45 protein-coding genes (2 of these 45 running past the window's edge) are annotated in these 57,671 nt (G+C 73.2%); 22 read left to right on the top strand and 23 right to left on the bottom strand.

Annotation, left to right across the window (positions count from 1 at the left end; genetic code table 11):
- Both EV383_RS06260 and EV383_RS06255 read right to left on the bottom strand, forming a co-directional pair.
- Positions 1–50 carry the start of a response regulator gene (locus EV383_RS06260; RefSeq protein ID WP_130289021.1) on the bottom strand. It extends 637 nt beyond the left edge of the window, so only the first 50 of its 687 coding nucleotides appear in the window; its start codon is at positions 48–50; its stop codon lies beyond the left edge, outside the window.
- Positions 47–1,747 (bottom strand): sensor histidine kinase, encoded by a 1,701-nt coding sequence (locus EV383_RS06255; RefSeq protein WP_130289020.1) that lies wholly within the window; start codon positions 1,745–1,747, stop codon positions 47–49. The genes EV383_RS06260 and EV383_RS06255 overlap by 4 nt, the downstream gene beginning before the upstream one ends.
- Before the next feature lie 220 nt (positions 1,748–1,967).
- Here EV383_RS06255 and EV383_RS06250 point away from each other — a divergent pair, with 220 nt between their 5' ends.
- From EV383_RS06250 to EV383_RS06215, 8 genes are all read left to right on the top strand, one after another.
- The gene (locus EV383_RS06250; protein WP_423213690.1) at positions 1,968–2,933 is read left to right on the top strand and encodes a Bug family tripartite tricarboxylate transporter substrate binding protein; all 966 of its coding nucleotides are present in this window, start codon (positions 1,968–1,970) and stop codon (positions 2,931–2,933) included.
- Positions 2,930–3,478: a tripartite tricarboxylate transporter TctB family protein gene (locus tag EV383_RS06245; RefSeq protein ID WP_130289018.1), complete on the top strand. Its 549-nt coding sequence runs from the start codon at positions 2,930–2,932 to the stop codon at positions 3,476–3,478. Before EV383_RS06250 ends, EV383_RS06245 begins: the two co-directional genes overlap by 4 nt.
- Positions 3,475–5,004 (top strand): tripartite tricarboxylate transporter permease, encoded by a 1,530-nt coding sequence (locus tag EV383_RS06240; protein WP_130289017.1) that lies wholly within the window; start codon positions 3,475–3,477, stop codon positions 5,002–5,004. Before EV383_RS06245 ends, EV383_RS06240 begins: the two co-directional genes overlap by 4 nt.
- 133 nt (positions 5,005–5,137) lie before the next feature.
- On the top strand, positions 5,138–6,439 hold the full coding sequence (locus EV383_RS06235; RefSeq protein WP_242622929.1) for an MFS transporter: 1,302 nt from the start codon (positions 5,138–5,140) through the stop codon (positions 6,437–6,439).
- A 56-nt stretch (positions 6,440–6,495) separates the two neighbouring features.
- Positions 6,496–6,978 carry a phosphohydrolase gene (locus EV383_RS06230; protein WP_130289016.1) on the top strand — a complete coding sequence of 161 codons (483 nt, stop codon included), beginning with the start codon at positions 6,496–6,498 and terminating at the stop codon, positions 6,976–6,978.
- Between the two features lie 908 nt (positions 6,979–7,886).
- Positions 7,887–9,065 carry a GGDEF domain-containing protein gene (locus EV383_RS06225; protein ID WP_242622928.1) on the top strand — a complete coding sequence of 393 codons (1,179 nt, stop codon included), beginning with the start codon at positions 7,887–7,889 and terminating at the stop codon, positions 9,063–9,065.
- 104 nt (positions 9,066–9,169) lie between these two features.
- On the top strand, positions 9,170–9,415 hold the full coding sequence (locus EV383_RS06220) for a hypothetical protein (RefSeq protein WP_130289014.1): 246 nt from the start codon (positions 9,170–9,172) through the stop codon (positions 9,413–9,415).
- A gap of 78 nt (positions 9,416–9,493) precedes the next feature.
- A complete protein-coding gene (locus EV383_RS06215; RefSeq protein WP_242622927.1) occupies positions 9,494–10,741 on the top strand; it encodes an MFS transporter in 1,248 nt (415 codons plus the stop codon).
- Positions 10,742–10,750: 9 nt separating this feature from the next.
- Here the strand turns inward: EV383_RS06215 and EV383_RS06210 are convergent, their stop codons facing one another.
- Positions 10,751–11,731: a molybdopterin-dependent oxidoreductase gene (locus tag EV383_RS06210; RefSeq protein ID WP_130289012.1), complete on the bottom strand. Its 981-nt coding sequence runs from the start codon at positions 11,729–11,731 to the stop codon at positions 10,751–10,753.
- A 50-nt stretch (positions 11,732–11,781) separates the two neighbouring features.
- Between EV383_RS06210 and EV383_RS31995 the strand changes: the two genes are divergently transcribed.
- Both EV383_RS31995 and secD read left to right on the top strand, forming a co-directional pair.
- Positions 11,782–12,228, top strand: a complete 447-nt coding sequence (locus tag EV383_RS31995; RefSeq protein ID WP_130289011.1) for a hypothetical protein — start codon at positions 11,782–11,784, stop codon at positions 12,226–12,228.
- 50 nt (positions 12,229–12,278) lie between these two features.
- Positions 12,279–14,573: a protein translocase subunit SecD gene (gene secD, locus EV383_RS06200; protein ID WP_130289010.1), complete on the top strand. Its 2,295-nt coding sequence runs from the start codon at positions 12,279–12,281 to the stop codon at positions 14,571–14,573.
- Between the two features lie 52 nt (positions 14,574–14,625).
- On the opposite strand, the gene EV383_RS06195 is transcribed toward secD, so the two are convergent.
- Genes EV383_RS06195 through EV383_RS06160 form a run of 8 tightly spaced genes read right to left on the bottom strand, consistent with a single transcriptional unit; the run spans position 14,626 to position 25,872 of the window.
- A complete protein-coding gene (locus EV383_RS06195; RefSeq protein ID WP_130289009.1) occupies positions 14,626–16,416 on the bottom strand; it encodes an acyclic terpene utilization AtuA family protein in 1,791 nt (596 codons plus the stop codon).
- The gene (locus tag EV383_RS06190; protein WP_130289008.1) at positions 16,416–17,222 is read right to left on the bottom strand and encodes a TIGR03084 family metal-binding protein; all 807 of its coding nucleotides are present in this window, start codon (positions 17,220–17,222) and stop codon (positions 16,416–16,418) included. Before EV383_RS06190 ends, EV383_RS06195 begins: the two co-directional genes overlap by 1 nt.
- 2 nt (positions 17,223–17,224) lie before the next feature.
- A complete protein-coding gene (locus EV383_RS06185) occupies positions 17,225–17,989 on the bottom strand; it encodes an enoyl-CoA hydratase/isomerase family protein (RefSeq protein WP_130289007.1) in 765 nt (254 codons plus the stop codon).
- Positions 17,986–19,500, bottom strand: a complete 1,515-nt coding sequence (locus EV383_RS06180; protein WP_130289006.1) for a class I adenylate-forming enzyme family protein — start codon at positions 19,498–19,500, stop codon at positions 17,986–17,988. Before EV383_RS06180 ends, EV383_RS06185 begins: the two co-directional genes overlap by 4 nt.
- A complete protein-coding gene (locus EV383_RS06175; RefSeq protein WP_130293988.1) occupies positions 19,497–21,509 on the bottom strand; it encodes an acetyl/propionyl/methylcrotonyl-CoA carboxylase subunit alpha in 2,013 nt (670 codons plus the stop codon). Before EV383_RS06175 ends, EV383_RS06180 begins: the two co-directional genes overlap by 4 nt.
- Before the next feature lie 11 nt (positions 21,510–21,520).
- The gene (locus tag EV383_RS06170) at positions 21,521–23,119 is read right to left on the bottom strand and encodes an acyl-CoA carboxylase subunit beta (RefSeq protein WP_130289005.1); all 1,599 of its coding nucleotides are present in this window, start codon (positions 23,117–23,119) and stop codon (positions 21,521–21,523) included.
- Positions 23,120–24,706, bottom strand: a complete 1,587-nt coding sequence (locus tag EV383_RS06165) for an AMP-binding protein (RefSeq protein ID WP_130289004.1) — start codon at positions 24,704–24,706, stop codon at positions 23,120–23,122.
- Between the two features lie 14 nt (positions 24,707–24,720).
- On the bottom strand, positions 24,721–25,872 hold the full coding sequence (locus EV383_RS06160) for an acyl-CoA dehydrogenase family protein (RefSeq protein ID WP_207223450.1): 1,152 nt from the start codon (positions 25,870–25,872) through the stop codon (positions 24,721–24,723).
- Positions 25,873–25,969: 97 nt separating this feature from the next.
- Between EV383_RS06160 and EV383_RS06155 the strand changes: the two genes are divergently transcribed.
- The 4 genes from EV383_RS06155 (at position 25,970) to sfnG (ending at position 31,520) form a co-directional block, all read left to right on the top strand.
- Positions 25,970–26,650, top strand: a complete 681-nt coding sequence (locus EV383_RS06155; protein ID WP_130289002.1) for a TetR/AcrR family transcriptional regulator — start codon at positions 25,970–25,972, stop codon at positions 26,648–26,650.
- Positions 26,651–26,724: 74 nt separating this feature from the next.
- Positions 26,725–28,467 carry an AMP-binding protein gene (locus tag EV383_RS06150; protein ID WP_242622926.1) on the top strand — a complete coding sequence of 581 codons (1,743 nt, stop codon included), beginning with the start codon at positions 26,725–26,727 and terminating at the stop codon, positions 28,465–28,467.
- A 54-nt stretch (positions 28,468–28,521) separates the two neighbouring features.
- The gene (locus tag EV383_RS06145; protein ID WP_242622925.1) at positions 28,522–30,135 is read left to right on the top strand and encodes an LCP family protein; all 1,614 of its coding nucleotides are present in this window, start codon (positions 28,522–28,524) and stop codon (positions 30,133–30,135) included.
- 263 nt (positions 30,136–30,398) lie between these two features.
- The gene (gene sfnG, locus EV383_RS06140) at positions 30,399–31,520 is read left to right on the top strand and encodes a dimethylsulfone monooxygenase SfnG (protein ID WP_423213689.1); all 1,122 of its coding nucleotides are present in this window, start codon (positions 30,399–30,401) and stop codon (positions 31,518–31,520) included.
- An 84-nt stretch (positions 31,521–31,604) separates the two neighbouring features.
- Here the strand turns inward: sfnG and eutC are convergent, their stop codons facing one another.
- From eutC to EV383_RS06125, 3 genes are read right to left on the bottom strand one after another with little or no spacing between them, the layout of a single operon-like run.
- Positions 31,605–32,357 (bottom strand): ethanolamine ammonia-lyase subunit EutC, encoded by a 753-nt coding sequence (gene eutC, locus EV383_RS06135; RefSeq protein ID WP_242622924.1) that lies wholly within the window; start codon positions 32,355–32,357, stop codon positions 31,605–31,607.
- Positions 32,354–33,736 carry an ethanolamine ammonia-lyase subunit EutB gene (locus EV383_RS06130; protein ID WP_130289000.1) on the bottom strand — a complete coding sequence of 461 codons (1,383 nt, stop codon included), beginning with the start codon at positions 33,734–33,736 and terminating at the stop codon, positions 32,354–32,356. Before EV383_RS06130 ends, eutC begins: the two co-directional genes overlap by 4 nt.
- Entirely contained in the window at positions 33,733–34,818 is a 1,086-nt protein-coding gene (locus EV383_RS06125) for an amino acid permease (RefSeq protein WP_242623417.1), read from the bottom strand. The genes EV383_RS06130 and EV383_RS06125 overlap by 4 nt, the downstream gene beginning before the upstream one ends.
- Positions 34,819–35,364: 546 nt before the next feature.
- Between EV383_RS06125 and EV383_RS06120 the strand changes: the two genes are divergently transcribed.
- Positions 35,365–36,597, top strand: a complete 1,233-nt coding sequence (locus EV383_RS06120; protein ID WP_207223449.1) for an acyl-CoA dehydrogenase family protein — start codon at positions 35,365–35,367, stop codon at positions 36,595–36,597.
- A 74-nt stretch (positions 36,598–36,671) separates the two neighbouring features.
- Here the strand turns inward: EV383_RS06120 and EV383_RS06115 are convergent, their stop codons facing one another.
- Positions 36,672–37,484, bottom strand: a complete 813-nt coding sequence (locus tag EV383_RS06115; protein ID WP_341273706.1) for an NAD(P)H-binding protein — start codon at positions 37,482–37,484, stop codon at positions 36,672–36,674.
- Positions 37,485–37,534: 50 nt separating this feature from the next.
- Complete coding sequence (locus EV383_RS06110) at positions 37,535–38,836, bottom strand: TMEM165/GDT1 family protein (protein ID WP_130288997.1); 1,302 nt, start codon at positions 38,834–38,836, stop codon at positions 37,535–37,537.
- Positions 38,837–39,160: 324 nt separating this feature from the next.
- On the opposite strand from EV383_RS06110, the gene EV383_RS06105 reads away from it, so the two are divergent.
- Together EV383_RS06105 and EV383_RS06100 are read left to right on the top strand one after the other, a co-directional pair.
- Complete coding sequence (locus EV383_RS06105) at positions 39,161–40,333, top strand: thiolase family protein (protein ID WP_130288996.1); 1,173 nt, start codon at positions 39,161–39,163, stop codon at positions 40,331–40,333.
- Positions 40,334–40,557: 224 nt separating this feature from the next.
- On the top strand, positions 40,558–41,949 hold the full coding sequence (locus EV383_RS06100; protein WP_130288995.1) for a S1C family serine protease: 1,392 nt from the start codon (positions 40,558–40,560) through the stop codon (positions 41,947–41,949).
- An 83-nt stretch (positions 41,950–42,032) separates the two neighbouring features.
- Here the strand turns inward: EV383_RS06100 and EV383_RS06095 are convergent, their stop codons facing one another.
- The 4 genes from EV383_RS06095 to EV383_RS06080 form a co-directional block, all read right to left on the bottom strand.
- On the bottom strand, positions 42,033–44,168 hold the full coding sequence (locus EV383_RS06095; protein ID WP_242622923.1) for a phage holin family protein: 2,136 nt from the start codon (positions 44,166–44,168) through the stop codon (positions 42,033–42,035).
- Positions 44,165–44,803: a DedA family protein gene (locus tag EV383_RS06090; RefSeq protein WP_130288993.1), complete on the bottom strand. Its 639-nt coding sequence runs from the start codon at positions 44,801–44,803 to the stop codon at positions 44,165–44,167. The genes EV383_RS06095 and EV383_RS06090 overlap by 4 nt, the downstream gene beginning before the upstream one ends.
- Positions 44,800–45,606, bottom strand: coding sequence for an MBL fold metallo-hydrolase (locus EV383_RS06085; RefSeq protein ID WP_423213633.1), 807 nt, complete (start codon positions 45,604–45,606; stop codon positions 44,800–44,802). The genes EV383_RS06090 and EV383_RS06085 overlap by 4 nt, the downstream gene beginning before the upstream one ends.
- Before the next feature lie 90 nt (positions 45,607–45,696).
- The gene (locus EV383_RS06080) at positions 45,697–46,104 is read right to left on the bottom strand and encodes a TIGR03618 family F420-dependent PPOX class oxidoreductase (protein WP_130288992.1); all 408 of its coding nucleotides are present in this window, start codon (positions 46,102–46,104) and stop codon (positions 45,697–45,699) included.
- A 182-nt stretch (positions 46,105–46,286) separates the two neighbouring features.
- Between EV383_RS06080 and EV383_RS06075 the strand changes: the two genes are divergently transcribed.
- Entirely contained in the window at positions 46,287–46,868 is a 582-nt protein-coding gene (locus tag EV383_RS06075; protein ID WP_130288991.1) for a calcium-binding protein, read from the top strand.
- 140 nt (positions 46,869–47,008) lie between these two features.
- The gene (locus EV383_RS06070) at positions 47,009–47,593 is read left to right on the top strand and encodes a class F sortase (RefSeq protein WP_242622922.1); all 585 of its coding nucleotides are present in this window, start codon (positions 47,009–47,011) and stop codon (positions 47,591–47,593) included.
- A 76-nt stretch (positions 47,594–47,669) separates the two neighbouring features.
- Here the strand turns inward: EV383_RS06070 and EV383_RS06065 are convergent, their stop codons facing one another.
- Positions 47,670–48,080 (bottom strand): VOC family protein, encoded by a 411-nt coding sequence (locus EV383_RS06065; protein ID WP_130288990.1) that lies wholly within the window; start codon positions 48,078–48,080, stop codon positions 47,670–47,672.
- 152 nt (positions 48,081–48,232) lie between these two features.
- Between EV383_RS06065 and EV383_RS06060 the strand changes: the two genes are divergently transcribed.
- Entirely contained in the window at positions 48,233–49,672 is a 1,440-nt protein-coding gene (locus EV383_RS06060; RefSeq protein WP_130288989.1) for an MFS transporter, read from the top strand.
- Positions 49,673–49,794: 122 nt separating this feature from the next.
- Here EV383_RS06060 and EV383_RS06055 read toward each other — a convergent pair whose 3' ends face one another.
- Together EV383_RS06055 and EV383_RS06050 are read right to left on the bottom strand one after the other, a co-directional pair.
- Positions 49,795–50,787 carry a hypothetical protein gene (locus tag EV383_RS06055; protein ID WP_130288988.1) on the bottom strand — a complete coding sequence of 331 codons (993 nt, stop codon included), beginning with the start codon at positions 50,785–50,787 and terminating at the stop codon, positions 49,795–49,797.
- A 391-nt stretch (positions 50,788–51,178) separates the two neighbouring features.
- The gene (locus EV383_RS06050; RefSeq protein ID WP_130288987.1) at positions 51,179–51,721 is read right to left on the bottom strand and encodes a carboxymuconolactone decarboxylase family protein; all 543 of its coding nucleotides are present in this window, start codon (positions 51,719–51,721) and stop codon (positions 51,179–51,181) included.
- 336 nt (positions 51,722–52,057) lie between these two features.
- Here EV383_RS06050 and EV383_RS06045 point away from each other — a divergent pair, with 336 nt between their 5' ends.
- Positions 52,058–54,028 (top strand): 3-oxoacyl-ACP synthase III family protein, encoded by a 1,971-nt coding sequence (locus EV383_RS06045; protein ID WP_130293974.1) that lies wholly within the window; start codon positions 52,058–52,060, stop codon positions 54,026–54,028.
- A 54-nt stretch (positions 54,029–54,082) separates the two neighbouring features.
- Positions 54,083–57,671, top strand: the 5' portion of a protein-coding gene (locus EV383_RS06040; RefSeq protein WP_130288986.1) for an ATP-binding protein. Its footprint extends 2,024 nt past the window's final position; only the first 3,589 of its 5,613 coding nucleotides appear in the window; its start codon is at positions 54,083–54,085; the stop codon falls past the right edge of the window.

Below are 57,671 nucleotides of genomic sequence, written 5' to 3'. Positions count from 1 at the left end.
GAGTGCACGCGCGCCACCATGAAGTCGTCATCGACGACGAGCACCCTCACGAGCTCACCGTCTCCCGCTCCGGGGTGACGCCGGCGAGCGGCAGGGTCGCGGTGAACTCCGCGCCGGAACCGGCGTCGCCGACGGCGTTGCGCAGGGTGATCCCACCGCCGCGTCGCAGGCACGCCCGACGAGCCAGGGCCAGACCGAGCCCCCGTCCACCCGGGACGCGCCCACCGGCGCCGCCGCCGAGGTCGTGCTGGGCCGCCTTGGTGCTGAACCCGTAGCGGAAGACCTCCTCCGCCAGCTCCGACGCCACGCCTGGCCCGGAGTCGCGCACCCGCACCTCGACCGTCTCCGGTAGTCCCGCCACGACGTCGAGGCCGACCTCCACCCGGGCCGGGCCCGGCGCACCGGACGCCGCGTCGACGGCGTTGTCGATCAGGTTCCCGAGCACGGTCACGAGGTCCGCGGACAGCTCAGGGTCGCGGCCGGGATCCACCGCAGGCAGGCGGGCGTCCGGCGCGAACACCAGCTCCACTCCCCGCTCGGCGGCCTGGCCGGCCTTGGCCACCAGCAGCGCGGCGGCGGCGGCGTCGCCGACCCGGGTGACGACCTCGCGCCGCCACGCCTCGGACGCCGCGACGATGCCGGCCACGAACCGTCGCACCTCGTCGTGCTCGCCCAGCTCGGTCAGCCCGGCGATCGTGTGCAGCCGGTTGGAGAACTCGTGCGCCTGCGCGCGCAGCGTGTCGGTCACCGTCCGGGAGGCGTCGAGGCGGTGCTCCAGGGCGGCCAGCTCGGTCCGGTCCCGCAGCGTGACGACGGCACCGACGCCGCGCCCGTCGACCTGCACCGGCATCCGGTTGAGCACCAGCGCCCGGTCGTCGCGCAGCACCAGCTGGTCCTCCCCCGCTGCGGCGCCGGTGAGCACGTCGCGCAGCCGCGGGTCGAGGCCGAGCGCGTCGACGTGGTCGCCCGGCGTGGCCCCGGGGAGGTCCAGCAGTGACCGGGCGACCGGGTTGAGCAGCGTGATCCGGTCGGCCGGATCCAGCCCGACGACGCCCTCCTTGATCCCGAGCAGCATCGCCTCCCGGCGCTGCACCAGCTCGACGATCTCGTCCGGCTCCAGGCCCAGCGTCTGGCGCCGCACCCGTCGCGCCAGCAGCAGTGACCCCGCCACCCCGAGCAGCAGCGCCAGACCGAGCAGGCCGAGCACCTCGGCCCGCGCCCCGGTCAGCGACTCCCAGGGCGACGGCGCGCGGATCCCGGCCGAGACGAGCCCGACCACCGCGCCCCGGTCGTCGATCACCGGCACCTGCGCGACGACGGTGCGCCCGTCCGGGTTCCCGACCCACGCCCGCCCGGCCGGCGCCGTGCTCTCGCCCGGGTCGAAACGGGTCCGGACCTGGGCGGGGTCCGGCGACGTCCGAACGGTCGAGGTGGAGTCGACGATGACGATCTCGTTCGCCCCGGACAGGTTCTCGGCACTGCGTGCGAACGAGGGCAGCAGGTCGAACCGGCCCCCGGCCAGGGCCGCGCGCACCGTCGGGACGGCAGCGACGTCCTCGGCGACCGAGAGCATCCGGCGCCCCTGGGTGTCGCGGAACGCGGCCTCGGACTGGACGACGGCCAGTGCCGCGACGGCCCCGAGCAGCACCAGCACGACGATCAGCTGCCAGACGAGCATCTGACGCGCGAGCGACCGCCGCCCCGGACGCGGTCGGCCGGCGCCGGAGGAGCCACCGCGTCGTCGCATGGACCACAGGTTAGGCCGCGCGCGGCCCGTGACCGAAAAGACCACAAGGACCGTTGTGGCGGCAAGGCAGACAACCGCGTGTGCGGCTGCGCACACTCGTCGACGTTCCCACCGGAGACGTTGAGGCAGGCAGGTCATGAACCGTTCGATGACGACGGATTCACCGGAGGAGACCGCACGAGCCGGTCCCCCGCGCAGGACGGGCACGGTCGTGGCCACCGTGGTCGCGGTCGTGGCCGCGCTCCTTCTCCTCCCGCCCGCGGTCGGGGCGTTCACCGGCGGCGGTGACGGCACCCAGCTGCGCGGCCTGCGGATGCTGGTGCCCAACGCCCCCGGCGGCGGCTACGACGTCACCGCCCGCAGCGCGGCCAAGTCGATGGAGGACGGCGGCGTCACCGGCCCGATCGAGGTGTTCAACCTGCCCGGCGCGGGCGGCACCGTCGGGCTCGGCCGCACCGTGAACGAGGCCGGCAACGACAAGCTCGTGATGAGCATGGGCCTCGGCGTGGTCGGCAGCGTCTACTCCAACGACTCCCCGGCGACCCTGGCCGAGACGACGCCGATCGCGCGTCTCACCGAGGAGACCGAGATCGTCGTCGTCGCGAAGGACTCGCCCTACCGCAACCTGGCCCAGCTCGTGGCGGCGTGGAAGGCGGACCCGGGCGGCGTCCCGGTCGGCGGCGGCTCCTCCCCCGGCGGCCCGGACCACCTGGCCCCGATGCTGATGGCGAAGGGTGTCGGGCTCGACCCGAAGACCGTCAACTACGTCGCCTACGACGGCGGCGGCGAGCTGCTGGCCTCGGTGCTCGGCGGCAAGGTCGCGTTCGGCGTGTCGGGCCTCGGCGAGTTCGCCGACCAGGTCGAGTCCGGTGACCTGCGCGTCCTCGCGGTGACCGCCGGCGAGCGCGCCCCCGGTGTGGACGCGCCGACGCTGCGCGAGTCCGGCGTGGACCTGGAGTTCGCGAACTGGCGCGGCATCGTCGCCCCGCCCGGCCTCGACGAGGCGGGCAAGGCGGAGCTGGTGCGCGCGTTCGACGAGCTGCGCTCGAGCCCGGAGTGGGCCGAGACGCTGAAGCTCAACGGCTGGCAGGACGCGTACCTGCCGGGAGATCGGTTCGGCGCGTTCCTCGCGTCCGAGAACGACCGCGTCGCAGGGGTCCTGCGGGAACTGGGGCTGACGTCATGACGATCACCGAGAACAGGCCGGAGCCCGGCCCACCGGCCCCCGGCGTGCGCGGCTGGCTGCGCGACCGTTCCGAGCTGGGCGTCTCCGCGCTGCTGCTCGTCGTGGGACTGCTGGTCGTGGTCGACACCCTCGCCGAGTCCGGCGGCGGCACCGACTCCGACCCGATCGGTCCGCGCACGATCGCGCTCGTCCTGGGCGGGGCACTGCTGCTGCTCGCGGCGCTGCTGACGATCGACATCCTGCGCGGCGGGCGCGGCGAGGCCGAGGGCGGCGAGGACGTCGACCTCGAGGCCCCGATGGACCTGCGCACGGTCGGGATGCTGGCCGGGGTGCTCGTGGCCACGGCCGTGCTGATCCCGCTGCTGGGCTGGCCGATCGCCGGCACCGTGCTGTTCGCCGGCGCGACCTACGCGCTGGGGTCCCGCAACTTCCCGCGTGACCTGGCGATCGCCGCATCGGTCTCGCTGGTCACCTGGTTCGTGTTCGACGGCCTGCTCGGCGTCGACCTGCCCGGCGGCCCGCTGATGGGGGTGTTCGGAGCATGAACACCTTCGACCTGCTCGCGAACGGGTTCGCCAACGCGCTGACCCCGGAGAACCTGCTCTTCGCCGCCATCGGCGTGCTGCTCGGCACCGCGATCGGCGTGCTGCCGGGCATCGGCCCGGCCATGGCGGTGGCGCTGCTGCTGCCGGTGACCTACGCGTTCGAGCCGACCGGTGCGTTCATCATGTTCGCCGGCATCTACTTCGGCGCCATGTTCGGCGGCTCCACCACCTCGATCCTGCTCAACACCCCCGGCGAGTCCGCCTCGGTGATGGCGGCGATCGAGGGCAACCCGATGGCCAAACAGGGACGCGGCGCCCAGGCGCTGGCCACGGCCGCGATCGGGCACTTCATCGGCGGCATCGTCGGCGTCACCGGGCTGGTGCTGCTCGCCCCGCTCGTCGCCTCGGTCGCCGTCGACATCGGCGCCCCGGACTACTTCGCGATCATGGTGCTGGCCTTCGTCGCCGTCACCGGCGTGCTCGGGGCGTCGCGGGTCCGCGGGTTCGCCTCGCTGGCCCTGGGTCTGACGATCGGGCTGGTCGGGCTGGACCCGATCTCCGGGCAGCCGCGGCTGACGTTCGGCGTCCCGCAGCTCGCCGACGGCATCGACGTCGTCATCGTCGCGGTCGGGCTGTTCGCCGTCGGCGAGGCCCTGTGGGTCGCGGCGCACCTGCGCCGTTCGGCGCAGGAGGTCATCCCGGTCGGACGTCCGTGGCTCGGCAAGGCCGACCTCAAGCGCACCTGGAAGCCGTGGCTGCGCGGCCCGTTCATCGGGTTCACGTTCGGCTCCATCCCGGCCGGCGGCGCCGAGATGTCGACGTTCATGTCCTACGTGACCGAGCGGCGCCTGGCCGGCAAGCGGCGCAGCGAGTTCGGCAAGGGCGCGATCGAGGGTGTCGCCGGGCCCGAGTCCGCGGCGAGCGCCTCCTCGGCCGGGACCCTGGCCACGATGCTCACCCTCGGGCTGCCGACGACGGCGATCGCCGCCGTCATGCTCGCGGCGTTCCAGCAGTTCGGCATCCAGCCCGGCCCGCTGCTGTTCGACCGCGAGCCGGAGCTGGTCTGGACGCTCATCGCGAGCCTGTTCATCGGCCTGGTCCTGCTGCTGGTGCTGAACCTGCCGCTGGCCCCGGCCTGGGCGAAGCTGCTGCGGATCCCGCGGCCCTACCTCTACGCGGGCATCCTGTTCTTCGCCTGCGTCGGCGCCTACGCGGTGTCCGGGCAACCGGTGGACCTGCTGGTGCTGCTCGCGATCGGCGGCGTCGGGTTCCTGATGCGCCGCTACGGGCTGCCGGTGCTGCCCGCCATCATCGGCGTCATCCTCGGCCCGGACGCGGAGCTGCAGCTGCGCCGCGCCCTGCAGATCGCCGACGGCGACGTCAGCACCCTCGTCTCGACGCCACTGTCGATCATCGTCTACTCGGTGATCGTGCTGCTGTTCGTCGTGCCGCTGGTGCTCACCGCGGTCACGTCCCGCCGCCCGGCTGCCGGCGCGGTGTCCGAGAAGGAGGACGAGAAGGTCTGACCGGCTCCCCGTCCCCCGCGCCCGCCCCGGACCTCTCCGGGGCGGGCGCGGTGGCGTTTGCGGAGCTCACCGGGGCCTTCGCGTTCACGGCACGTCATTGCCGGGCGTGGAGCATGCCCATTATGACTGTTTCGTGAGCAACGAGGCCGCCGTCGCCGACGAGCAGTCCTGGACCCCCGAGGACCGCTCCCGCACCCGCCGAGCAGCCCTGGCGGGCGGTGTCGGCACGATGATCGAGTACTACGACTTCGGCCTCTACGGCTACCTGGCCGTCGTCGTCGCACCGCTGTTCTTCCCGAGCACCGACCCGGTCGTGTCGCTGCTCGCCTCGCTCGCCGTGTTCGGCAGCGCGTTCCTGATCCGCCCGGTCGGCGGGGTCGTGTTCGGCCACATCGGTGACCGGTACGGACGTCGCCGCGCGCTGGTGGTCACGCTGGTCGTGATGGGCGTGGCGAGCACCGCGCTCGGGCTCCTGCCCACCTACTCCCAGATCGGCGTCGTGGCGACGGTGCTGCTGGTCCTGATCCGGCTCCTGCAGGGCTTCTCCGCGGGCGGGGAGGTCGGCGGCGCGGCGACGTTCATCTCCGAGTCCACACCGGCCCGCCTGCGGGCGTTCTACGGGTCGTTCACCCCGCTCGGCGCCACGGCCGGCTTCGCCGTCGCCGCCTCGGTCGCCGGCGGCGTCTCCGCGCTCACCACCGACGAGCAGATGACGGCGTGGGGCTGGCGCATCCCGTTCCTGCTGGCCCTGCCACTGACCCTGTTCTGCCTGTGGATGCGTACCCGGGTCGCCGAGACGCACCCGGGCCCGGAGAGGCGGACCGGCTCCCCGCTGGCCGCCGTGGTGCGCCACGGCGGCGTCGCACTCGCCCAGGCGAGCATGGTCAGCGTCGCGGTCCAGGCCTCCTCCTACATCGGCCTGACCTACATGAGCATCCATCTCATCCAGCGGCTGGAGTACCCGCCGGCGTCGGTCTACTGGACGGCGACCGTCGTGATCGGCGTGACGGCGGTCCTGACCGCGGTCGGCGGGCTCCTCGGCGACCGGATCGGCGCGAACCGGATCATGGTGATCGGGCTGGTCGGGTTCCTGCTCCTGTCCATCCCGGTGTTCGCCCTGCTCGACGGCGGCCTCGCCCTCGCCGGCCTCGCCTACCTGCTGTTCATGGTCGCCGCGATCGCGGTGCAGGTCGGGGCGTACGCGATGGTGCCGCGCCTGTTCCACCCCGACACCCGCTACACCGGCGTCGCGATCGGCTGGAACGTCGGCTCGGTGCTCGCGGGCGGGACGGCGCCCTTCGCCGCGGTCTGGCTGATCGAACGGACCGGCAGCGTCGTCGCGCCCGCGTGGTTCGTGATGGCCGCGGCAGCGGTCGGCCTGGGTGGAGCGCTGTGGATCCGCCGCACCGCCGGTTCCCGGTCCGTCGTCGGGTAGGTCCGACCCGGGTGCGGCGGCCGGGCGCGGCGCGGGTCCGCGTCTAGGGTCGGGGGATGCCCCGGTTCGACGACGCGCGTGCCCTGGCCGAGACGCTGCTCGCCGTGCAGCGGCCGCAGGACTGGCTGCGCGCCCAGCACGTCGCGATCCGGGCCCGCGAGCTCTCCGAGCTGCCCGGCGTCGACCGGGACCCGCTGATGATCGCGGCGGTCCTGCACGGCATCGGACGGTCCCCCGTCGTCACCCGCACCGGCTTCGCACCGCTCGACGCCGCCCGCTTCCTCGACGTCCGCGGTTATGACACGCGGATCGTCGCGCTGGTGGCCCACCACGCCGGAGCGGCACACGCAGCCGCGGAGCGCGGCACCGATCTGGATCGCTATCCGGACGAGGCCACCCCGACCCGGGACGCCCTCTGGTACTGCGACGTCGCCACCGGTCCGGACGGCGACCCCGTCGCCCCGGTCACCGCCCTCGAGGTCGTGCGTGCCGCCGTCACCCGGACCGCGGCGCTGCGGTCGGGCATGCCGGCGTCCTGACCGTCAGGTCGTCCGCCGCTCCCCCGGGGAGTCGTCACCTCGGAGGAGGACGTGCCCGGACCGTCCGTCCGGGCCGGACGAGTACCCTCGGCCGGTGGCGTCGAGAGACCTCTCCGGATCGGCGACCCCGCCGCACGATCCGTACCGCCGTCTCCGATTCTCGATCGGTTCTGCACCCTGCTCACGGTTCACCAGTTCCAGTTGCGCATTCTCGTCCCGCTCCTTCCGCCACTCGATTCGTGCGTCGTCATCGATCGGGTCACCAGTTCCAGTTACGCATCGCGAAAATCTCCTTCATCTCGGCCGGACCGACGGTTCTCGATCGGTACTAATTCACCAGTTCCAGTTACGCATCGCGGCTACTCCTTCGAAATCGTTCGCAGAATGGCGTCGTGCTCGGAATTCACCAGTTCCAGTTGCGCAAGGGACGTGCCTCCTCCCGGTCGATGCGGACGAGCCCCGCGACGGACGGTCGCGAGAGCCGATGCATGATCACCAGCCGTGTCCGTCTTCTCACCACAGAGTGAAGTATACGTCTTTGCGTAGGTCAACGACTACGGTGCGTTACCAAAATAGCCGATCTTGTGCGCTCGTCCCTCGTGGGCTACCGCTCGTCGCCTCAACTGCACGTCAGGCGTACTGACCAGGCACGATGGCCTAATCGTTAGCTATCCTGATGATCAGAACTCGATCAAAGGTCTGAACCCTTGTCCGGAGAAAGTGACGGCCCCGCCCGGTCCATTGCGGCGCGCCTGTCCCGGATACTGCCTGCGCGTTGGGCGTTGTGGAGACTTCCGGCCCGGGTCCGGTCACTACTCCTCGTAGTCGAGACCGCCGCCGTGACGGTCATCACATTTGGCCTTTTCCACACTTCACCGGCACCGATCGAGTCCGGTCAAATATTCGTCATGGCGACATTGGTGGTCGCCGCGGCGATACACGCCGAGCTGTCGATCGGGGCGGAACGGGTACGGCGTCGCATCGCCGAGACCCGGTACGTCGACCTCAGCTCGGTCTGGACCTTCGCCGCGGCGCTGCTCCTGCCGCCTCTCCTGGCGAGCGTGGCCGTCGTGGTCACCTATACCCACCTTTACCTGCGGGTCTTCCGCCCCTCGAAAACCCCGCCGCACCGGCAGATCTTCAGCACCTCGACGGTCGTCCTGGCCGTGCACGCCGTCGCCGGCGCACGGGTGCTTCTCGACGTCGGCGTCGGTGAGCTGGACACCTATCGCGGAATGGCCGCCCTGGTGGTCGGGCTGTTCGCCTACACCGTGGTCAACACACTTCTGGTCGTGTCCGCCATCCGGCTGTCCCAGCCCGGGTCGAAGTTCCTGAAGATCCTCGCCGGGGGCGAGGTCGTGCTGGAGATCGGGACGCTGTGCCTGGGCGGGCTCGCCGCCGTCGTCCTCGGGAGCACGTCGGCGTTCGTACTGCTGCTGATGTTCCCGCCGCTGCTGCTGCTGGAGCAGTCGACGCTGGTGCGCCAGCTCGAGGCCCGCGCCACCACCGACGCCAAGACCGGCCTGCTCAACCCGGACGCCTGGCGGTGGCAGACCACGACGCTGCTGCGCCAGGCCCAGCACGACGGCCGGATCGCCGCGATCCTCATCCTCGATCTCGACCACTTCAAGAAGATCAACGACCGGCACGGCCACCTGGTCGGCGACGAGGTGCTGCACGCCGTCGCCCAGGTCCTCATCCACGAGGTCCGCGAGAACGACCGGGCCGGGCGCTTCGGCGGCGAGGAGTTCGTGGTCTCCCTCGGGGGCCTGAGCGAGGCCGCCGTCCGCGGCGGCAAGATCCGCGACGTCGCGGAACGGATCCGCGCCCGGGTCGAGGAGCTCCGCCTCGAGGTCGACACCCCCGACGGGCCGCTGACGATCTCCGACGTCAGCATCTCGGTCGGTGCGGCCGTCTACCCCTCGGCCGGGACCGAGCTCAAGGAGCTCCTGGAGGTCGCCGACGCCGCGCTCTACGCCGCGAAACGCGGCGGGCGCAACCAGGTCCAGGTCCGCTACGGCGGGCCGCCCCTGAACCCGTCGCCGCAGCCGCCCACCCCACCGTTCGGGCTCCGCTCCACCGGCTAGGGGCCCCGGAACGCACGCACCGTCGCCGGGTGCTGCGCCGAAGGACTGTCCCCGTCGGTGAACGCACCCCGAACAGGGTGATCGATCACGTACTCTCCGGTGCGATGAACCGCTACTGGCACGTCGCCGACGGGAGCGTCCGGACCCCGTCCGGTGGGACGCACCGCCCCGCGGCGCCGGTCGGGCCACCTCCGACCCCCGGCGGGCAGGCACCGGGGCGCGCACTGTCGGTCGACGAGCGCTTCGAGACCATCCTCGTGCTCGAACGCCTGCAGGAGACGACGCCGAGCCGGCTCCTGCACGACGTCGCCGGCCGCGCCATCGCGTCCCTGGAGGAGCCCGGCAGGTGACCGATCACCGGTCCCCGACGTAGGTTCGACACGGAACGGGGTCGATCGATGACTCCGCGGCGTCGAGGAGCGGCAGCGGTGAGCGACGAGCGAGAGCCCGGCGCCCGGTCGCCCCGTCTCAGCGCCGTGTTCGGCAACCCGGAGTTCCGTGCGCTGTGGAGCGCCGAGGCCGTCTCCGTCCTCGGCGACCAGCTCGCCCGCGTCGCGTTCTCGGTGCTGGTGTTCCAGCGCACCGACTCCGCGGCCCTGTCCGCCCTGGTCTATGCGCTGACGTTCCTGCCGGCGCTGCTCGGCGGCGCACTGCTCGGCTGGGTCGCCGACCGCTACCCGCGGCGCCGCGTCATGATCGTCAGCGACCTGGGCCGCATGCTCCTCGCGCTGCCGATGGTGTGGCCCGGGCTCCCGCTGCCCGTCCTGTGCGGGCTGATCGTCGCCACCGTCCTGCTCGGGTCTCCGCACACCGCCGCCCAGGGGGCACTGCTGCCCGAGGTGCTGCGCGGGACGCTGCTCGAACGCGGCTACGCCGTCCGGCAGATCACCGGGCAGACCGCCCAGGTCGCCGGGTTCGCGACCGGCGGCGCCGTCCTCGTGGTCCTCTCCCCGTCGGCCACACTCGCGATCAACGCCGCGACGTTCGGGCTGTCGGCGCTGCTCGTACGTCTCGGCGTCGGTGCCCGTCCCGCCCCGGCCCGCGGCGGCCCGGCGGGAACGGGTACGCCGCGGAGATGGACCGGTGACGTCGCCGAGGGGGCCCGCACCGTGTTCGGCGACCCGCAGCTGCGGACCCTGGCGCTCGTGGTCTGGCTCGCCGGCTGCTTCATCGCCCCCGAGGGGCTCGCCGTCGCCTACGCCGCCGAGCTCGGGGCCGGACCGCTCGCCGTCGGGCTGCTGATGGCCGCCATCCCGGCCGGCAGCGTCGTCGGGGCGCTGGTGTTCACCCGCTGGGTCCGGCCGGAGGTGCGCGAGCGGACGACGCTGCCCCTGGCGATCGCCGCGGGCCTGCCGCTGACGGTCAGTCCTCTGGTCCCGTCCGTCGGTGTCGCGATCGTCCTCTGGTCGGTGACCGGAGCCTGCGTGGCGGCCGCACTCGTACAGGCCCAGGCGAGCTTCGTGCGGCGGACCCCGCCCGGTGCGCGCGGGCGGGCCACCGGCCTGGCCGCCGCCGGCCTGATCGGCGCCCAGGGGCTCGCACTGCTCGCCGGAGGTCTGATCGCCCAGCGCTGGTCGCCGGCGGCCGGGGTGGCCACGGTCGGGATCACCGCGGTGCTCCTTCTCGCCGGGCTCCTGGTGACCCCTCCGGCCCGGGCCCTGGGCCGGAGCGCGTGACGGGCGGACTCAGCGCACGTCCACGGTGACGTGGTGGGCGGCGTTGCGGGCCCCGTCGACGGGCTGGACGCGGCCGTCCCGGTCGGTCGCCCGGACGGCGAGGGTGTGCCCGCCCGGCCCGGCGCGGCGGACCGTGCGGAACCGCTGCCAGGTGACGTGCGGGCCGCGGCGCCGTTCCACCTCGGCCGGCGCCCACTCCCCGTCCACCGCGACCTCGACCGCCACGACCGGGACCGCGCTCCACGCCCACCCGGCGACCTCGACGTCGGCGCCGACCCGCGCGCCGTCGGAGGGCACCGTCACCAGGCTGTTCACGTCGAGGTCGCGGACCGGCTGCGGCCCGTCGGCGCCGGGCACCGTCCGCAGGTAGAGCCGCGTGGTGAACAGGTGCTCGGGCCGACGGTCGGACACCGTCAGCGCGCGGAGCCACTTGACGTTGTTCGTCCCGAAGTAGCCGGGGACCACCAGGCGGGCCGGGTACCCGCGCTCCGCGCTGAGGGGGACGCCGTCGATCTCGTGGGCGACGATCCCGCGGGCGAGGGCGACGTCGAGCGGGACGTCCTTGCGGTACTCGGTGCAGGCGACGCCGCCGAACTCGCCCGAGTCCAGCCCGGTCGCCCACAGCGACGTCGCGCCGGCGTGCACCCCGGCCGCGCGCAGGATCTCGGCGACCGGCGCGCCCCGCCAGGTGACGTTGGCGGCGCGGCGCACCGGGACGTCGGGGTCGAGCGGGTTGCCGAAGCACTCGAGCAGTGTGGTGACGGTGGTCTGCGGCAGGGCCCGCAGTGCGTCCGGGTCCAGGTCGAGCGCGGTGTCGACGAGCCCGTCCACACGCAGCGACCAGCCGGCGGCGTCGACGGTCGCGAGCCCGAAGTGCCCGATCAGGTAGACGTCGGACGGCGCGGTCGCGCGCGGGTCGAGCCGGTGCGGTTCCGGCTGCCACTTCACCGGGCCGCCGCCGGACATGGTCACCGGGACGGGAGCGGGCACGGCGACCACGATCCACCGACGCCGCCGCGGCGTCCACCCCCGCCGGTACGGTGGACACTCCCTCCTTCGATCCGGAGCGCCGAGCCCTGACAGACCCGGCCGTCACCGCCGCACGCCGCCTGCTGGTGGCGCTGCTGCTCCTGATGGTCGCCGTCCCGGCCGCGTCGTGGACGACGGCGGTGGCGGGACGGACGGACACGGGGTCGTCGACGTACGCGGCGTCGGACACGGTGCCGGCGCGGACGGGGAACCTCCGGCTCGACCCGTCGCGGGACCGGGAGACCCCGGCCCGTCACGATGCGCACGCGGGCCCGCGGGCCGACCCCGCAGGCCCGTCGCACCTGCCCGGCGGGACGACGACGGACCCGGCGACCGGCGGGACGGCCGGCGCGCCCCACGCCGGGCTCGCGCCGCGGACCGTCACCCACGACGGACCGGGCTCCGGCGGGAGCGGCGACGGGTGGTCGGCACGCGGCCCGCCTGTCGCGGCGATCTGACGCCGTCACCCGCTCCCGTCCCCGACGGGCCACATCCCGAGGTCGCCCCTTTGCGCCGCTCCGTCCTGGTGCGCGCCGTGCTCGCGTGCGCCGTGCTCGCCCTGTCCGCCACCGTCGCCCTGACCGCGTCGCCCGTGCTCGGGCTCGACCTGCGCGGCGGCACCCAGATCGTCCTGCAGACCCGCGACGGCCCCGGCACCGTCGCCGACGAGGCCGCGACCGACCGCACCCTGGAGGTGCTGCGCGGCCGGGTCGACGCCCTCGGCGTCGCCGAACCGACCCTGACCCGGTCCGGGACCGACCGGATCGTCGTCGAGCTGCCCGGCCTGCAGGACCCGGCCGAGGCCGCGGAGGTCCTCGGCCGCACCGCGCAGCTGAGCATCCACCCGGTGGCCGGGATCGGTGCCGGTCCGCCCGACGAGGACGGCCGGCAGCTCTCGCTCGGGCCCGAGGCGCTCGTCGGGACCGACGTCGACTCCGCCCGCGCCACCCCGGACCCGAGCTCGGTCGGGCACGTCGTGGACATCGGGTTCGCGGCGCAGGGCCGTGACGCCTGGCGTCAGCTGACCGCGCAGGCGGCCTGCTCCCCGCCCGGGGACCCGTCGCGGCGGATCGCGATCGTGCTCGACCGGCAGGTCATCTCCTCACCCCAGGTCGACCCGTCGATCGCGTGCGGGGTGGGCATGCCGGGCGGGTCCACCCAGATCAGTGGGTCGTTCAGCCAGGAGCAGGCCGCCGACCTCGCGGTGCTGATCGAGGGCGGCGCGCTACCGGTCCCGGTGGAGCTGATCGAACAGCGCACCGTCGGGCCGACGCTGGGCGCCGACGCGATCACCGCCAGCGCCCTGGCCGTGCTGGTCGGGTCGCTGCTCACCGGCGTGTTCCTGATCGCGGTCTACCGCCTGGTCGGTGTCGTCGCGGTCGTCGCGCTCGCCGGGTACGCGTTGATCGCCTACGCGGTGCAGACGGCGATCGGGGCAACGCTGACCCTGCCCGGCCTGGCCGCGTTCGTGCTGGCGGTCGGCATGGCCGTGGACGCGAACGTGCTGATCGCCGAACGCGCCCGGGAGGAGTACGCGCGCCGTCCCCGGCTCGAACGCGCGGCCGAGGCCGGCTACCGGGGCAGCCTTCCGGCGATCGGCGACGTCACGGTCACCTCGCTGCTGGCCGCCGCCCTGCTGTTCGGGCTGGCCTCGGGCCCGGTCCGCGGCTTCGGCGTGACGCTGATCGTCGGCGTGCTGGTGTCGCTGTTCTCGGCGCTGGTCCTGTCCCGGCTGCTCACCACCTGGGTGCTGCGCCTGCCCGCGGTGCGACGGCGGCCGGGGTGGAGCGGCATCGCCTCGATCGGGCCGGTGCGCCGGAACCTGGAGACCCGCGACCCGGGCCTGCTGCGCCGGACCGGTGCGATCCTGGCCGGCGCCGGGATCGTCGTCGCGCTGGCCGGCGCCGGGATCGCGGTGCGCGGGCTGGACCTCGGCGTGGAGTTCACCGGCGGGCGCCTGGTGGAGTTCACCACTGCGAGCCCCGTCCCGGCCGAGTCGGCCCGGGAGGCCGTCGACGGCACCGGCCTCGGCACGCTGACCGTGCAGGAGAGCGGCGACGGCACGATCTCGGTGCGCGGCGCCGACCTCGACGACGCCGGGGTCGCCGCGCTGCGCGACGCCGTCGGCGCGGCCGGTGGGGGCGCCGAGGTGCTCCGCGACGAGCTGATCGGCCCCAGCCTGGGGGCCGAGCTGGCCCGGGGTGCGCTGATCGCGCTCGGCGTGGCCCTGGCCGCGCAGCTGGCCTACCTGGCGTTCCGGTTCCGCTGGACGCTGAGCGTGGGCGCGGTCGCCGCGCTGGCCGCGAACGTCGTCGTCGTGGTGGGGCTCTTCGCCTGGACCGGCCGGACCCTGGACGGGGTGTTCGTGGCCGCGCTGCTGACCGTGATCGGCTACTCGGTGAACGACTCGGTGGTGGTGTTCGACCGGGTGCGCGAGCGCTGGGCGGCCCACGCCGGCGAGCCGTTCGGACGGGTCGTCGGGTCGGCGGTGCTCTCCACGCTGCCGCGGACGGTGAACACCGGCCTGTCCACGCTGGTCATCCTCGTCGCGCTGCTGGTGCTCGGCGGGGCGACGCTCGCCGACTTCGCGCTGGCGCTGATCATCGGCATCGTGGCCGGGACGGCGTCGACGATCGTGGTCGCGGCGCCGCTGGCGATCGTCCTGCAGAACCGGTACGGGTCCGCACCGCCGCGGACGCCCGCCGGGCCGGGCCGGCGGGACCGCCCGACGGAGCGACCGGCCGGGAAACGCGACCGGGCCCGCCGCGGCGAGCGCCGCCGTACCGACGGCGCGGTCGTCTGACCTCCCCCAGGGGTGGCGTGCCGTCACCGGCGCGCCACCCCCGGGGGCCGGCTCACACGGACAGCAACGACTCCGGCACGTCGACCAGCCGGCTGCGCAGGTACTCCCCCAGGCCCTTGGCCTGCGGGTCCGGACGGGTCGACGACGCGACGCCGGCCCCGAGGATGTCGTGCACCAGCACGTTCACCGCACGCAGGTTGGGCAGCGCGAACACCTCGATCTCGAGCTCGGCGGCCTCCGGGCCGATCAGCTCGCGGACCTTGTCGGGGGTCAGGAACTCCTGCAGCCACGCGTACTCGTCGTCGCTGCGGCCCCACATCCCGATGTTGGCGTGCCCGCCCTTGTCGCCGGACCGGGCCCCGCACACGGTGCCCAGCGGGACCCGCTGCGTCGGTCCTCTGCTCTGCACACCCCCACGCGTCCGGTCCGCCTCTCCCGGGCCCGCGTCACCGGCGCTCGAGGTGGTGGCGCCCGAGGTGGTGGCCTCGGTGTGCGCAGAGCAAAGGGGGTCCGGGATCACCCGTCGCTCGCCGTCGGGCAGCACGACGGTCTGGGTGACCGCAGAGCGCGGGACGGCGGCCGGGCGGTAGACGCCGAACTGGGACTCGCTGCTCGGTGGCGTCGTGGTGTGGAAGCCGGCGTACCCGCCCAGGGCGAGCTGCATCGTCGCGTTGGAGAACGCCCGCCCGACCTTCTTCGGGTCCGGGTCCTTCACGGTGACCCGCAGGTGCGCGACGGCCTGCTCGTTGCCGGGGGCGTCGACGTGGTCGAAGCGCAGCAGCCGGGTGTCGACCTCGGCGAAGCGGTCCCGGCCCCCGAGGACGTCGAACAGCAGCTCCTCGGCGTAGGCCGCGCGCGCGGAGATGTCGAGGCCGGTGAGCACGAGCGTCATCGTGTTGCGGTAGCCGCCGACGTCGTTGAGGGCGACCTTCAGCGTCTCCGGCGGCGCGCTGCCGCGGACCCCGGCGATGCCGACCCGGTGCTCGCCCTCCTGGGTCAGGCGGATCGTGTCGAAGTGCGACGTGCAGTCCGGGCCCAGGTAGGCCGGGGGCCCGATCTCGTAGAGCAGCTGCGCGGTGACGGTGCCGACCGAGACGAGCCCGCCGGTGTCCTCGTTCTTGGTGATCACCGAGGAACCGTCGGCGGCGACCTCGGCGATCGGGAAGCCCGGGTACCGGCGGTCGGTGATCTCGTTCAGGAACGAGTAGTTGCCGCCCGTGGCCTGCGGTCCGCACTCGATCACGTGCCCGGCCACGACGGCGCCCGCGAGCTCGTCGAAGTCGGACGGGCCCCAGCCGTGCCACCATGCGGCCGGCCCGACGACCAGCGAGGCGTCGGTGACCCGCCCGGTGACGACGACGTCGGCCCCGGCGCCGAGCGCCTCGGCGATCCCCCACCCGCCCAGGTAGGCGTTCGCCGAGACCGGCTCGTCGGTGACCGGCGGGGTGATCGCGGCGAGGTCTCCGCGCAGGTCGTCGCCCTCGACGTGGGCGACCTTCGCGTCGAGCCCCAGCCGCTCCGCGACCGCGCGGACGGCCTCGGCCAGCCCGGACGGGTTCAACCCGCCGGCGTTGGCGACGATCCTGATCCCGCGCTCCAGGCAGGTGCCGAGCACGTCCTCGACCTGGGTGAGGAACGTCTTCGCGTACCCGGCGGAGGGGTCCTTGGCCTGCGCCTTGGCCAGGATGAGCATGGTCAGCTCGGCGAGGTAGTCCCCGCAGAGGACGTCGATGCCCTGCCCGTCGGCCGAGGCTCCCTCCACCATCTCTTTGGCCGCGGCGACCCGGTCGCCGTAGAAGCCGGAGCAGTTGCCGATGCGGATCGGGCGGGTCGTGCTGGTCATCAGGCGTTCCCTCCGGAGAACTCGCCGGCCTTGCGTCCGGTGCCGGCCGCTCCGGCGAAGGCCTGCGCGATCGTCATCCACTCGGTCGCGGCCGGGCCGGTGATCGTGAGCGTGGTGTCGTCGCGGTGCCGGCGCTGGGTGACCGCGAGACAGAAGTCCAGGGCCGGACCGGTGACGCGGTCCGGCGCGTCGTCGGGACCCCAGGTCCACGCCGAGCCGTCCGGGGCGTCGAGCTCGACCCGGATCGGGACCTCGGGCAGCGCGATCTCGTTCACGGCGTAGCTGTACTTCCGTGCCCCGATCCCGATGTGCGCGACGTGCCGCAACCGCGGGCTCGGCGACCGCACGACGCCGAGCGTGTCGGCGACGTCCTGCCCGTGCGCCCAGGTCTCCATGATCCGCGCGGTGAGCGACGACGCGGCGCTCATCGGCGGGCCGAACCACGGCACCCGCAGCGACGGTTCCAGCCCCCGGAACGATGCGATCAGCCGGTCCCGGGCCTCGTCGAACCAGGGCAGGAGCTGCGCGCCGGTCAGGTCGCGGAAACGGTCGGCGACCGTGTCCGGGTCGATTCCGCCGTCGGCCTCGATCCTCTCCCGCTCCGCGACGAACGCGTCCGGGTCGGTCGCGGACTGCACGGCGACGTCGTCGAAGTAGGCCAGGTGCGAGACCTGCTCGGCGATCCGCCATCCCGCCGCGGGCGTGTCCCGGCGCCACGCGTCGTCGTCCAGCGGCGCGAGCAGCTCGCGCAGCACGGCCGACTCCGCGGCCAGGTCGTCGGCGAGGGTGTCCATCGACACGGGCATGTCTATCTCCCCTTCCAGACCGGAGCGCGCTTGTCCCGGAACGCGGCCGGGCCCTCCTGCGCGTCGGCCGATCGGTACACCGGCGCCCAGATCTCCTCGGCACGGTCGTAGGCCTCGGCGAGACCGTGGTGTGCCGACAGGTAGGCGGTGCGCTTGCCGGCGGCCACCGACAGCGGCGCGTTCGAGGCGATCCCCGCGGCGAGGGCCTGGGTGCGTTCGCGCAGCTCGGCGGCCGGGACGACGTGGTTGACCAGCCCCACCTCGCGGGCGCGGGCGGCGTCGAGCGGGTCGCCGGTCAGCAGGATCTCGAGCGCGACCCGCGGCGGCACCAGCCAGCTCAGCGGCGCCGCCCACGGCGACCCGCGGCCGACCTTGACCTCGGACACGGCGAACCGGGCGTGCTCGGCGGCGACGACCAGGTCGCACTGCTGGGCGAGCAGGAACCCGCCGGCGAACGCCACCCCGTTGACGGCGGCGATCGTCGGTTTCGGGACGTCGATGTTGCGGCCGAACTGGGGCAGGAAGTCGGGTGGCGGGATCTCCAGGGAGGTCTCGGCCATCTCCTTCAGGTCGCCGCCGGCGCAGAACGCCTTGTCGCCGGCGCCGGTCAGGACCAGCACCGCGGCGGAGTCGTCGTCGACGAACGCCCGGGTGCCCTCCCACAGCCCGTCGCGGACGGCCTTCGACAGCGCGTTGCGGGCCTCGGGGCGGTTGATGGTCAGCCAGGCGACGCCGTCGGTCACCTCGTACGTCACGACATCGCTCACGGGAACTTCTTCCTCAGCTCGGGACGGTTCAGCTTGCCGCTGCCGGTGCGCGGCAGGGCCTCGACGACCTCGATCCGCCGTGGGCGGTGGATGCCGCGCAGGTCCGGGTGGTTCGCGCACCAGGCGGCGACGTCGTCGGCGGTGACACCGTCCTTGTTGGGCACCACCACGGCCGTGACCTGCTCGACCCAGCGGTCGTGCGCGGTGCCGATCACGGCGACCTCGGCCAGGTCCGGGTGGTCGGCCAGGTGCTCCTCGACCATCTGCGGGAACACGTTCTCCCCGCCGGAGACGATCATGTCGTCGATCCGGTCGACGTAGTAGAGGTAGCCGTCGGCGTCGGCGGACATCAGGTCACCGGTGCGGAACCAGCCGTCCGACCAGCGCTCCGCCCCGAGCTCCGCCGAGCCGGGCGCGCTCCAGTACCCCGGCGTCACGGCGTCGCCCTGCACCCACAGCTCACCGACGTCCTGCGAGCCGGGCACGACGTCGTCGCCCCCGTCGACGGGCACCAGGCGGGTGCGCACGACCTGCTCCAGCGGCCTGCCCATCGAGTCCGGGCGGCGTTCCTCACCGGGTGCGTAGGTGACGACCAGCCCGCTCTGCTCGGTCTGGCCGTAGATCTCGGTGCCCTCGATGCCGGTGCCCGCGGCGAGGCGATCGATGGCCGCCGTCGGGGTGCGGGAGCCGCCGAACATGCAGATCCGGAACGAGTCGAGCACGACCGGCGCCCCGACCGTCCGGTTCCCGACGTCGATCATCATCGTGGAGATCAGCCCGCCGTAGGTGGGCCGCAGGCGCTGCGCGAGCTCGATCCAGACGAGCGGGTCCCAGCGCGGCATGAACGTGATCTGCCCGCCGCGCAGCAGCACCGGCAGGCTCGCCAGCTGCAGGCCTCCGACGTGGAACAGCGGCATGCAGTTCAGGACGTGGTCGGCCGCGTCGATCTCGTAGAGGTCGATCACGCCCTCGACCTGCGCGGCGATGTTGCGGTGGGTCTGGCGGACGCCCTTCGGGACGCCGGTGGAGCCCGAGGTGTACATCAGCAGTGCGTCGTCGCGGTCCAGGCGCGGGACGACGTCGTGGCTCGGCTCGTGCGCGGCCAGGGCCGCCGCGTAGGACCCGTCCGGACCGATCGTCAACAGCTCCGGGGTCTCGTCCCCCAGTACCGCGTGCAGGCGCCCGACGTCGCCGGGGAGCACGACCAGGTACCGCGCACCGGAGTCGACGACGGCGTGGCGCAGCGGCGCGTCCGGGAACATGTAGTTCAGCGGGACGCCGACCCCGCCCGCCTGCCACGTCCCGAACAGGCCCTCCAGGTACTCCAGGCCGTTCGGCAGGAAGAACCCGACCCGCGTCCCCGGTTCGACGCCGGAGGAGCGCAGGAACGCGGCGAACCGCCCGGCCGACTCGGCGAACCGGGCGTAGCCGACCTCGGTGTCGTCCAGGCGCAGTGCCACCTGACCGGCGTGGTCGGCGGCGCTGCGACGCAGCAGTGTCGCGAGGTTCACGACTCCCCCTCTTCCACGTCGGAGACGACGGCCAGCACCTGGCCGGTGTCGACCTGGTCGCCGGCGCTGACCCGGACCTCGCCGAGGACGCCGTCCCCGGGCGCGGCGACGGTGTGCTCCATCTTCATCGCCTCCAGCACCACCAGCGGCTGCCCCGCGGTGACGGCCGCACCGGTCTCGCCCAGCACCCGTACGACCGTGCCCGGCATCGGTGCGAGCAGCGACCCGGCCGCCGCGACGGCGTTCGGGTCGGCGAAGCGCGGCACCTCGCCCAGCGCCACCGAGCCGTCCGGGCCGTCCACGTAGGACCGGCCGCCGCTGCGGTGCACCGTGTAGGTGCGGCGCACGCCGTCGACCTCCAGCGTCACCGTGTCCGGTGTCGCCGACAGCAGGACGACGGTCTCGCCGAGCGGCTCGCCGTCGACGGTGATGTCCAGGCCGCGGGCGGTCCCGGTGCCGCCCCGGCGGAACCGGTAGGTCACCTCGATCTCGCGGTCGCCGAGTGTGTAGGCGATCCGCTGCGGGGCCCCGCCGACGTTGCGGAAACCCGACGGGATCCCGCCGAGCACCCGCGCCGACGCCCGGTTCCCGGCCTGCGTCGCGAGCGCCGCGGCCGCGGCGTGCCGCGTCCCGCCGGCACCGAGCGTGCCGGAACCGAGCGCGACCGGGTCGTGGCGGACGAGATAGCCGGTGTCGGTGCTCCCGGCCAGGAACTCCGGCTCGCGCAGGATTCCGACCAGCAGGTCCCGGTTCGTGGTGACGCCGTGCAGCGCCGCCCCGGCCAGCGCCCGGGCCAGCGCGCGGGCCGCCTCGCCGCGGGTGCGGCCGTGCGCGATCACCTTGGCCAGCATCGGGTCGTAGTGCGGCGAGACGACCGACCCGTCCGCGACGCCGGTGTCGACGCGCACGTCCCCGGGGACGTCGAAACGGTGCAGGGTGCCGGTCGCCGGGAGGTAGGTGGCGACACCGTCGTCGCCGCGCGCCACCGTCTCGGCGTAGAGCCGCACCTCGATCGCGTGCCCGTCGATCCGGGCGTCGGTGACGTCCGGGCCCAGGGCCTCGCCCTCGGCGACCCGGATCTGCTGCTCGACCAGGTCCAGGCCGGTGACCAGCTCGGTCACCGGGTGCTCGACCTGCAGCCGGGTGTTGACCTCCAGGAAGAAGAACGCACCGTCCTGCCCCAGCACGAACTCGACGGTCCCGGCGCCGGTGTAGCCGATCGCCTTGCCCGCCGCGACCGCCGCCGCGCCGAGCTCGGAGCGCAGTGCCTCGTCGACGGCCGGGGACGGGCTCTCCTCTACGATCTTCTGGTAGCGGCGCTGGATGGAGCACTCGCGTTCGAACAGGTGCACGACGGCGCCGTGCGTGTCTCCCAGGATCTGCACCTCGACGTGGCGCGGGTCGACGACGAAGCGCTCCAGGAACACCGTCCCGTCACCGAACGCCGACGCCGCCTCGCGACGCGCCCCGTCGACGGCGTCGCGCAGCTCGGCGTCCGAGGCCACCACGCGCATCCCGCGGCCACCGCCGCCGAACGCGGCCTTGACCAGCACCGGGAAGCCGATCCCGGCGGCGACCGCGGACAGGTCGGTGTCGTCGGTGACGGTGGCCCCCGGCAGCACCGGGACACCGGCGGACTCCATCAGCGCCTTGGCCTCGAGCTTGGAGCCCATCGACGCGATGGCCTCCGGCGACGGCCCGACGAACGTCAGCCCGGCCGCGGCGCAGTCCCGGGCGAACGCCTCGTTCTCGGAGAGGAACCCGTAGCCGGGGTGCACCGCGTCCGCACCGGTGGCCCGGGCCGCGGCGATCACCTTCTCCGCGCGCAGATAGGTCTCCCCCGGCGTCGCGCCGGGCAGGCGCACCGACTCGTCGGCGAGGGCGACGAACGGGGCGTCGGCGTCCGGGTCGGAGTAGACCGCGACCGTGGAGATCCCCAGGCGGTGCGCGGTGCGCATCACCCTCGAGGCGATCTCGCCGCGGTTGGCGACGAGCAGTTTCGTGATCAGGGGCACGGGGCTCACATCCGGAAGACGCCGAAGCCACGACGGCCGGCGACGGTGGTCGAGTGCACGGCGGACAGCGACATCCCCAGCACGGTGCGGGTGTCGCGCGGGTCGATGATCCCGTCGTCGTAGAGCCGGGCGGTGATGAAGAAGGCGTGCGACTCGTCGTTGATCTGGGCCTCGATCGCCGCGGTCCGCTTCGCGTCGGCGTCGGTGTCGAACTCCTTGCCCTGCGACTCCGCGGACGCCCGGCCGACGATCGACATGACGCCGGCCAGCTGCGCGGCGCCCATCACGGCCATCTTGGCGCTGGGCCAGGCGAACATCAGGCGCGGATCGTAGGCGCGCCCGGACATGCCGTAGTTCCCGGCGCCGAACGAGCTCGCCATGTTGATGGTCAGGTGCGGCACCGTCGAGTTGGTGACCGCGTTGATCATCTTGGCGCCGTCCTTGATGATCCCGCCCTGCTCGTACTCCGCGCCGACCATGTAGCCGGTGGTGTTCTGCAGGAAGATCAGCGGGGTGTCGGTCTGGTTGGCCAGCAGGATGAACTCGGTGGCTTTCTTGGCCTCCTCGGAGAACAGCACGCCGCGGTGGTTGGCCAGCACACCGACCGGATAGCCGTGGATCCGCGCCCAGCCGGTGACCAGCGACGTCCCGTAGAGCGGCTTGTACTCGTCGAACTCGGAACCGTCGACGACGCGGGCCAGGATCTCGCGCGGGTCGAACGGGATCTTCGACTCGGTGGGGAGGATCCCGAGGATCTCGTCCGGGTCGTGGAGCGGCGGTGCGGGGTTCTCCACCGGGGCGGGCCCGAGCTTGCGCCAGTTGATCCGGGACAGGATGTCGCGTCCGATCCGGATCGCGTCGTGCTCGTCGGCCGCGAAGTAGTCGCTCAGGCCCGACACCCGGGAGTGCATGTCCGCGCCACCGAGCGACTCGTCGTCGGAGTCCTCGCCGGTGGCCATCTTGACCAGCGGCGGGCCGCCGAGGAACACCTTCGCGCCGCGGTCGACGAGCACCGCGTAGTCGCACATGCCGGGCACGTACGCCCCGCCGGCGGTGGAGTTGCCGAACACCAGCGCGACGGTCGGGATCGCCATCGACGACAGCTCGGTCAGCTCGTGGAAGATCCGCCCGGCCGGGACGAACAGGTCGGCCTGGGTCGGCAGGTCCGCACCGCCGGACTCCACCAGGTTGATCACCGGGAGCCGGTTCACCCGCGCGATCTCCAGCGCACGCAGCGTCTTCTTCAGCGAGTACGGGTTCATCGCCCCGCCGCGCACCGTCGGGTCGTGCCCGATGATCACGCACTCGACGCCGGAGACGACGCCGATCCCGGTCAGCTCGCTGGCCCCGACCGTGAACTCGGTCCCCCACGCGGCCAGCGGCGACAGCTCCAGGAACGGGCTGTCCGGGTCCAGGAGCAGCTCCAGGCGTTCCCGCAGCGGGAGCTTGCCGCGGTCGCGGTGCCGCGCCATATAGCGCTCTCCGCCACCGGCGATCGTCAGCTCCAACTGCTCGTTCAACGCGTCGATCGCGTCGAGCTGGACCTTCCGGTTCGACAGGTAGGTCTCCGACGAGGTGTCCAACAGCGACGTCAGGACGGCCATTCAGCTCTCTCCGTAGTGGGCGGCGTGGGTGTCGCGCAGGACGTTCTTCTGGATCTTGCCTGTCGACGTCTTGGGGAGTGCGTCGGCGACGATCACCGACTTGGGGACCTTGTAGCCGTCCAGACGCTGCTTGAGCGCCGTCCGCAGCGCCTCCGGGTCGATCGACTCGCCGGGCTTCGGGACGACGACGGCAGTGATCGCCTCGCTCCAGCGCTCGTGCGGCAGGCCGACCACGACCACCTCCGCGACGTTCGGGTCGACGGCGTAGACGGCCTTCTCGACCTCGATCGACGCCACGTTCTCGCCGCCGGTCTTGATCACGTCCTTGTAGCGGTCGGAGAACCAGAGGACGCCGTCCTCGCCGAACCGGCCGACGTCGCCGGAGTGGAACCAGCCGTGCGCGAACGCGACCTCGGTCGCCTCGGCGTTCTCCAGGTACCCCGTCATCGTCGACGGACCGCGGTAGACGATCTCGCCCTGCTCACCGGTGGGCAGCAGGTCGCCCTCGGGACCCATGATCGCGACCTGGACGCCGACCATCGGCGTGCCGACCGCACCGATGTGCGAGAGCTGGTGCTCCGGGCGGAACAGCGTCGTGCACGGGCTCATCTCGGTCTGGCCGAACAGCAGCGCGAAGTCGCAGTCGTAGCCCTCCAGGCACGCGCGGATCAGCGCGTCCGGCATCGGCGCCATCGCGTAGACGGCGCGGCGCAGGCTCGTCAGGTCCCGGGAGGCGAACGAGGGGTCCTCCAGCGCCGCCCGGTACATCATCGGCAGCCCGAAGACCTGCGTGATCCGTTCCCGCTCGATGGCCTCCAGGAACGCCGCCGGCTCGAACGCCCGCACCAGGTGGATCGTGGCCCCGACCAGGACCGCCGGCGTCCCGAACGCGTTGAGCTGGGCGGTGTGGAACAGCGGCATCATGGCCAGGAACCGGTCGGAGGCGTTCCAGCCCGAGTCCAGGGCGGCCGACATCGACGCAAGAGTGATCGCCAGGTGCGAGGCGACGACGCCCTTCGGGAACGAGGTGGTGCCCGAGGTGTAGAGGTAGGTCAGCGCGTCCCGGTCCTCCACGACCACCCGCGGGACGGTGTCGTCGTCGGCGGGCAGGGCCTCGAGCGTGCTCCAGGTGCGGTCGGCCGGCTCGGCGTCGTACTCGGCGCCGAGGCCGTGCGCGACGATCACGTCGGCGACGTCGGAGACCTTGGTGATCGCCTCAGCCAGGCCGTTCACCAGCTGCGACTCCACCACGATCCCGCGCGAGCGGGAGTGGCCGAGGACGTAGGCGACCTCCTCGGGCTTCCACCCCAGGTTCACCGGCACGCACACCACGCCGAGCTTCGCGCAGGCGTAGTAGACGGCCAGGAACTCCGCGCTGTTGCCCGCGGCGAGCGCGAGCGCGTCGCCGCGGGAGTAGCCGCGCCCGGCGAGCCCGTGCGCGAGCCGGTTGGCCCACGACTCGAACCGGGCGTAGGTCCAGCGCCGCTCCCCGTCCACGACCGCGATCTGCGACGGCCGCGCCGCGGCACTGCGGGTCAGCGTGTCCCCCACGTTGACCCGCTGGATCAGGTTCTCGTTCAGCTCCATTGCCGACTCCTGGATCAGTAGGACCGTGGGAGACCCAGACTGTGCTGGGCGACGTAGTTCAGGATCATCTCCCGGTTGACGGGCGCGATCCGGAGCAGACGGGCCAGGCCCCAGTACGGGAGCAGGCCGTACTCGCTGGCGACGCCGTTGCCGCCGTGGGTCTGCATCGCCGCGTCGATCGCGGCCAGGGCCGCCTCGGCCGCCGCGTACTTCGCCATGTTCGACGCCTCGCCGGCCGGCTGCCCGCGGTCGTGCAGCCAGGCCGCCTTCTGCGTCATCAGCGCGGCCAGCTCAGTCTCGATCTTGGCCCGGGCCAGCGGGTGCGCGACGCCCTGGTGCGCGCCGATCGGGGTGTTCCAGACCTTGCGGTCGTTCGCGTAGCGCGACGCGACGTCGAGGGCGTGGCGGGCGATGCCGACGCACAGCGCCGCGCCGGTGATCCGCTCCGGGTTGAGGCCGCGGAACACCTGTCGCAGGCCCTCGCCTTCGGCGCCGACCATGTTCTCGCCCGGCACCCGGACCTCGTCGAAGTGCAGCGTGAACTGCTTCTCCGGCAGCATCACGTCCACCGGCAGCGGGGTCGCGACCAGGCCGGGGGCGTCGGTGGGGACCAGGAACAGCGACAGCTTGCCTCGGCCGTCGTCGTCACGCCCGGTGCGGGCGACGACCAGTAGCGCCGCCGCCTCGTCGACGCCGGAGATGTAGTACTTGGTGCCGCGCAGCACCCAGTCGTCGCCGTCGCGGACGGCGTGGGTGGACAGGTTGTGGGTGTTCGACCCGGCCTCGGGCTCGGTGATCGCGAAGACGACCTTGATGCTGCCGTCGGCCATCCCCGGCAGCCATTGCTTGCGCTGTTCGTCGGTCCCGAACTCGCCGACCACCTCGGCCGAGATCGCCGCGGTGACCAGCAGCAGCAGGATCGGGTTGCCCTTGGCCGCGATCTCCTCGCAGACGATCGCGAGCTCGACCAGCCCACCGCCACCGCCCCCGTACTCCTCGGCGACGTTGACGCCGAGGAACCCGGCCCCGCCGAGCGCGGACCAGAGCTCGTGCAGCGGCTCGCCGTTGCGCGCGTGCTCGGCGTAGTAGCCGCCGTCGAACCGCGACGCGATGGCGCCGACCGCGGCGCGCAGGTCGCTCGCCTCGTCGGTCTCGGTGAAGTCCACCGGTGACCACATCCCTCTTCTGCGTCGAAGAACGGCACGGCAGTGATTCGCCGTTCACCCGTGGCGGACAGTACCGCGCGGCTGCCATGCTGAGAAGATGGTCACCGGAATCCCGCGGGCGCACGCCGCCGACCCTGCGCCCACGGCGGCGCCGGCAGCGGCCACGACCCCACGGCGGCGGCGCGACCCCGGCCGCCGGGAGCGGATCCTGACCGCCGCCGCACAGCTCGCCGCGCACCGCGGCTTCCACACGGTGGGAATGGCCGACATCGGCGCGGAGGCCGGGATCGTCGGCTCCGGAATTTATCGTCACTTCGACTCGAAGGACGCGATCCTGGTCGCGCTGCTGGACCGGGTCATGACACGCCTGGAGGACGGCTCGCGCGACGTCCTGGCCCGGGCCGGGACCGATCGCGAGACCCTGTCGGCGCTGGTCAGGGACCACATCCGGGTCGCCATCGAGGACCGCAGCGTGTTGGCGGTCTACCACCGCGAGATACACACGCTGCCCGAGGAGGACCGTCGCCGGCTGCGACGCAGCCAGCGCCACTACCTGGAGGACTGGGTGCACGCCCTGACCCCGCTGCGGCGCGACCTCTCCGACGGCGAGGTGCGCCTGGCCGTGCACGCCGCGATCGGGGCGATCCAGTCGACGCTGTTCTACCGCAGCGGGCTCGCGCCGGAGCGTCTCGGCGAGCTCCTCGACGCCTCCGCGCACGCCTGCCTGGGCGTCGACCCGGCACCGTCGCCGACGCTCGCCGATGTGAACCGCGGATAACTCGACTCTTGCCGAAGTGGCCGCCGTCACGCCATGCTGCGGCGGAAGCGGTCCATGACGGCAAGGGAGCTGACGTGAGCGTGACCGAACGCGAGACGGCCGGGACAGGGCACGCGAGCGGCCTGCCGCACCACCCGCAGGGCACGGCGCTGCCGGACGCCTCGGTGATCGACGTGGAGACGCTGCGCGGGCGGCGCGCGACGAACCGCTGGGAGCGCACCTCGGTCGGGGACGTGTTCGAGCGCCTGACCTGGGCCCGCCCGGACGAGCCGGTGCTCATCGGATGCCCCGGCGCCTACGGCGACGAGCGGTTCGCCTCCGTCACCCCGAAGCAGGCCGACGCGGTGGCGAACAGACTCGCGCACGCCCTCGCCGCCGCGGGGCTGGAACCGGCCGACCGCGTCGTCATGATCTGCGAGAACTCCGTCGAGGCGTTCCTGGCCAAGATCGGCATCGCCAAGGCCGGGATGGTCGCGGTGCCGCTGAACCCGAACCTCGCCCCGGACGTCCTGGAGCACATCCTCGGGCTGACCGAGCCGGGCTTCGCGATCGTCGACGCCGAGCTCTGGCCGCGCGTCGAGGCCGCCTTCACCGCGACCGGCACCCGGGTGGGCGCCACCATCACCGTCGGAGGCGACCCGGTCGCGGGCAGCGTCTCCTTCGCCGACCTGATCGAGGACCACCCGGACACCGAGCCGGACGTCGAGATCCACGGCGACGACATCTGGGAGCTGCTGTTCACCTCGGGCACCACGGCGATGCCCAAGGGCGTGATGATCTCGCACGGGAGCACGCACCTGGCCGGGATGAACTTCGCGCTCGCGCTGAGCCGCGGGCTGCGCCACGAGAGCGACCTGCGGGTGGCCACCTACCTGCCGCAGATCTACCACATCGGCGACCAGCTGTTCCCGTTCGGCGCGCTGCTCGCCGGCGGGTCGTTCGTGCTGGGCCGCGGTCCGGCGCCGGGCCCGGTGTCCGAGGCGCTCGCGGCGCACCGGGTGACCGCGCTGTGGGCCGGGTCGCCGCAGTTCGTCACGGCCCTGATCGCAGAGCTGGAGGGGCGCCCGGATCTCAACATCGGTGCGCTGACGATGCTGGTCTACGGCTGGGGCGCGCTCTCGCCGTCCCTGCTGGACCGGCTGAACACCCGGGCCGGCACCGAGATCGTCACGCTCGGGATCTTCGGCCAGACCGAGGCCATCGCCTGTCACCGGTTCTGGCCGACCCGCTGGCCGGACGTGCACCGCGCGACGGCGCCGTCGGTGAACTACGTGGGTGTGCCCAGCGGGCTGCTCGCCTCGGACGTCGTCGACGAGGTCGGCGACCCGGTCCGCGGCGAGGCGGGCGAGGCCGTCTACCGCTCCCCGATCATGACCGCCGGGTACTACAAGGACGTCGCCTCCACCCGGGAGGCGTTCCGCGGCGGCTGGTTCCACTCCGGGGACTCCGCACTGGTGGACGACGCGGGTCTGCGGATCATGGTCGACCGCTACAAGGACATCGTGAAGACCGGCGGCGAGAACGTGTCCAGTATGCGGGTCGAGGCGATCCTGCACGAGCACCCCGCGGTCCTGCGGGCCGCGGTCATCGGGCTGGCGCACGAGCGCTGGGGCGAGGCCGTCACCGCGGTCGTCGTGCCGCGCGAGGGCACCACGCCCACCGCGGACGACGTCATCGCGTTCTGCAAGAGCCGTCTCGGCGGGTACGAGACGCCGAAGGCGATCGTGTTCGCCGACGCGCTGCCGGAGACCGTCGGCGGGAAGGTGCTCAAGTACAAGCTGCGGGCCGCGCACGCGGATCTCTACGGCCCGGCCTGACCGGCGAGCCCCGACCGCCCCGATCGTGATCGGCGCTACCGTCGGTGGCGGCGGGTGCGCGGCTGCTCCGCCGCGGCCGCGGTGGAACCGCCGTGGCCGCCGGACACCGGAGGCGTGGCGTTGCAGGGACCGACCGAACCGATGCGGCGGGTCGGCCGTCCCGGGTGGCCCGTCTCTCCCCCGCCGCGCCGGCTCGGCCGCGGGGCGCGGATCGCGTGCACCACGCTGGCGCTGCTCTCGGCGCTGACCCTGTTCGTCGCCGGGTACGCCTGGACGGTCTACCGCCACCTCGACGGCGGTCTGGTCACCAGCGACGTCCTGACCGGGCCGCGCTCGGCCGACGGCGCGACCGACATCCTGCTGGTCGGGCTGGACAGCCGCACCGACGCGCAGGGCGACCCGTTGCCCCGCGAGGTGCTCGACGCGCTCAACGCCGGGGACTCCGACGGCGAGTCCAACACCGACACGATGATCCTGCTCCGCGTCCCGGACGACTCCGCGCGCCCGACGACGGCGGTGTCGCTGCCCCGCGACTCCTACGTGCAGATCCCCGGCTACGGCAAGCACAAGCTCAACTCGGCCTACGCCCGCGCCGCGGCCGCCGAGCGGAGGGTGCTGTCCGGGCGGGGCGTCGCCGAGCCGGAGCTGACCCGGGAGGCCGACCTGGCCGGGCGGCGCGTGCTCGCGCAGACGATCGAGCAGCTCACCGGGGCCTCGATCGACCACTACGCCGAGGTCAACCTGGCCGGGTTCGCCGAGATCACCCAGGCCGTCGGGGGCGTCCCGGTGTGCCTGACCGCCCCGGTCGACGACTCCTACTCCGGTGCCCGTTTCGCCGCGGGCCCGCAGCGGCTGGAGGGCGCGCCGGCGCTGGCGTTCGTCCGGCAGCGCCACGGCCTGCCCCGCGGCGACCTGGACCGGGTGGTGCGCCAGCAGGCGTTCCTGGCCAGCCTCGCGCACCAGACGCTGTCCGCGGGCACGCTGGCCGATCCGGTCGCGCTGACCGGGCTGCTCGACACCGTCAGCCGCTACGTCGTGATCGACCCGGGCTGGGACCTGCTCGCCTTCGCCGCCCAGACCCAGGGGCTGACCGGCGGGAACATCCAGTTCCGGACCATGCCGACCGGGCGGGCGGACCTCTCGACGCCCTCGGACGGCGACGCGGTGCAGGTCGACCCCGCCCTGGTGAAGGCGTTCTTCGCCGAGCTCTCGGCCCCCGCACCGGAACCGGCCCCGGAGCAGGCCGAGCCCGCCGCTCTCGCCACCCCGGTGACGGTCGACGTCCGCAACGGCACCGGGCGCTCCGGCCTGGCCGCGGGCGTCCAGGACGTCCTCGACGACGACGGGCTCGTCCCCGGCAGCCTCGGCAACACCTCGGAGACCCGGACGTCGGTCGTGCGCGGCGCCGACGAGGCGACCGCCGCCCGGGTGGCCGCGCTGCTCGGCGGGCTGCCCGTCGAGACCGACCCCGCCGTCGCGCCGGGATACGTCACCGTGGTCCTCGGCGGCGACTACACCGGTCCGACGGGGTCGGGCCGCACGTTGTCGTCCGGCAGCGAAAGCGGCACTTCGGACACCCCGGCCGGGGCCGTTCCCGGCGACGACGCCGCGGGCGCTCCGGCGGCCGCACCGGTGATCACCGCCGACGGTGTGCCCTGCGTCTCCTGACCTCCCACCCCGGCGTGGACTGCGTTTGACACCGGTGGCCGGTGACTGTTGTCTGGTCACTGTGATCGCCCTTCCTCTGACGCGTCGTCGTCACGTCGATCACAAGATCATCACCAGCTGCGCCTGTCGCTGACCAGGCGCGCACCGCGCGACGCGTACGCCTTCGCGGCGTCGTTCGTCCGGGCCGCCACCCGCCGCAGACGACGGTCGGAACTCACCGGCCCGAACCCGTTCCGTTTCGAGGAGTCACACCCGTGTCCGACATCACCGAGCCGCTGAAGTTCGCCTACTGGGTGCCCAACGTCAGCGGCGGGCTCGTCACCAGCACGATCGAGCAGCGCACCGACTGGGGCTTCGAGTACAACGCCAAGCTCGCCCAGACCGCCGAGAACAACGGCTTCGAGTACGCGCTGAGCCAGATCCGCTACATGGCCAGCTACGGCGCCGACCACCAGCACGAGGCGACGAGCTTCTCGCTGGCACTCGGCATGGCCACCACGAAGCTGAAGCTGATCGCCGCCGTGCACCCGGGCCTGTGGCAGCCGGCCGTGCTCGCGAAGTGGCTCGCCACCGCCGACCACCTGACGAACGGCCGGATCGCCGTCAACGTCGTCTCCGGCTGGCTCAAGGACGAGTTCACGGCGATGGGCGAGCCGTGGCTCGAGCACGACGAGCGCTACCGCCGCACCGCCGAGTTCATCCGCGTGCTGCGCGAGATCTGGACCGCCGGTGAGGGCGGCGCCGAGTTCGCCGGCGACTTCTACCGGGTGCACGGCTTCGACCTCAAGCCGCGCCCGGTCGACGTCCCCGGACGCCCGCACCCGGAGATCTTCCAGGGCGGCAACTCCACCGCGGCCCGCCGCAACGGTGGCACCGTCTCGGACTGGTACTTCTCCAACGGCAAGGACTACGACGGCTTCACCGAGCAGGTCGAGGAGGTCCTCGGCCACGCCAAGACCGCCGACCGCCTGCAGCCGGTCCGGTTCGGCCTCAACGGCTTCATGATCGCCCGGGACTCCGAGAAGGAAGCCCACGACACTCTGCGCGAGATCATCGAGAAGGCCAACAAGCCGGCCGTCGAGGGCTTCCGCGACGCCGTGCAGCAGGCCGGCAACTCCACCGGTGACAAGAAGGGGATGTGGGCGGACTCGTCGTTCTCCGACCTCGTCCAGTACAACGACGGCTTCAAGACCCAGCTGATCGGTACGCCGGAGCAGATCGCCGACCGCGCGATCGAGTACAAGCGCCTCGGCGCGAACCTCCTGCTCCTGGGCTTCCTGCACTTCCAGGAGGAGGTCGAGTACTTCGGCGCCAAGGTGCTGCCGATCATCCGCGAGAAGGAGGCCGAGCTCGCCGAGCGCGAGCCGCAGCTCGCCAACCGCTGAGCCTGCCCCCGCCTCACCGTCATCGAGCGGCACCCTCGTCGGAACCTTTCCGACGAGGGTGCCGCTCGTCGGTTCGGTCGGGGCTCAGCTCTCGGGGAGGGCGGGGTCTGCCTTCAGGGACACACCGGACAGGCCCAGCCGCCGGGCCTCGGCCATCAGCATCGCCAGGGTCGTCGCGGCCTCGGCGTAGCCCGTCCCGTGCGGTGGACGCACGTTGGACAGGCAGTTGCGCTCGGAGTCCCGGCGCCCGCGTCGCGCGTCGTAGGTGAAGTAGAGCCCGAGCGAGTCCGTCGAGCTCATCCCCGGCCGCTCCCCCACCAGCACGACGACGCTGCGCGCCCCGACCGCCGTCGCGATCTCGTCGCCCAGTGGCACCCGCGCCTGTGTCGCGACGACGACCGGCGCGACCCGCCACCCGTCGAGCCGGGCCAGGATCTCGGCCAGCATCGGCACCGCGTGCGTCTGCACGGCCAGCGGGGACAGCCCGTCGGCGACGACGAGCACCACGTCGTGCTCGCCCCGCTCCAGCTCCGTGCGGTCGGCGAGGCGACGGCCCAGGTCGGGACGGCGCAGGTACTCCGACCGGCTCGGCGCCGCGCTCGCCGCATGCGCGACCGGTACGCCCAGCTCGGCGGCGATCCGACCGGCGAGATCGTCGGCGTCGAGCGGCGAGTGCACCGCATCCCGGGCGGCGGCATGGGCGGCGCGCAGCTCCAGGAGCCGCGCGGTGGGCAGGGCGTCCCCCGCCCGTCCCAGCGCGACCCGGGCCCGGGTGGACGCGCGCAGCGCCGCCAGCGGGTCGTCCCCCACCGGGGCCGGGGCGTTCTCGCCGCTCACCGCACACCCGCCGTCAGGGCGCGCATCGCCGCGGAGTCCAGGGCGGGCTCGCGCACCCGTCCGTCGGCCCCGAGCATCTCCATCTTCTCCAGCCACCCGGCGAACTCCGGGGCGGGGCTCAGGCCCAGCACCTGGCGGGCGTAGAGCGCGTCGTGGAACGAGAGCGACTGGTAGTGCAGCATCACGTCGTCGCCGCCGGGGACGCAGATGACGAACGAGCAGCCGGCCACCCCGAGCAACGTGAGCAGGGTGTCGGTGTCGTCCGCGTCGGCCTCGGCGTGGTTGGTGTAGCAGACGTCGACGCCCATCGGGACGCCGAGCAGCGACCCGCAGAGGTTGTCCTCCAGACCGGCGCGGGTGATCTGCATGCCGTCGTAGAGGTACTCCGGGCCGATGAACCCGACGACGGTGTTGACCAGCAGCGGGTCGAACGCACGGCAGACGGCGTAGGCGCGGGCCTCCAGTGTCTGCTGGTGGACGCCGTGGTGGGCGTCGGCGGACAGCGCGCTGCCCTGCCCGGTCTCGAAGTACATGCAGTGCGTGCCGACGGTGCCGCGCCGCAGCGACAGCGCCGCCTCGTGCGCCTCGCCCAGCATCGCCAGGGTGACCCCGAACCCCTCGTTGGCGGCCTGGGTGCCGGCGACGGACTGGAACACCAGGTCCACCGGCGCGCCGCGTTCCATGATCTCGATCGACGTCGTGACGTGCGCGAGCACGCAGCTCTGGGTGGGGATGTCGTAGCGGGTCCGGACCTCGTCGACCAGGTGCAGCAGGTCGGTCGTGCGGGCCGGCGAGTCGGTGGCCGGGTTGATCCCGATGACGGCGTCACCGCAGCCGAGCAGCAGGCCGTCGACGATGGAGGCGGTGACCCCGGTCGGGTCGTCGGTGGGGTGGTTGGGCTGTAGGCGGGTGGCCAGGGTGCCGGGCAGGCCCAGCGTGGAGCGGAACGCGGTGACGACCGGGGTCCGCCGGGCCACCGAGACCAGGTCCTGGACCCGCATCAGCTTCGACACCGCCGCGACCATCTCCGGGGTCAGCCCCGGCGCGAGCGCGGTCGTGTCGGTGTCCGGGGAGAGCAGGTGGTCGCGCAGCCCGCCGACGGTCAGCGACGCGATCGGCGCGAACGCGTCGGCGTCGTGGGTGTCGATGATCAGGCGCGTGACCTCGTCGGTCTCGTAGGGCACCACGAGCTCGTCGAGGAACGTCGTCAGCGGCAGGTCGGCGAGCACGGTCTGCGCCGCGACGCGTTCCTGCTCGGACGACGCCGCGACGCCGGCCAGCACGTCCCCGGAGCGCTCCGGGGTGGCCGCGGCGAGCAGCCCGGCCAGGTCGGCGAACTCGTGGGTGTGCCCGCCCAGGGATCCGCGACGGCGCGTCATCGCAGCTCCTCCTCCGCGTCCGAGAGGGCCGCGAACTCCTCGTCCGGCGCCGCGGCGACCAGGTGGTGCCGAGAGTAGAACGCGAAGTAGGCCATGAACAGCGCGAACGCCCCGAGCGCGCAGAGCGCGGCCACGGTGTCCACCAGGAACGTCGCGATCACCGCGATCACGGCGACGGCCAGGGCGAACCCGGTCGTCGCGACGCCGCCCGGGGTCCGGTAGGGGCGCGGCATGTCCGGCTCACGGCGGCGCAGCACGATGTGGCTGACCATCATCAGCACGTAGCTCAGCGCCGCGCCGAACACGGCCATGTTCAGCAGCACCGCGCCCTGACCGGTCAGCGAGAGCAGGAACCCGATCACCCCGGGGACGATCAGCGCCAGCGTCGGCGCCTTGCGGGAGTTGGTCTTCGACAGCACGCGGGGCAGGTAGCCGGCGCGGGAGAGCGCGAACGTCTGCCGGGAGTAGGCGTAGATGATCGAGAAGAAGCTGGCGACGAGCCCGGCCAGGCCGATGTAGTTGACGACGACGGCGAGCGTCCCGTCCCCCAGCGCCTCGACCAGCGGGTTCCCCGACGCCGAGAGTGCCTGAGCACCGAGCGCGCCGGTCGCGAGGACCAGCACACCGGCCCCGGTGACCAGCAGGATCAGCATGCTGACCACGATCGCCTTCGGGACGTTGCGCTCCGGCTCGCGCGCCTCCTCGGCGGCCAGCGGCACGCCCTCGACGGCTAGGAAGAACCAGATCGCGAACGGGACGGCCGACCAGATCCCGATCATGCCGAACGGCAGGAACGGCGAGGCCCCGGCCGCGTCGGAGACCGGGATGTCGACCAGGTTGGCCGGGTCGAACAGCGGGATCGCGCCGAGCGCGAAGACCACGAGGCCGACCAGCGCGATGCCGGTCACCACGAACATGACCTTGAGCGCCTCACCGGCCCCGGCGATCAGCAGGCCGCCGAAGCCGCCCTCGGCCAGGCCGAAGTTCCACCCGGAGTAGTCACCGGAGATCACGTAGCTGACGCCGAGACCGGCCAGCAGCACCCAGCCGGCCGCGCCGGTCCTCAGCTGCCGCTGGGACAGGTAGTCGCTGGTGGCGCTGTCGGACGGCCCGGCGGCGCCGGCGGACGGCGGGGACGCCGAGGCGGCTCGCGCGGGAGCGGACGACGGGTCGGACGGGGTGGTCACGGTGCACCTCCGAGGGGCCGACCGGGCGCGGGACGCCGGCGGAGACGTCAGTGTGACCCCGTCCGGGGTCGGTGGCGTTGCTCCGTGATGTCGAACTTTCGCACCACCTGACCGGACAGCACGGGCCGTCGATCCCACCCGACGAACTCGGGTTGACTTATCCCGGCACAATCCGAAAACTGGGTCCGTGCTGTTCTGCGGGCTCACCAGTCGACTCCATGTCGACCTTTCCCGCGTGCACTCGGCCGGCTGTCGCTGATACCCGCCCCACGCCGTCCACGGCGTACCCCGATCTGAGCATCTGCAGCTCAGAGCACCCGATCCGGCAGCCCCGCCTGCGCCCCGTCCGTCGACCTGTCCGGTCCCCGCATTGTCGCGTCGTACCGGGAACAGGCAATTCTCTGCTGCCCGGAAAACGACTCGAACCGAGGAAGAGGAATCGTGACCACGACCGAGAACCGTCCGGTGACCGCCCCCGACTGGGCCGCACAGCCGGCCCCGCGCACCGACGCCGAGTGGCTCGCCCGCGCCCGTCAGGTGCGCGAGGTGCTGGCCTCCGACGCCGCGGCCCGGGACCGCGCCGGCGCGACGCCCTACGACGAGGTCGCGCTCCTCAAGTCCTCCGGCCTGGTCACCCTGCTCGGCCCCACCGAGCACGGCGGCGCCGGACTGCAGTGGCCCACGGCCAACAGGGTCGTCCGCGAGGTCGCCGCCGGTGACGGCTCGATCGGGCAGCTGCTCGGCTACCACTACCTGTGGTTCTGGGCCGCGCGCCTGGTCGGCACGCCCGAGCAGATCGCCGCCGTCGAGGCCGACGCGACCCGCAACCAGTGGTTCTTCGGCGGTGCGGTGAACCCGCGCGACGCCGACGTCACCATCCGCGACACCGGCGACGAGATCGTCTACAACGGCTCCAAGACGTTCTCCACCGGCAGCAAGGTCTCCGACGTCACCGTGCTGGAGGGCGTCGTCGAGGGGACGGACAAGCACGTCTTCGCGATCGTCCCGAGCGCCCAGGACGGCCTCACGTTCCACGACGACTGGGACAACATCGGCCAGCGCCTCACCGAGAGTGGCAGCGTCACGATCACCGACGTCACCGTTCCGTGGGCGGCGGCGGCCGGGTTCGTGGACAAGACGTTCCGGCCGCGGGTCTACAACACGCTCAACGTACCGGTGCTCCAGCTCGTGTTCGCCCACTTCTACCTCGGCATCGCCCGCGGGGCGCTGGAGACCGCGGCCGAGTACACGCGCACGCAGACCCGCCCGTGGCTGCACGGCGGCCAGGAGCGCGCCGTCGACGAGCCCTACCAGCTCGACCTCTACGGCGACCACCTGTCCAAGCTCTGGGCCGTCGAGGCGCTGGCCGACCAGGTCTCGGTGGAGGCCCAGGCCATCCACGACAACGCCTGGGACGTCACCGCGCAGGAGCGCGGCGAGCACGAGGTGCGGGTGGCCGCGGTGAAGGCGCGCGCCACCGAGGTCGCGCTGGAGATCACCAGCGGGATCTTCGAGGGCCTCGGCGCCCGGGCGACGAGGTCCGACCTGGCGTTCGACCGGTTCTGGCGCAACGTCCGGACGCACACGCTGCACGACCCGGTCGCCTACAAGCGCCGCGAGGTCGGTGCGTTCCTCCTGCGCGACGAGCTCCCCGAGCCCACCTGGTACTCCTGACCCGTTCAACGAGCGGCACCCTCGTCGGAACCTTTGCGACGAGAGTGCCGCTCGCTGGTCGTTTGAGGGAGAGTTCAGGCGGGGGCGATGGCGGCCCGTAGCTCGTCGGCGTGGGTGTCCGCCCAGGCGGCGAACGTCGTCGCCGGTCGGCCGGTGATCTCGGCGACCAGGCGGTTCGGCGACGGCACGTTCCCGGCCAGGTAGGACAGGACGTTGCCGACGTACCACTCGGCCGTCTCGCCCATGCTCGGGCGCAGGGCATCGGTCGCCTCCTCCGGCGTGGCCCGTACGAACTCGATCGGCCGACCGGTCGCCTCCGCGATCGCCCGCACCATCTCCCGGCGGCTCACCGGCTCCGGGCCGGTCAGGCCGTACGCCTCACCGGCGTGGTCGTCGGAGAGCAGCGCGACGGCGGCGACCTCGGCGATGTCGTCCATCGCGGTCGGCGTGCTGGCACCGTCCGGCCAGGGCTCACGCACGGCGCCGGTGGCCCGGATCTGCGGCAGCCACATCCGGGCGTTCTCCACGAAGTCGGCCGGCCACAGGTGGGTCCACGCCAGTCCGCTCGCCTCCACCGCCCCGGACACCAAGCCCCACCAGCTCTCCGGCTCCCCGGACAGGTCCACGACGTACCGGACCCCGGCGTCACGCGCGAGCGCCATCACCTGTTCGACGGTGTCCGGCGACGGCGCGAGGTAGAAGTGCTCGACGCCGTCGAACGCGGTGCGCAGGGCCTCCGGGCTGCGCACCGACCCGCGCACCACCTCGACCTGCGGAGGCAGCACCGCCCGCTCCGGGCTCGCCGTCAGAGCCCGCACGTGCGACGCGCCACGGGCCAGCAGGTGGTCGACGACCATCCGTCCGATGTTGCCCGTCGCTCCCGTCACCAGAACGGTCACAGCACGCCCACCCCCGCCGCCGACGACGTGCTCCGCGCTCAGCCGACCCGGGCGCGGTCGCGGTGGTGCGACGGCATCCCGGCCGGCGGCGGCTCCGGCGGGCGCACCCGCGGGAGGAAGCGGCCGGTGCGCTGCAGGTAGGCGTCGTACTCGTCGCCCAGGGCACGGCCCAGGCTCGGCTCGGAGACCGCACGGGCCTGGACCTGCACCGCGACCAGGATGAGCACGGTCGCCAGCACACCGATCAGCGTCGGGGACATGGCCAGCATCCCGGCGCAGCCGACGATCAGTCCGGTCAGGCCGGGGTGGCGCACCCAGCGGTAGAGACCGCCGGTGGCCAGCACCGGACGCGTCGACTCCGGGTCCTCGTCGAGCGCCGCGGCGTTGCGGCGCCACAGCGACCCCAGCTGCAGCTGGGCGAGCGCGACCACCGCGAATCCGAGCAGCAGCACCCCGGCCCCGACGACGGCGACGCTCGGCGCCGACAGCAGCGCGATCGGCTGCAGCACGTCGAGCGCGACCAGCACCGGTGCGGCGAAGCCGAGCACCGCGGCCAGCACGAACAGCACCCGCGCCCACCAGGCCGGCGAGCCGGGGGTGCGCGGCGCGTCCGGCGTGCTGCGGTGCCGGATCGCGTGCGTGCGACGGCGGACCAGCAGCGTCACCCCGACCGCGGCCAGGCCCAGGACCAGCGCGATCCACCCGGTCAGGTGGTGGTTGAGCAGGGCCGCCATCGTCGCCCAGGCGTCCGGGCCGCCGAGCTGCCCGATCGCCTCGACACCGAGCCACAGGCCGAACACGACGAACAGGGTCGCGGCGCCGACCGCGATCACCCGCTCCGGCAGGCGCCGGCCCAGGTGACGACCGACGACGATCGCCAGCGCGTCGGCGACCACCATGCCGACCGTCGAGCCGAGCCAGACACCGAACCATCCGTGCTGCGTGGCCAGGGTGATCGTGGCCAGCATCGTCTTGTCGCCGAGCTCGGCGAGGAAGAACGCCACCGACGCGGCGACGACGGCCGAGCCGCCGGCCTTCTGCGCCTTCGCCTCCTCGTCGTCGGAGAGCGAGTCGCCACGCAGCGTCCAGGCGCCGAAGCCGAGGAACGCGACGGCCGCGACCAGCGAGATCCAGCCGGTGGGGATCGCCGCGCCCAGCCCGTAGCCCACGGCCACCGAGACCAGGTGCACCACGGAGGTGGCGATGGTGATGCCGATCAGCACCGGTAGTGCCTTGTAGCGGGTGGCGAACGTCAGCGCCATGAGCTGTGACTTGTCACCGAGCTCGGCCACGAAGATGACGCCGAAGCTGATGAAGAACGCGGCCAGGAAGCCGTCCATGTCCATCCCTCGATCTCGACCGGACCGAGGTGGAAACGCCCTCGACCCGGCTGTACCGGATCGAAGGTCTCGCTCGCCTGGTGGTGCAGGCCGCGGCGGCCGGGCGCGTGGTGCCGCCAGTATGTCGACCGCAGCGTTGGGAGCTACTCCCCTTCGCTTACGGCGAGGAGGTTACCGCACCGATCCAGTAGCCCTCGACTCCTGGCACGGCCGGAACCGGAGGTGTGAGGCGCTTCACGACCTCCGTCGTCGCCTCGCTGGATCCCCCGCCGCCGGAGGGCATACGTTCGGTTCACCGAAGTGGACGTGATCGAGGAGGATCCCATGCCCGAGGCCGTCGTCGTGGACGCCGTACGCACCCCCATCGGCAAGCGGAAGGGGTCGCTGGCCGACATCCACGCGGCCGACCTCTCCGCCGCGGTGCTGACCGAGCTGGCCCGTCGCACCGGTCTCGACCCCAACCTCGTCGACGACGTCGTGTGGGGCTGCGTGAACCAGGTCGGGGAGCAGGCCGCGCAGGTCGGGCGCTACGCCGTGCTCGCCGCGGGCTGGCCGGAGACCGTGCCCGGCGTGACCATCAACCGCGCCTGCGGGTCGAGCCAGAGCTCGTTCGACTTCGCCGCGGGCATGGTGATGGCCGGGCAGTACGACGTCGTCGTCGCCGGCGGGGTGGAGACGATGACCCGGGTGCCGCTGGGCGCCGGGCGCGACCCGTCGCTGGGCCGCCAGTACGGCCCGCTCGTGCGTGAGCGCTACAAGGCCGACCTGACCTCGGGCGAGTTCCCCAACGAGGACTTCAACCAGGGTGTCGGTGCCGAGCGGATCGCCCGCGACTGGGGCTTCTCCCGGCAGCGTCTCGACGAGTACGCCTCCCGCTCGCACGAGCTCGCCGCCGCCGCGATCGACGCCGGCGCGTTCGACGACCAGCTCGCCCCGGTGCCCGGCGCGCCCGGCTTCACCGCCGACGAGGGCCTGCGCCGCGGGACCACCCCGGAGACGCTGGCCAAGCTCAAGCCCTCGTTCAGCGAGAACGGCGTGATCCACGCCGGGAACAGCTCGCAGATCTCCGACGGCGCGTCCGCCGTGCTGATCATGACCCCGGAGCGGGCGAAGGAGCTCGGGCTGACCCCGATCGCGCGCTACCACTCCGGCGCGGTCTCCGGCGCGGACCCGCTGCGCATGCTCACCGGCCCGATCCCGGCGACCCAGAAGGCGCTCAAGCGCTCCGGCCTGTCGATCGGTGACATCGGGGCGTTCGAGGTCAACGAGGCGTTCGCGCCGGTCCCGCTCGCGTGGCAGGCCGAGCTGGGCGCCGAGACCGAGAAGCTGAACCCTCTCGGCGGCGCGATCGCGGTCGGGCACCCCCTGGGCGGCTCCGGCACGATCCTGCTCACCCGGCTCGTGCACCACATGCGGGACAAGAACATCCGCTACGGCCTGCAGACGATGTGCGAGGGCGGCGGTACGGCCAACGCCACCATCCTCGAGCTGGTCTGAGAGAGGCCCCGGGGCCCGACGCGGTCCCGGGGCGAACTCTCGGGCAATGGCGAAGCGATTCCCAGGGCCGTCACAGGGTCGTCTCAGGGTCGCGGCGCAGAGTGATCGGTATGCAGCAGGACGGGCACCGATCCACCACCGGCGACGGTGAGAACGCCACCACCGGTGACGCCCCCACCCAGGGTGTGCCCACTCGACCTGCGCCCGAGCAGGAGGTAGCCGACATGGGTCCGACCGACACCGACACCCGCGAGCAGGGTTCCGCCTCGCCGTACGGGGAGCCGGGTGGTCAGCCGGCGGGGCAGCAGCCCGCCGGCACGTGGGGACACGGCGGGCCGACCCAGACGTTCCCGCCCTACGGCGGCTCCGGGGCCCCGCCCACGTCGACCTACCCGCCGTTCGGTGTCGGTTCCACCCCTCCCCCGCGGCGTCCGCGCCGGGCGATGACCGGCATCGTGGCCGCGGCGCTGGCCGCCGGCCTCGTCGGCGGCGGGGTCGGGTTCGGCGGCGCGTACGCGCTGATGGACACCTCCGGCGGCGGCTCGACGACGCTGACCAGCGCGTCCAGCCCGGCGCAGGCGAGCACGCCCGCCGACGGCACCGTCGCCGGCGCGGCCGCCAAGGCCATGCCGAGCACGGTCGACATCCAGGTCCGCACCGCGCAGGGCACCGCCGAGGGCAGCGGCGTCATCCTCACCGCCGACGGCGACGTGCTCACCAACAACCACGTCGTCTCCGGCGCCCAGGGCGGGCAGATCTCGGTGACGCTGGCCGACGGCTCGTCGCACACCGCGTCGGTGGTCGGCACCTCGCCCAGCTACGACCTCGCGGTGATCAAGCTGCAGGGCGTCTCCGGGCTCACCGCGGCCACCCTCGGGCAGTCCGGGGACGTGCAGGTCGGCGAGCAGGTCGTCGCGATCGGCTCGCCGCAGGGCCTGTCCGGCACCGTCACCGCCGGCATCGTCAGCGCGCAGAACCGGACCGTCACCGCGGGCGGGGACGGCGAGGCGCCGGTCGTCTACAACGGCCTGCAGACCGACGCCCCGATCAACCAGGGCAACTCGGGCGGGCCGCTGGTGAACCTCGCCGGGCAGGTCGTGGGCATCAACTCCGCGATCGCCACGTCCGGGCAGAACGCCGGCAGCATCGGCCTCGGTTTCGCGATCCCGGTCGACCAGGCCCGCCGCGTCGCCCAGGAGCTGATGACGAACGGCACCGCGACCAAGCCCCAGCTCGGGGTGCAGGGCACCGTGGCCAGCAGCGCCACCGGTGCCGCGACCCCGGCGACCGGTGGCGCGCAGATCTCCACCGTGCAGCCCGGCTCGGCCGCCGAGCGGGCCGGGCTCAGGACCGGTGACGTGGTGACCAAGGTCGGCGACACCCCGGTCAGCGACTTCACCGACCTCGTCGCCCGCGTCGGGACCTACGCCCCCGGCGAGAACGTGACACTGACCGTGACCAACGGCGGCGCCACCCGGACCGTTCCGGTCACCCTGGGCAGCGTCCCGGACCAGGCCGCCACGACCAGCACCGGCAACGGCGCCCAGGGCGGTTCGGGCCAGGGCGGGACCAGCCCGTTCGGCGGCGCCGACCCGTTCGGCCAGGGCGGTAACTGACCCCGCCCCACCAGGACCACCGGTCCCCTGATCGCCGGCCGGGCGCGACACCCCCCTCCGTCGCGTCCGGCCGGTTCTTCCCGTCAGCCGGAGGTCCGGGCCTCTCCGGCCTCCACCGCGTTCAGGTGCCCGAGGTCGGTGAGCCAGCCGCGCAGCACCCGGTGCAGCGCCTCCGCCCCGACGATCTCCGTCTCGGGCCCGGACCAGCCGGCCGGGTACAGCACGAACGCGTCGTTCTGCGGGCCACCGAGCCCGCCGTGCGACCCGACGTGCGGCTCGAACGGTGACGCGTCCTCCCGCACGGGGTCGTAGCGGCTGTTGACCATCAGGTCGGCGCAGTGCGTGAAGCCGTCCATCCGTGCGACGAGGGCGGCCGCGTGCGGGCCGTAGGGCTCCAGCGGGTCCTCACCGGTGACGACGCCGTCGGACAGGCGGTGGGTGCCGTCGCGGCCGAGCACCATCGGACCGTCGTGCTCGCCGCGGACCAGCAGGAACCCGACGCCCGGGTGGTCGACGAGGCCGGGCAGCAGGTCGGGGTAACGGCGCTCGACCCGCTCCAGCGACGCCCGTCCCTCGACGGCGGTGAACGAGACCAGCGCGGTGTGCCCGGAGGCGAGGACGAGGACGTCGGGGGCCGCCCGGCTCGCCGGGCGCTCCGGCGCGGTGCGGGCGGCGACACGGTCGGCGTGGGTCCGCCGGGCCGTCAACAACCGGGCGACGGGTCCGACCCCGCTGCCCGCCTCGGCCAGCGTCGCACCCAGCTGCCAGCCGTCGGCACTGCGCGGGGCGCGGACCGGCTCCGGCGGCTCCTCACCGGCCGGGTCGTCCCCCGGCTCGCCGCACAGCCGCCCGACGAGGTGCTCGACCGACTCGCCGAACCGGTCGGTGAACGCCTGGCCCTGAGTCTGGCCGTGGTCGGAGAGCACCACCAGCTCGTACGGTCGCGGCGCCAGCTCGGCGGCGCGCGCCAGCCGTCCGATCTGCTGGTCGATCGTGCGCAGGACGTGCAGCGCGTCGGCCCGCTCGATACCCGAGTGGTGCGCGACCTCGTCGTAGCCGACGAAGTCGGCGTAGGCCACCGGACGCCCGGCGAGCATGTCCTCGATCAGGGCGGAGACGAGCACGTCGCGGGCGACGACGGTCGTCCCGGCGCGGGCCAGCGGGTAGAGCCCACCCCGGCGGATCCGGGGCCGGACGTCCGCGCGGCGCTGGCGCGCGGCGTCGACGAGCTCGCGCACCACGTCGGCCAGCGCGGCGACGAACGTCCGCACGGCGTTCACCGGGTTGGCGAAGTAGGCGTAGTAGCCGGCGCCGATCCGGTCGCGGCGGACCCGTCCGCCGCGGGCGCGGGTCAGGAGCGGCACCGCGCTCAGCGTCAGGCTGACGTGCGCGGCGTCGCCGGTGAACAGGTTGCCGCGTCCGGCGCCGTCCTGGCTCAGGAGGCCGTGCCCGTCGGAGTGGCGGCGCTCGATCTCGGCCGCGTCGCCCGGCGAGGAGCAGGTGACGACCCGGCGCCGGTCCTTCTCGTACCAGCGGAAGCCGACCACGTCGTCGTTGTCGCCGTGCAGGATGCCGCACTGGCTGGCCCCGGTCTGCGCGCTCCAGTCGGTGTGCCAGCCGGCGAGGTGGTGGCTGCCGTCGGCGAGCCAACGCGCCAGCGTCGGCATGGTGCCGTCGCGGACCGCGCGCCGCAGCGTCGGCAGGCCCAGGCCGTCGACCTGCAGGAACAGCACACCGGGCGACGGCGAGGCGCCGCCGGCGACGTGGCGGCGGGCCCGGCGCCCGGTACGGCGGAAGAAGATCTCGTCGGTGTCGATCGCGAGCAGGGCGCTGACCAGCACCGTGGCCACCGCGGTCCCGAGGACGACCGCGAGGGCCTCCACCGGCCCGGCCAGCGTCACCCCGGGCACCACCGAGAACACCGCGACGACGGCCACCGCGAGCAGCACCAGACCGCCGAGGCCGAACGTGTAGACCGCGACCGGGAGCGCCACCCGCATCACCAGTGGCCAGACGACGGCGGCCAGCAGCCCCAGCAGCAGCGCGCACACCGGGGCGAGCCACCAGTGCTCCATCGCGAAGCCGGACAGGGCGTCGTCGAGCACCCAGAGCGTGACCGTGGCGGTCAGCCAGACCAGCAGGACACGCGCCAGCGACCGTCCGCCGCGCACCAGCCGCCCGGGCTCCGGCTGCCTCCCCCGGTCCGGAGTCGGCGTCACGAACGCTCCGGGGCACCCGCGGCCGCCGCGGGCTCGGTGGAGCGCCGGGACCGCCATCGCCCGATCAGGGCCGACACCCCGCCGACGACCAGGACCAGCACCGTCGCGACGAGCGCGGCCACCACCGGTGAGTCGAAGAGCCCGCCGGTCGCCACCCCGAGCACGCCGTAGAGCAGCGCCCACAGCACCGCACCGACGGCGGTGGCCGGCACCAGCCGTCGCCACGTCAGGCCCATCGCCGCGGCCGCGACCAGCACCGGGATCCGCCCGGCCGGCACGATCCGCCCGACCATCACGACCAGCCATCCGCGCTCGGCGAACGTGCCGCGCATCCTCTCCAGCCTCTCCGGGGTCTGCCCGCGGGTCAGCCAGCCGACCACGGTCTCGCTCCCGGCCCGGGCGACGCCGAACGTCACCAGGTCCCCGGCCAGCGCGGCGACCGCGGAGATGAGCAGCACCAGCGGCAGCGACAGCGCCGGCGACGTCATCGCGACCGCGGCCGCCGCGCCGACGACGGCACCGGTGGGCACGACCGGGACGATCGAGCCGAGCAGCACCCCGCCCGCGACGGCGAGGTAGGCGGCCTGCCCGGCCTCGGGCGTCAGCTCGGCGTCGAGCCAGGTGAACACGCTCATCGCGCACGCTCCGGGGAGACAGTCTCCCCCGGCGGGACGACCAGGACGGCGGTCGGGTGCCCGGCGGCCGCCACGGCGGCGGCGAACTCGTAGGGCGGCGCGACGAGCAGGCGCCGCATCTTCGACCCGACCGGCCCGGGCATCCCCGGCAGGCCGGTGACGGCGAGGGTCCCCCAGTGCACCGGCACCGCGACCCTGGCCCCCAGCCGGGCGACGGCGTCGGCGGCACCGGCCGGGTCCAGGTGGCCGGGGCCCAGGTTCGGGCCCCAGCCCCACACCGGGAGCGCGGCGACGTCGATCCGGCCCATCGCAGCGATGTCGTCCATGCCGTCGAACAGGCCGGTGTCGCCGGAGAGGTACACGCGCAGGCCGTCGGCCTCGAGCAGGTGCCCCATCGCCGACGACTGCGGCCCGGTGGTCAGTCGCGGTCCCCACCGGTGCCCGCTGTGGTCGGCCGGGACGCCGGTGACGCGCAGGCCTCCGAAGTCGCGCTGCTCCCCGACGCCGAGCTCCTCGATTCGCGGCAGGCCCTTGCCGCGCAGCCACGCCCCCGCCCCGCGCGGGACGACGACCCGGGTGTCGCGGGGCAGCATCCGCAGCGAGCCGAGGTGCAGGTGGTCGGCGTGCAGGTGCGAGATCAGGACGAGATCGACGTCGCGGACGTCCTCGGCCGCCACACCGGGCACGACCCGACGCAACGGGCCGATCCGCGGCGTCAGCACGGGATCGGTCAGCACGACCCGCCCGCCCATCCGCAGCCGCACGGTGCTGTGGCCGAGGAAGCGCATATCGGGCAGGTCCACCCCGGAAGTATCACCCGCAGGGCCGCTCCCGTGCCGCCGGCGTTCCCTCTCGTGTCGGCTCCGTCGTGTCGGGGCCGGCCCGAGCTTCTCTCAGCTCAGCCCGAGCACCCGGTCGACCGCGATCTCCAGGACGACGCGGTGCGGGTTCTCCTTCGGGACCCGGTAGCGGCGGGCGTAGCGCTCCTCCGCGTCCCGGACGACGTCGGGCTCGGCGCGCACGACGGCGCGGCCCTCGAGCGTGGACCACCGCCCGCCCTCGACCTGCGACACGGCGACCCGCAGCCCCTTCTCGCCGGCCGCGGACACGTTGCGGGCCTTCTGCGACAGGTCCCGGCAGATCACCCGCGCGATCTCCTGCTCCACGTCCACGGTCGCACCGACCGGGACCACGTGCGGCGTGCCGTCCCGGCGCAGGGTCACCAGCGTGCACAGGTGCCGTTCGGTCCAGAACTGCCGCCACTCGTCGGACACACCGTCGGAGAGCCGTCTCGTCGTCATGCCCGCATCCTCTCCGGCCCGTCGATCATCGGTCGCGGCGGGCGCGACCACGCTCCGCGACTCCACCCGCCCGAGCGATTCCCTCTCGGGTGACATCCGCGCCGATCATGACGGCCCCGTTCTAACTTTCCGCAGTCACTTCGGCCTCATCGGTCACCTTCGTCACTCCAGGGAGCATTCTCATGGCCTCTCGCACGGTCGCCCGCCTCACCGGAACCACCGCCACCGTTCTCGTCACCGCGGCGATGGCGGCCATCCCCCTGGCCGGGATCGCGAACGCGGCGCCGTCGGCGGACGACCAGAACTGCAAGGACTTCTCCAACCAGCAGGAGGCTCAGCAGCACTACAACGCCGACCCGAGCGACCCCGACGGGCTCGACGACGACAACGATCGCGAGGCCTGCGAGAACTACGACTACGCCTCGAACGGCGGCGGCCAGGGACAGGTACCCGCCGCTCCGAACGAGTCCGGCTCCGACGACCAGGACTCCGGCGGCCAGGACAGCGGTGAGGACCGGAGCGACCCGGGCTCCACAGCCCCGGACACGACGGACGACGGCTCCTCGTCCGGCTCGACCGGACAGGTGGGTACGACACCGGTCGGCAGCGTCGACGCCGGCGACGGGAGCGCGGTCGCGGCCGGGCCCGCCGGGCAGTCCGACGACCCGGTGATCTTCATTCTCGGCGGCTTCGGCGCCCTCGCCGCGACCGGCGCGGCCGCGGCCGTGTGGAACACCCGCCGTTCCGGCACCTCCCGCCGGTGACCACCGGGACCGGGCCCGTGCCCGTGCCGGCGCCGGCCCCGGACGGGTGTCCCGGAGGGTCCCCTCGATCCTCGGGACGCCCCGGGGGTTCCCCTCGGGGCGGGCGGCGACTGGGCAGGACGCGCCGGCACACCCGCGTGGTGGGACGGGCGTGGTGTGCGCTGGTCGCGGTCTCGGTGCTGCTGGTGGTCCCGGCCGTGCTCCCGCCGGAAGCGCTCGGCGGCACCGTCGGACCGGTCCCCACCGCGACCGCCCGCCCGGCGGCGGCGCCGATGGCGGCGTCGGCCCCGGTGCGGGTCCGGTCCGCCGCGATCGGCCTGGACAGCGCGATGATCCCGCTCGGGCTCGACCCGGCCGGCGCGCTCGAGGTCCCGCCCGACGGCGACGCGACCGGCTGGTACACCGGCGGTCCCGCACCCGGAGAGCTCGGCCCGGCCGTCCTGGCGGCGCACGTCGACTGGGACCACCGTCTCGGCCCGTTCGCGCACCTGCGCGCACTGGCCCCCGGCGACCTGGTCGAGGTCGACCGCGCAGACGGCAGTCGAGCGACGTTCGAGGTGCAGGCCGTGCGCCGGTACGCCAAGGACCGGTTCCCGACCGACGTCGTCTACGGCGACCTGCCGCGCGCCGGCCTGCGTCTGGTCACCTGCGGGGGCGCGTTCGACCGCGGGGCGCGCAGCTACGACGACAACGTCGTCGCGTTCGCGGCACTCGTCGACACGTGAGCCCTGTCCTCGGTGCAATGAGCGTGACGTTCGTGGCGTCCGGCGCGACGAGAGTGCCGCTCGTCCGGCCCGGGCCTCAGTCCCCGCGGGTGTCGCGGCGGATCGGGTGCCCGGGCGGGATCTGGACGAACACGATCCGGGTCCCGTCCGGGTCGGCGACCCACATCTCGTGCAGGCCCCACGGCTCCTCGCGCGGCTCGCGCAGCACCGTCACGCCGGCGTCGACGAGCTCGCGGTGCGTCGCGTCGAGATCACGCACCTGCAGCCAGAGGCGGAGTCCCCCGGCGTCCGGGGCCACCTGGCCGTCGGGGGTGTCCGGGGCGCCGGAGGGCCGTCCGGAGACCTCCAGGAAGCCGTTGCCCAGGAAGAACACCGTCCCGCCGGGGAACTCACGGGAGATCGCCAGGCCGAGGGTGTCCCGGTAGAAGGCGAGACTCGCGTCCGGATCGGCCGGCCGCAGGATGGCGCGGCTGTTGAGGATCTCCACGTCGGCACACGCTAGTGGGCCCGCGCGACGACCCGGACGATCGCCACAGGCGTGAGATTGGTAGCAAAGCGAACTTTACGGTTGCCGCGCCCCTCTCCACGTGGTCACCTGATCGGGTTACCCCTTCTCCCCTTCCCGGACGGAGGTCGGCGTTGGCCGACGCGACGACCCGGACCAGGCCGCTCGTCGCGATCACCGTGCTGGCCTCGTGCGGCCTGCTGGTGTCCCTGGTCCAGACCATGGTGGTGCCGCTACTGCCGCAGTTCCCGCAGCTGATGTCGGTGAGCCCGTCGACGGCCTCCTGGCTGATCACCGCCAACCTGATCGCCGGTGCGGTGTCCGCACCGATGCTCGGGCGCCTCGGCGACATGTACGGCAAGCGGCGGATGCTGCTGGTCGCGCTCGGCATGGTCGGCGTCGGCTCGCTGCTCGGCGCGATCGCCCCGAACATCGCGGTGCTGCTGGCCGGACGTGTGCTGCAGGGTACGGCGTTCGGTGTGATCGCGCTCGGGATGAGCCTGATGCGCGACGTCCTGCCTCCCGACCGGGTGGGGAGCGGCGTCGGGCTGATGAGCTCGTCGCTCGGGTTCGGCGGCGCGATCGGGCTGCCGATCACCGGTGTCGTCGCCCAGTTCGCGAGCTGGCGCTGGCTCTTCGCCGGTGCGGCCGTGTTCGCGGTCGTGCAGATCCTGCTCGTGCGCAAGCTCGTCCCGGAGTCCTCGCTGCGTGGCGGCGGCCGGTTCGACATGGTGGGCGCGGTCGGGATCAGCATCGCGCTGGTCTGCCTCCTGCTCGGTATCTCCAAGGGCAACGAGTGGGGCTGGACCTCGCCGCTGGTCCTCGGGCTGTTCGTCGCGGCGCTCGTCGTCGGCCTCGCCTGGGGCCGCTACGAGCTGCGCGGCCGGAACCCGCTGATCGACCTGCGGGTCGCCGCACGACCGGCGGTGCTCTGGACGAACGTCGCGACGGTCATGATCGGCTTCGCCATGTTCACCGGCTTCGTGCTGGCGACCCAGATCCTGCAGGCCCCCGAGGCCACCGGCTACGGGTTCGGCCTGTCGCTGATCGTCGCCGGCCTGGTGCTACTGCCGATGGGCGGCTCGATGGTGGTGTTCTCGCAGGTCTCGGCCACGCTCTCGCGCCTGCGCGGCCCGCGGACGACGCTGGTGGTCGGCACACTCCTGCTCGGCACCGGCAACCTCGCCTTCGCCACCCTGCCCGCGAACCTGGGCCTGCTCATCGCGGCCAGCACGACCACCGCCGTCGGCGCGGCCCTGTCCTACTCCGCCCTGCCGTTGCTGATCATGCGCGCGGTCCCGGAGAGCGAGACCGCGGCGGCGAACAGCCTCAACACCCTGATGCGCCAGCTCGGGACGTCGTCCTGCACCGCCGTCGCCACCGCGGTGACCACGGCCAGCGTGATGACCCTCGACGGCGGCGCCGTCCTGCCCTCGAGCTTCGCCTACACGACGGCCTTCGTCGCCGCAGGATGTGCGGGCCTGGTCGCGATGGTGATCGTCTTCCTCACCCCGGCGCCCCTCGCCTCCGACGCCCAGGAGCGCCCCGCCGACCTCGCCCCCGCCACCCGCTGACCCCACCCACCGCCCGGCCCCGGGGCACCGACCCAGCGAGCGGCACTCTCGTCGGAACCTTTGCGACGAGAGCGCCGCTCGTCCGCCCCGGTGCCGGACGGGCCCCGCGTACCGGTCACGCCTCACCCCGAGTCCCGGCCGAGCAGCACGCCGCCCGTGGGCGCCGGTTCCACGCGCAGCGCGGGACGCGGGCGGAGGCGGCACTGCGCATGGATCCGCTCCAGCTCCTCCCGGACGCCGGCGGGGTCCCTCCCGAGACGGTTCGGCGTCCCGTGCACGACGACGATCCCGTGCGCGGCCATCGCCGACCGGCGCGCCAGTGTGCGCTCGTAGTCCGCGGGCGAGAGGTGCCACTCGTAGGAGTCGATCTCCCAGGCCATCCCGACGTCGTCGAACCAGACGTCGGGCATCGCGACGAAGCGACCACCGGCGTCGAGCAGACGCGGGTTCCACAACGCGCCGCGCAGGACCGGGCTGGACAGCAGTACCTCTCGGGCCCGCGCCTCGGCGACCGAACGGACCCCGTCCCCGACCTCCCGCAGCACCGAGCGTGGGAGGGCCGAACCTCGGCCGCATCCCTGCTCCAGCTCGGCGACCAGCTCCGCCGGCGTGCACCGGCCTCGCTGCACCACCTCCGCGAGGGCAGCCCGCACGGCGTTGCGGTCGCGGCTGCGCCGTGACCAGTCCAGCACCGCGCGCACCACCGGCGCGCACGGCACCGGGCCGACCGCGGGTGGTAACCGGTCGGTCCGCTCCACGATCAGCAGTCCGTAACCCGTGCGACGCCGGTCCGGCGGTCCGAGCAGGTGGACCGGACCGCTCGGCTGCGGACACCGGCGCAGACCGGCCGCCCACAACGCGTCCAGCCCGGTGACCACGGACCCCGGCCCGCCCAGCAGCAACGACGCGGCCAGGCGGTCGGCCCGGGTCAGCGCCCCGTTGTGCAGGGCCACCACACCGGGTGCGACCGACTGCCAGGGTCCGCCCGGGCGACACCGGTACGCGATCGTCCCCCGGTTGAGCCCGAGCGACTCCAGATCGGCCACCCGCACGACCCGGCCGCCGCACAGACCGGGGATCGACTCGAGGGGAAGGCTGCAACGTCGACGAGGCATATTCCGAGCCTGAGCCCGATCGACTCCGGCGACGGACCGATCTCGAATCTGTGGACAGGCGATACAGGTTGTGGACAACGCGCCCGCCGGTAAGTGCTCGCGCCCTCCCCCGTCCAGCGAGCGGCACTCTCGTCAGAAAGTTGCACCGACCGTGCCGCTCGCTGAACCGTGGCGCGGGGTGCCCGCGGATCCCCGGATCACGGGGCCGGCCGGACCCCGGACGGAGTGCACGACGGACGGCACCCTCGTCGCAAAGGTTCCGACGACCGTGCCGGTCGCTGAACTTTCGGGGGCGCCGTGGCCGGGCACCCCTACCGACGAGCGGGACGCCCGTCGCAAAGGTTGCGACGAACGTGCCGGTCGCTGAACCTGCGGGGCTCGGAGCCCAGGGTCAGGTGCCGGCGTTGAGGGCCTCGGGGCCCATGGGGTCGTCGGGGTCGATGCGCAGGGCGGTCATGATCCGGGCGAGGCCGAGGTAGTGACCGGCGACGAGGGCCACCTCGACGATCTGTTGTTCGTCGAGGAGATCGGACAGCGTCGCGAAGTCGGAGTCGGAGACCTCTCCGTCGCGCACGAGGTCGGCGACGAATCGCAGGACCGCGCGCTGGGTCGGGTCGAACAGTGATTCTTCGACCACTCCCCGTTCCAGGGCGTCGATCTGTTCCCGGCTCACTCCGGTCGCGAGTGCGATCGGGACGTGCTGGACCCATTCGTAGCGCTGCGCCAACCGTCCTACTTGGAGGATCGTGAGCTCGCGCAGCGACGGCGCGAGGGCGAGGTCGTTGAGCAGCGCACCGCCCAGACGGAGCCAGGGTGTGAAGGCCGTGCGGGCCTGGGCCATCAGCCCGAAGACGTGTGCCTGCGGCAACCGGCCCAGCGCGGATGCGGTCTCCGGCGGAGCGTTCTCGGGGTCGACGTACTCGACGCGTGCCATGGTCCGACCGTAGAACCACACGACGTGCGCCGCCGAGCGGCGGAGCACTGATCATCCAGAGTGGACGGCCGCGGCCGTGTGACATGCAGGGACACCGGAAATCGAAGATAAACGCGCGAGTAGAACTCGTCGGTAATATGTGCGTACGCAACCAACGGGTAACCGTCACCGTTGACCGACAATGCGTGAGCGTGCACACTCCGGGGGCGGATCACATTCCGATCGAGGGCGTTCTGCGGATACCGTCATGGGCACCGCTCCGCTCGATCGCCCGGCCCGCCCACGCGTGAAGCCAGGTGATTTTCGCCCGGCAGACTCACGCCCAGGAGGCCGATGATGAAACCGTTCGTCGTCAACAGTCACGATCGACTCGTCTTTCCCGCCAATTTCTTCGCCGAGCTCGACTTCTCGGTCATCAATGATCTCGAACAGTTCACCGCAATCGTCGAGCGCGATTTCGAGGCGAAGGCACCGACCGGGACCGACATCCTCGCCCGGATCACCGACGGCGCCTACTCGAGCCGGTTCGAGCTGCTCCGCGACATCGGCCAGAACCTGTTCTGGGTCAACCGGTTCTCGATGACGATGTTCGAGAAGCGCCCCACCCGCTGGCGCGACCTGCCCCGGCACCGCAGCGACGTCTACCTCCCGGTGCTGACCCCGTGGGAGGACGGCGACAAGAAGGTCCGCGCCGTGCGCGAGGCGTTCGAGGCCCTCGACCCGACGTGGGACGACGCCACCGAGCGCAAGGTCTTCGACCTCCTCTTCGACGTGTTCGGCCACCGCCGCCACCACGCCACCGAGCTGCCCGCGGTCAAGCCGACCGTCGCCCAGTTCCTCGACACCCCCGGCGCTCTGACGTTCGTCGTCGGCGAGCACGACCCGGACTACCCGGTCTTCACCCAGACGCAGATCGTCGACGCCGCGGCCGACCGACCCGAGCTCGAGGCGCTGACCCGCTGGGCGATGGTGCTGCACAACCAGTACCCGTGGGACCGCGCCGGCACCGAGCTGCGCACCGCCGAGGAGATCGGCGACGACGACCACGTGATCGCCTTCCACCCGCGCAACCGGGACGTGTCGGCGTTCCTCGACCGCGTCTCCGGCGCGCGCCCGACGCGGCGCCGTCGCGCCGAGGCCCCGGCCGAGCCGGTCGAGCCGGTGCGCCCGCTGCCGCCGATCCGGGTCCCCGAGGCGTTCCGGGTGCAGCCGAGGATCGAGTCGCTGGCCGTCGTGCGTGGCGAGTACGTCTGCGACAACACCGACGTCGTGCGCAACTCCGCGTTCTCCTGGTCGCCGATGAGCGCCGCGGAGATCAGCAAGAAGACCGGCATCGACCGGCGCCGCTACACCGAGCTCGACATCGAGGACCTGGCCCTGGAGGCGGCGAAGGCCGCGCTCGCGCACTCCGGCCGGAGCACCGACGAGATCGGCGCCGTGCTCGTGGCCACCTGCACCAGCGAGCGCCTGATCCCGTCGTTGTCGACGTGGCTCTCGGGCCAGCTCGGCCTGCTGCAGACGCACTGCTCGGCCGACATCGTCGCCGCCTGCGCGGGCCTGCCGTACGGCCTGTCCGAGGCCGTGCGCCAGCTGCAGGAGGTGGACCGGCCGGTGCTGCTGGTCTGCGTGGAGAAGTTCTCGGACAAGATCGGCAGCGTCCGGACGTCGCGGATGATCTTCGGCGACGGAGCGGCGGCGATGGTCGTCGCACCGGCCCCGGACGGCGAGCCCGGCGACGTCGAGGTGCTGCAGACCTACGCCTCCGGCCCGGTCTCCCAGGTGAACTCGATCATCTGGCCGAACCCGGAGTTCGACAACGACATCACCGTCTACGGCCCCGAGGTCAAGGCCCTGGTCGCCCGCTACCTCGCACAGATGATCGGCGAGCTGGGCGAGCTCCCGGCACCGGCCGGCACCGACGGCGCCTCGCTGCTCGAGGCGATCGACCTGATCGTCCCGCACCAGGCCAACAAGACGATGATCCTGCAGCTCGCGGCCGATGCGGGCTTGTCCGCCGACCAGCTCTACTTCAACATCGAGGAGATGGGCAACGTCTCGGCCGCCTCGATCCCGATCGCGATGTTCGACGCGGTGCGCGACGGCGCGATCACCGGACCCACCCGGGTGTTCGCGCCCGGCTTCGGCGCGGGCGCCGTGGGCGGCTACGCCGTGCTGCGGGTCGACCCGTCGGTGATGGCCCCCGAGGTCACCCTCACCGCGCAGGACACCGCCGTCGCCTCCGCCCAGGCGGCGACCCCGACCGGCGCCACCACCACCGACGACGTCCGCATCGCGTTCGGCGACTGAGTCCCCGCGAGCAACGACCCCCTTCTTCGGAGCTGAGGAGCTATAAACACCGTCATGTTCTCGCGCATCGCCATCGTCAACCGCGGCGAGCCCGCCATGCGGCTCATCAACGCGGTCCGGGAGTGGAACGCCGAGAGGAGCGACGAGCCGCCGCTCCGCACCATCGCCCTGCACACGGCCGTCGACCGGCGGTCGATGTACGTCCGGGAGGCCGACGAGGCCGTCCTGATCGGACCGGACGACCCGGACGACATGGGCCCGAGCCCGTACCTCGACCACGCCGAGCTGGAGCGCGCGCTGCGTGCGAGCCGCGCCGACGCCGTCTGGCCCGGGTGGGGCTTCGTCTCGGAGAAGGCCGACTTCGCGCAGCTCTGCCACGACCTCGGGATCACGTTCGTGGGCCCGTCCGCCGAGGTCATGAACCAGCTCGGGGACAAGATCGCCGCCAAGCAGCTGGCCGAGTCGGTCGGCGTGCCGATGGCGGCGTGGTCCGGCGGCCCGGTCGCCGACGTCGAGGCCGCGCGCGAGGCGGGCGAGGCGATCGGCTACCCGCTGATGGTCAAGGCCACCGCGGGCGGGGGCGGGCGCGGCATCCGTTACGTCGCCGGCCCGGCCGACCTGGACGAGGCGTTCGAGCGCGCGTCCTCGGAGGCGGGCAAGACCGCCGGCGACGCGACCGTGTTCCTGGAGCGCGCCGTCTCCGGCGGGCGCCACGTGGAGGTCCAGGTCGTCGCGGACGCCACCGGTGACGTCTGGACACTCGGCGTCCGCGACTGCTCGGTGCAGCGCCGCAACCAGAAGGTGATCGAGGAGTCCGCGTCGACGGCGCTCGACGCCGAGCAGGAGGCGCTGCTGCGCCGTTCCGCGGCCGACATGGTGCGCAAGGCGGGCTACGTCAACGCCGGCACCGTCGAGTTCCTCTACGAGCCCACCGAAGGGCTGCTGTCCTTCCTCGAGGTCAACACCCGCCTGCAGGTCGAGCACCCGGTCACCGAGGCCTGCACCGGCGTCGACATCGTCAAGCTGCAGCTGCACGTGGCCGCCGGCGGCACGCTGGCCGAGGCCGGGGCGGGCGGGGAGGACGGCGGCGCACCGGCCGGCTCCGGGCACGCGATCGAGGCCCGCCTGACCGCCGAGGACCCGGAGCGCGAGTTCGCCCCGGCACCCGGGCGGATCGAGCACCTGGCGCTGCCCAGCGGACCCGGCATCCGGGTCGACACCGGCGTCGCCGCGGGCGACGTCATCCCGCCGCAGTTCGACTCGATGATCGCCAAGGTGATCGCCTGGGGCCGTGACCGGTCCGAGGCCCGCGCCCGGCTCGCCCGCGCGCTGCGCCAGACCGCCACCGTGATCGACGGCGGCAGCACCAACAAGGCGTTCCTGCTCGACCTGCTCGACCGCCCCGAGTTCGTCTCCGGCGAGCTCGAGACCACCTGGCTCGACGGCATGATGGCCGCCGGCTACACCCCGCCGCGGCGCCTGGACGTCGCGCTGCTGGCCACCGCCGTCCAGTCGCACGACGGGCACGTGGCGCGCCAGCAGGAGCGGCTGTTCACCTCCGCCGAGCGCGGGCGTCCCGAGGTCGGCTACGAGACCTGGCACCAGACCGACGTCACCGCGGCGGGCCAGTCCTACCGGCTGCGCGTCGCGCGCACCCGCAACAACCGCTACCGCGTCGAGCTCGACGGGCGCACCGTCGACGTCGACGTCGAGCGCTCCGGCCGCTTCGAGCGCCGGCTCACCGTCGGCGGCACCACCTACGCGGTGCTCTCGGTCGCGCAGGACTCCGACTTCATCGTCGAGGTCGACGGCGCGGTGCACCGGATCTCCGGCGGCGAGGCCGGCATCGTCCGCGCCCCGGCACCGGCGATGGTCGTGGCCATCCCGGTCTCGGCCGGTGACACCGTCTCCGAGGGCGACGTCGTCGCCGTCGTGGAGTCGATGAAGCTGGAGACGAGCCTGCGGGCGCCGTTCGCCGGCACCGTCGCCGAGCTGCTCGTCCCGGCGAACACCCAAGTCGAGGGCGGCACGAAGCTGATCCGCCTGGAGCCGGCCGAGGACGCCGACGCCCCGGCCGCCGCGGAGACCGAGCGCTCTGACCTGAGCGCGTTCGGATCCGACGACGAGGGCTCGCCGGCCGACGCGGCCGCGGACGCCCTGAGCGCGCTGCGCTCGCAGGTGCTCGGCTTCGACGTCGACGAGAGCCAGGCCCGCCCGCTGCTGGCCCGTCTGCGGACCGCGCGCGAGGACCTCGCCGAGGACGACCCGGCCGTGCTGGCCGGTGAGATGTCGGTCCTGCGGATCTTCGCCGACCTGTGCGCGCTGTCGCGCAACCGCAGCGAGACCGACGACGAGACCGGCGAGACCGACCGCAACCCGCAGGAGTACCTCTACGCCTACCTGCGCTCGCGCGACGTCGACGCCGACGGGCTGCCGGAGTCGTTCCAGGCCAAGCTGCGCCGGGCGATGGGGCACTACGGGATCTCGGACGTGACGTCCGACCCGGAGCTCGGCCCGGCCCTGTACCGGATGTTCCTGGCCCACCGCCGCGCGTCGCAGCAGGCGCCGGTCGTGCTGGACCTGCTGAACTGGCGTCTGCGCCACCCGCGGTCGCTGACCGGGCTGCCGGACGCGACCCGCGACGAGTACCTGCGGACCCTCGACGAGCTCGTCGTGGCCACGCAGCTGCGGCACCCGGTCGTCGGCGACACCGCCCGGCAGGTCCGCTACCGCGCGTTCGACGCGCCGGTCGTGGCGGCCGCGCGCCAGGAGGTCCTGGCCCAGGTCCGCGCCACCCTGGACACGCTGACCGAGAACCCGGACTCCGCCGACCGCCCCGCCCTGATCGAGCGCCTGGTCGCCAGCTCCGAGCCGATTCTGGGCGTGTTCGGCGACCGGCACAACGCCGCGCTGCTGGAGGTCATGACCCGGCGCTACTACCGGGTCCGGCCGCTGCAGGGCATCGAGCTCACCGAGCACGCCGGCCGTCCGCTGCTGCAGGCCCGCTACCAGCACCTGGGCAACGACCGCACGCTGTTCGCCTCGGTGATCGACAACAACGACCCCGAGGGCGCGATGGCCACCGCGGCCGAGCTGCGCCGCCTGGTCGGCGAGCTGGGCGAGGGCCGCACGGCCCTGGTGGACCTCTACGTCACCTCCACCCACGCCGACGACGGCGGCGACAGCGACGCCCGCGCCGAGCGGGTCCGCGCCGCGCTGGGCCGGGTGCCGGGCAGCGCGCTGCACCGGGTCGCGGTCGCGGTGCGACCCAACCCGCGCGAGACCGTCGACGACGCGGCCGCCGAGGGCCCGACGTGGTTCACCTTCCGTCCGAACCAGGACGGCGAGCTGGTCGAGGACCGCACGCTGCGGGGGATGCACCCGCTGGTGGCCGACCGGCTGCGGCTGTGGCGCTTCTCGGAGTTCGACCTGACGCGCCTGCCCGCGGCAATGGACGTGCACCTGTTCCGGGCGACCGGCAAGAGCGTCACCGCCGACGACCGGCTCGTCGCGATGGCCGACGTCCGCGAGCTCACCGTGCTGCGCGACGAGGACGGCTCGATCCGGTCGCTGCCGCAGCTCGAGCGCGCCCTGGACGCATGCATGGACAGCCTGCGTGCGGCGCGCTCCTCGGACCGGGCGC

The organism is Pseudonocardia sediminis, assembly GCF_004217185.1.
Classification (GTDB): Bacteria; Actinomycetota; Actinomycetes; order Mycobacteriales; family Pseudonocardiaceae; genus Pseudonocardia; species Pseudonocardia sediminis.
The sequence above is the reverse complement of the archived record's forward strand: the minus strand, read 5'-3'. Positions and strand labels throughout refer to the sequence as shown.

Coding starts and splice junctions, on each gene's coding strand:
- EV383_RS06170 (WP_130289005.1), bottom strand. CDS start 23,119: ATGGCCGTCCTGACGTCGCTGTTGGACACCTCGTCGGAGACCTACCTG.
- EV383_RS06055 (WP_130288988.1), bottom strand. CDS start 50,787: ATGCCTCGTCGACGTTGCAGCCTTCCCCTCGAGTCGATCCCCGGTCTG.
- EV383_RS06240 (WP_130289017.1), top strand. CDS start 3,475: ATGAACACCTTCGACCTGCTCGCGAACGGGTTCGCCAACGCGCTGACC.
- EV383_RS06090 (WP_130288993.1), bottom strand. CDS start 44,803: ATGAGCGTGTTCACCTGGCTCGACGCCGAGCTGACGCCCGAGGCCGGG.
- EV383_RS06100 (WP_130288995.1), top strand. CDS start 40,558: ATGGGTCCGACCGACACCGACACCCGCGAGCAGGGTTCCGCCTCGCCG.
- EV383_RS06130 (WP_130289000.1), bottom strand. CDS start 33,736: ATGACGCGCCGTCGCGGATCCCTGGGCGGGCACACCCACGAGTTCGCC.
- EV383_RS06190 (WP_130289008.1), bottom strand. CDS start 17,222: ATGCCCGTGTCGATGGACACCCTCGCCGACGACCTGGCCGCGGAGTCG.
- EV383_RS06050 (WP_130288987.1), bottom strand. CDS start 51,721: ATGGCACGCGTCGAGTACGTCGACCCCGAGAACGCTCCGCCGGAGACC.
- EV383_RS06075 (WP_130288991.1), top strand. CDS start 46,287: ATGGCCTCTCGCACGGTCGCCCGCCTCACCGGAACCACCGCCACCGTT.
- EV383_RS06105 (WP_130288996.1), top strand. CDS start 39,161: ATGCCCGAGGCCGTCGTCGTGGACGCCGTACGCACCCCCATCGGCAAG.
- EV383_RS06230 (WP_130289016.1), top strand. CDS start 6,496: ATGCCCCGGTTCGACGACGCGCGTGCCCTGGCCGAGACGCTGCTCGCC.
- EV383_RS06165 (WP_130289004.1), bottom strand. CDS start 24,706: ATGGAGCTGAACGAGAACCTGATCCAGCGGGTCAACGTGGGGGACACG.
- EV383_RS06155 (WP_130289002.1), top strand. CDS start 25,970: ATGGTCACCGGAATCCCGCGGGCGCACGCCGCCGACCCTGCGCCCACG.
- EV383_RS06080 (WP_130288992.1), bottom strand. CDS start 46,104: ATGACGACGAGACGGCTCTCCGACGGTGTGTCCGACGAGTGGCGGCAG.
- EV383_RS06045 (WP_130293974.1), top strand. CDS start 52,058: ATGAAACCGTTCGTCGTCAACAGTCACGATCGACTCGTCTTTCCCGCC.
- EV383_RS06245 (WP_130289018.1), top strand. CDS start 2,930: ATGACGATCACCGAGAACAGGCCGGAGCCCGGCCCACCGGCCCCCGGC.
- EV383_RS06195 (WP_130289009.1), bottom strand. CDS start 16,416: ATGACCAGCACGACCCGCCCGATCCGCATCGGCAACTGCTCCGGCTTC.
- EV383_RS06110 (WP_130288997.1), bottom strand. CDS start 38,836: ATGGACGGCTTCCTGGCCGCGTTCTTCATCAGCTTCGGCGTCATCTTC.
- EV383_RS06225 (WP_242622928.1), top strand. CDS start 7,887: ATGGCGACATTGGTGGTCGCCGCGGCGATACACGCCGAGCTGTCGATC.
- EV383_RS06255 (WP_130289020.1), bottom strand. CDS start 1,747: ATGCGACGACGCGGTGGCTCCTCCGGCGCCGGCCGACCGCGTCCGGGG.
- EV383_RS06220 (WP_130289014.1), top strand. CDS start 9,170: ATGAACCGCTACTGGCACGTCGCCGACGGGAGCGTCCGGACCCCGTCC.